The following is a 57,671-nucleotide window of genomic DNA, read 5'->3' as shown; positions in this document are numbered from 1 at the left end:
CTGGGATAGCAGCGGAGCTCGTCGGCGCTCGGATCGCCTCCCCCTCCGACATGCGACGTGCTCATGCGTGCACGCGAGGAGTCCGCTGCGGAGAGTCCTTCGCGATTCGTGCGGTCACCGGCATCGCGCCGCGCGGAGCGCGACCCGCTCTCGGCTCATCGCGTGGCGGTTCCCGTTCGCCATCCGCGCAGTGCCGCTCGTGCGGCGTAATCGAAGCCATCCGCCTCATGCCGGAGCAAGTCGCTCAGCTCCAGGGTGACGAGACCGTGCACCAGCGCCCACAACGCCGAGGCGATCGCCATGGGGTCCTCGTCGACGAGCTCGCCCTCCCTGATCCCGCGTTGCACAGCCTCCAGCAACGGCTCGAAAGCACTGGCACCGGCGTTGGCGAGCTCCTCGTCCTGGTCATCGTGGTGACGACCGAAAATCGCCCGGTAGTAGTTCGGGTCGGCTAGCGCGCTGGAGCGGTATGCGTGAGCCAGCCGCACCAGGTCTTCGACCGGGTCGGGATCCGGATCGACAGATCGGAGTCGTCGGCTCAGGCGGCGGAACCCCTCGATGTACAGCGCGCGCAGCAGATCGGGCTTCCCACCGAACAACGAGTACACCGCGCTGGTCGAGGTACCTGCGGACGTGGCGAGATCGCGCAGGCTGAGGGCGTCGCTCCCGCCCTCGGTCAAGAGCTCACCTGCGCGATCGAGCAGCCGCAGCCGCAGCGTCTCGTCGTACACCTTCTTCCGTCCCATCAGCAGAACTTTACCAAAACCTCGTTTCGCAACACCGACACGGATCGGTACCTGCACCCTCCGAAAATAACTGCGCATGTTGACCACATACTCGAAACGTTGTTACATAAAACTGTTACAGAACGATGCAATCAGCACGGCGGCGCGAGTTGGCCCCCAGCCGCGCAGCGCTGTCACCAAACCTGAGGAGCGGTTGTGCAAGGTCTGGAACTCACCGACGCGTCGCGATACATCGCCGGATTCGCACTGCTGACAGTCGTGGGAATCGAGTTCGGCGGGTGGTTCATGACCCGGGTGGTCCGCGGCAAGGTACCGATGACCGCGTTCCAGAAGAACTTCGCGCGCGCCGGTCACGCACACGCCGGCGTGCTCGTCACGTTGAGCTTGGTGACGCTGGTGCTCACCGACCTGGCCGACCTGCAGGGCGTGTGGGGGTGGATAGCCCGGATCGGGGTCCCGGCGTCGGCCGCGCTCATCTCAGCTGGGTTCTTCTTCTCGTCGATGGGGCGCGGCGAGGTGACGCGACCGAACAAGTTGATCTCGTTGGTCTGGTTGGGCTCGCTCTCGCTCGGCGCAGGCGTGGTCACCCTGGGAATCGGCCTCCTGGCTGCGTGAACAACCAGGACGGGCGTGGAGCTCTTCGGCACCGCCCACACCCGCTGACCCCTGCACCTGCCACCCGACGGGCTGGAGTCGCGAGCGTGAGCGCGGGCTCACGACGTCCCCTTGACCGGATGCCGCCTCCGTTAGCGTTGGAAGTGGGGCTGATCGGCGACACCGGTTTCGACGCGGGACGCTCGCGGAGTCCTGGCTGCAGCAGCCGGGCACGCCTGCTACTGCACCCGCTCACCAGTGACGAGCCTCGTCGCCGCGGCGAGCTGCGGAAGAGGTGTGCTCGTCACCTGTGTGGCCCCCTTGGCGGGCGGGCGTCCAGGAAGACGGCGCAGGTGATCACCAGCGCCGCCAGGATGAGTGCGGTAGCGCCGAGTTCGGTGAGGGTTTCGGTGAGCATGGTCAGCTCCCGGGTGCGGATTTCTCGGTGTCGCTGCGGACGCGCAGGCTCGTCAGCGTGACGGTTGCCAAGATCAGCACGATGACGCCGAGGGAAATCGGGGTGGGGATCTCGGGCACTGCGGGCCAAATACCGTGGGCCCAGTGCAGCACCAGTTTCACGCCGATGAACGCGAGGATGATCGCGAGGCCGTGGTTGAGGTAGGTGAGCTTGGCCAGGGCGGCGTGGAGCACGAAGTACAGGGCGCGAAGGCCCAGCAGGGCGAACGCGTTGGTCGCGAACACCAGGTAGGGGTCATCGGTGACCCCGTAGACAGCGGGAACAGAATCGACGGCGAAGACCACATCGGTGGCGAACACCGCGACGACCACGATCGTGAACGGCGTCAGTGCTCGCCGTCCGCCCTCGCGGACCGTCAACCGGGTGCCGTGGTAGTCATCGGTGACCGGCATCGCCCACCGCAGCATTCGTACCGAACGCATTTGCGACACGTCGCGTGCGAACTCGGCCCCGGTGAGCGCTTCGTGCATGATCTTGACCGCGGTGACGAAGAGGATTCCGCCGAACACCAGAAACGCCCAGGTGCCGGCCTGCAGCAGGGCAGCACCAGCGGCGATGAAGACACCACGCAGCACCAGCGCGCCGACGATCCCGAAGAGCAGCACGCGCTGCTGCACGTCCGCCGGTACGGCGAAGCCGGCCAGCAACAGCATGAACACGAACAAGTTGTCCACCGACAGGGACTTCTCCACCACGAATCCGGTGATGAACTCAACCGCCTGCACACCGCCGAAGGCTGCCCACAGCGCCAGGCCGAACACCAGCGGCAGCGCGAGGTAGAACACCGACCAGCCCACGGCCTCGCGCATCGAGACCGCGTGCGGGCGGCGGGTGACCAGGAAGTCCGCGACCACCAGGACGACCAGTCCGGCGATGCTGGAGCCCCACAGCAGGGGCGAACCGATCGAATCCGATGAAGCGGCGAGAACGGACACGGGCGTCTCCTCGAAACTCGTCACGTCCGAGGTCTCCTTCGCCCGCGCGGGGCGGCCTCCCGGGGACACCAGCGAATGTCCGTCCTGACCAGGCAGGCGCTTGGGAAGTACTCCCCTCCACCGCAGTATCGGCCGCCGTCGGTGAGCCCGCCATCCGAAGGCGTGACGGATCACCGGCTCGCCCTGAGCGGGCTGACGAGAACGGCCGCTACCAGCACAGCACCTCTACCGGCTCACTGCGCACCCCCCATCGCCAGTGGAAGCCGGGTCCCTGATTTCGGTGGAAGTCGGGGATCTGACTTCGACACCGGGCTGATCGCGAGAACCCGCGCAGGCACGCTGATGCTGCGCATGTCCCTCGTCCGAGTGTCGGGTCGATGCGCGCGGTGGTGCTCACGCCTCTAATGGGGTGTGGGCACAGGACCTCGGTAGATGAGGGGACGTGGTAGCGGTGGTCGAGCGGCCTGGGGAAACGCGCAGCAGGGAGATCGACAGCGACGAGTCCGGTTGGTCCACGACTGCTCCCGGTGGGGCGGAGGCCAGTCGCCGTGAGTCCGCACCGGCGGGACACGACCAGAAGGGTCGAACAACGATCGCCGCGTCGGTGGTGCAGCAGATCGCACGCATCACCACCGAAGAGGTCTTCGGGGTCTACGCCGTCGGCGGTGGCATGGAGCGCGCGTTCGGCTCGATCCGGGAACGGGTTCCAGGCGCGAGTTCCTCGCGAACCTCTGGAGTGGTCGTGGAGGCCGGCGAAACGCAGGCGGCCATCGACCTGGAGATCGTGGTGGAGCACGGCGCTGCGCTGATGGATCTCGCGCAGGCGGTCCGAAGCAACGTCATCACCGCAGTGCAGCGCATGACCGGACTGGACGTGGTCGAGGTCAACATCGCGGTCAACGACGTTCACCTGCCCGACGAAGAGGATCAACAACAGGCGGCACCGACGCGCGTCGATTAGCCCACGGGATTGTGCCGCTGGCCAGTCAGGTCCCGGGGCAGGAAGCGTGGTGCCGTACCGGGCTGGCGCGCCGGCACTTTCGCGGGAACGCCGGTCAGCCCGTTCGCCGCCTTCGCGGCGTTATGCCGTCGCAGGCGGCTTGATGGCTCGGCGACATACCTGCTGGCACTCGATGCGCCTGCTGACCCGGTTCTGGTTCCGGCAACGCAGCTTCCTCCGCGCACGACGACGCCTGCGGCGCATGCGTTTCGGAGCGAACTCGATGACTGGAGTGCCGCGGCCGTTCGGGCACCGTGACACTTCTGTGGCGGATGTGGGCAGGGTCTCGTGTTCCCGGCACGCCCTTCGGAAAAGCAGGCGCCTGCGGAAATTCCTGGCCAGCGATAGTCTTTGGCACACCACAGAGGTTGCTCGGCAACCCGGCTTTGGGGAGTGGTGGGGAGACGATCATGAACTTCGATGCAATGCCGGAGCACGTCGCGCAGACCGTGCGCGAACCGGGCGACATGCGCCCGGCCGGTGCGAGCGCGGGGCACGGCAGCGACTTCTCCGAGCTGGTTCGATTGGTCAAGCAGCGTGGTCTGCTGGATCTCCGCCGCACTTACTACGCGGCGAAGATGGCGGTCAACGGCGTGATGCTGGCGGTCGGTGCGGTGATGTTCGTCTTGCTGGGTGATTCCTGGTGGCAGGTGGTCACCGCGGTCGTGCTGGCAGGAGTGTTCACCCAACTGGCCTTCATCGGGCATGACGCCGGACATCGTCAGATCTTCCGCTCCCGGCGGGCCAACGACGTGGTGGGGCTCGTTCACGGGGGCATGACGGGGATCAGCTACGGCTGGTGGATCGGGAAGCACCGGCTCCACCACACGAACCCGAACCACGAGGACGCCGACCCCGACATCGAGATCCCGGCGCTGGCGTTCTCCGCCGAGCAGTCCGGCACCAAACGCGGCGTCCTCCGGTGGATGGTCAAGTACCAGGCGTTCCTGTTCTTCCCCCTCCTGCTACTGGAGGGCATCCTCCTTCACGTCCACAGCATCCGCGCCGTGATCAACCGGGAGGTGAAGGCGCACGGGTTGGAAGCCGTTCTGCTCGCCGCTCACGTGGTGGTCTACCTGACCGTGGTGTTCCTGGTGCTGTCACCGGTCAAGGCGGTGGTGTTCATCGCGGTGCACCAAGGGCTGTGGGGCGTGTACATGGGCTGCGCCTTCGCGCCCAACCACAAGGGCATGCCCATGCTGTCGGCGGGACAGAAGCTGGACTACCTGCGCAAGCAGGTCCTCACCTCCCGCAACGTTCGCGGTGGCCGGTTCGTGGACTTCCTGCTCGGTGGCCTGAACTACCAGATCGAGCACCACCTCTTCCCCAGCATGCCGCGGCCGAACCTGCGCCACGCCCAACAGCTGGTGCACGAGTTCTGCAACAGTCGCGGGGTGTCGTACAGCCAGTGCGGCCTGTTCCGCTCCTACGCCTTGGTGCTGCGGCACCTGCACGCCGTCGGCGCACCACTGCGGCACCCGTCGGTGTCGCAGCAGTGCTGATCCGACGAGCCGGTCTACCGGACCATCAGGAGGTGGCCGCCGTCGCTCTCCCAACGGGCTTCCGATGATTCCTCGGGGCGCTCCGGGACATCCGCGAGCAGGGCGTCCGGCGAGGCGTCACTGCCCTTGTCGGACACCTTGGTCAGGAGCGCGTTCCCGCGGAGTTCAGTCGTGTCCGTGGGGATGATCAGCAGGACCATGCGGTGCCCGCTCGGGTCCGTCAGGCTGACCGTGTGCTTGTCGAGCGTGTGGAAACCTTCCAAGCGCACCTGGCGCCCCTGGACGCGGAGCTTCCGCGGAGCCGGCTCCCAGGCGGTCAGGTTGTAGGCGAGCCGGTTCATCGGCCCCGTGGTGGCGGCGAGCCCGGTGAGCAGCGACGTGAACTCGGTTGCCGGATTCATCGAGCGCGGCCACCAAGCCCCGTCCACGAATCCTCGCGTGCTCATCTCCGGCTTGAGCGTGATGCGTGCAGCGGTGCTCGGGAACGGCTGTTTGGGTCCCATGGTGAAATTCCCTCCCGGCCGATCACCGGCCGGTGCGGACCCCGGGACTGTGGAGCTGGACTGCTCACGTTGCCGGGAACCTCGTTGATCCCAGCCTACGCCGAATGTTCTTGATCAGGGGCGCTCGCGCAGATTGGCGGCGGTCGGATGCACGTGCCGGATGTCTGGGGTCCTCCCGCCCAGAACCAGAGGGTCATCCGAGTCATCACCCGGCTGATCCTCGGCGATCCCGACGTGCTCACGACTTGTGGCACCCACGCCCCAGCCGCCGCCCACGGAAGTCGTCGTCCTCGTCGAGGCGATCGGGCTGCCACCGCCAGGGCAAGCTCGTCCTCCCGCCTGATCCCGCCCGTAGCGGTTCCGACCGTCCCCGGCGTCTCGCGCTGGGACGGCCGGGAGGTGTCCGGCGGAAGGAGAAGAGCAGCTACTTCCCGGCAGGAGCCACCAACAACGACCGCACATCCCGCAACGCACCTGTGATCACTGAACGCCGTTGAGCAACGATGCTTTCCGCGCCCAAACCACGTTGGCAATTCCGTTCTCGTCGCCTGACAGGGGTTTCAGAGCGAGTACTTCGTTCCGGCGTTCCAGGACGAGAAGCCGGCTCGTTCCGCGTCTGCTGCGGAGCGGAACCAGACGCTGGCCTTGGTGCGCTCGTAGTAGGGGGACTGCATCGTGTGGTAGCGCTTCGACCGCGTGTTGCCCTTGACCCGGTAGCCGCTGCGCGGGGACTGGCCGTTCGGCTTCGCCTTCACCGCGCCCGGGTAGGGGGCCGAACCTCCCTTTTCTGCGTGGGTTTTCGGTTCGGCGATGTCCTCGCCGGTCTTCTGGACCGGGATTCCTTCGACGACGTACTCCTCGCTGAGGTCGGCTAGGCCGACACCGGCGAGTTCGCCGCCCGCTTGATCGGATCCGTCGTTGCCGGAGACCAGCACCGTGACCTCAAGAGTGCCGTCGGTGTCGCTGAAGGACGTGAAAGCGGGAGCGTCGTCCTCGGACCGCGTGGTGCGGGGGCCGACCGGGGCGGCCAGGGATTTCTTCGGCTCGTCCGGGGCCAGTTCGATCGCCTCGGGCTCGCGGATCGTGGGGAAGACCATGTGCCCTCCCTGCCGCAGCGGCCGGGACAGGAACATCGCGTTGGCCAGCGAACCGGTCGCGAAGCACAGCAGGACGTGCAGGAAGGTCCACACGACGGGCAGGGTTCCGCCGCCGAGCGGTGAGATGAAGGCGAATGCGGCGGCGACCAGCAACGCTGCCACTCCCCAGACGATCCATTGGCGCAAACAGGCGGTGGGCGCCCGGTGTCTTGACTTCGGCACGAAACACTCCTAGGTCTCCTGAAGAGTGAAATGATCGGCTGCCGAACGTTCTAACCACACCTGTCGCGCACAGCCACCGGAGCTCACCCGTCCGTGCTCGTGCGGTGCGCAATTCACACGGCCGTGTCTCGGTCACCTCTTCAGGCCGCGACGACGTCGGAAAACCCTTCGCGTCAGCGGCGGACCAACCCGAGTCCCGCCTCACCGCTGGGAACAGATCGCCGAAGTCCACGACGGGCGGCTGCAGCTGCCCGCCCACCTCTGGAGCGGACCGTTCCGGGAGGGTCCACGGCCTCCCGGAACGGCGTCCTCAGTGGACGGTCACTCGTCGTCGGGCTTGGCGTGGTCCGCCTTGCCCGGGTTCGGGTCGCGGGAGAGGTCGATGAGCGGGTCGAGTCCCGACCCTTCGGGCGCGGCGTGGTCGGGGACGCCGGGGTTGGGGTCGCGCGAGAGGTCGATCTCCGGACGCTCGTTGTCGGTGCTCACACGGTCCTCCTGCGGTATCCAGGCGACACTGCCGCGCCTGATCTTGTCGAACACCAGGATGCACGTCCCCGAACGGCACCGACCACCGGGACCTCGCACCGCTCCGGGGCGCCTCGACGGTGCGAGTCGGAGCGTTCCCTTCCCTAGAGTGGGCGGGCCCGCTCCGCCACCTCCCGTGGGAAGGATCCCGACCCGATGAGCACCGACCTCGTGACCTGCGCCGTCGAGGACCACGTCGCCGTGGTGACGTTGAACGATCCGCCGATGAACGTCACCACGCTCGAACTCACCCGGCAGCTCAACGCCGTGCTGCGGCGGCTCGCCGACGATCCGCAGGCGCGCGTGCTGGTGCTGACCGGGGCGGGTGACAGGGCTTTCTGCGCGGGGTCGGACATCAAGGAGTTCCCGTCCTTGATCGCCGACGGTGACGTCGTGGACCGGAAGCTGTCGTTCGAGAACGAAACGTTCGGTCTGCTCGACGAGTTCCCGAAGCCCACGATCGCCGCGCTCAACGGACTCGCCTACGGCGGTGGGCTGGAGCTGGCGGTGTGCTGCGACCTGATCATCGCCGAGGCCGGGACCGATGTCGCGCTGCCCGAGATCAAGCTCGGCGTGATCCCGGCTTCAGGCGGACCCGTTCGCGTCACGCGCCGGCTGGGTGAGGCGCGCGCCGTGGAGATGATGCTCTTCGGCGATCCGCTGCCCGTGGAGACGGCGCTGTCCTGGGGTCTGGTCAACCGCGTCGTCCCCGGCGGCCACGCGCTCACCACCGCCCGCGAGCTGGCCTCGCGCCTGACCGAGCTGCCCGCCACGGCGCTCGCGCTGGTCAAGCAGGCGGTGCACCACGGCCGGGACGGCGACCGGGAGGCGATCCGGTCGACGTTGCCGCTGTCCGAGCAGGCGTTCGCCTCGCCCGACGCGGCAGAAGGGGTACGCGCTTTCCTCGCCAAGGAAGCACCGCGGTTCAACACGGCGTCCGAGCCGTGAGGACCACGTGCTCGATGCCCCTTCGAACACCTGGTCCTCACCTTGCGGGCTGGTGCCTCGTCCGCCCACGACGCGCTGACGATCGTGACGCAGCGGCGCAGCAGGGCATCGCACCGCCGAACGCTCAGCGGCGGGCCCGCAACCTCGTCGAACTCATGAGGGGCGCACACCCGGCCGCTGTTCGCCGAGTGGAGGTGCATGCACATGACTGAGGATTGCGGCGTGGCCGACGTGAGGGCATTCGTCGGCCCATTCGGACAGTCGCTGGACGACTACGCCGTTGCGTCCGGTCGTCTCGCTGATGTGGTCGAGCCGCCAGCCCTGGGCGATCAGTTCGGGCAGCGCTCGCGCGAGGCAGTCCCGGTGCTTCTCCCGGTGCTCGGCGGGCGGCTACGCGTTGGCCGCCGCGGCGGACGCCCGCATCATGTCCGCCGAAACCGTGCAGCCCGCATCCGAATTCAGTCCACTCAGACACCGGAGGCCCTGGCGCTGGGCTTGGTCGATTCCCGCTGCACGTCAGCGGAACTCATCCCCCTCGCGTTGCGCCAAATCCGGGCGCTCAGCGACCGCGAGTTCGCGCCGGTGAACCGGGCGAGGTGCGCCCACCACGACGGCGGTGGGCGCACCTCCTGGCCCCTCTAGTAGATGTTCGAGGGGCGCACCATTCCCTCTGCCAGGTCGCCGGTGCCGGGCGCCATGATCGCTCCCGGGTTCCCCACGAGCTCCTCGACGACGGCGGTCTCCGTGGTGATCAGCAGCGCCGCGATGGACGCCGCGCTCTCCAGCGCCGAGCGGGTCACCTTCAACGGGTCCACGACACCGGCGGCGAACAGGTCGCCGTACTCGCCGGTGAGCGCGTCGAACCCGTTGCCCAAGTCCATGGCGGCCACGCGGGTGACGACCTCTCCCCCGTCGTAGCCGGCGTTCCCGGCGATCCACCGCAGCGGTTCGCCGAGCGCCCGGCGCACGATCTCGCGCCCCTGAGCCGCATCGCCGTCGAGTCCGACGAGATCGACGCACCGGCCCGCCTGGGCCAGCGACGCGCCGCCACCGGCCACCACGCCCTCCTCAAGGGCCGCCCGAGCCGCCGCCAACGAGTCCTCGACCCGCAGCATCCGCTCCTTGAGCTCCACGCTGGTCGCCGCGCCGACGCTCACCACGGCGATGCGGCCCGACAGCCGCGCGATGCGCAACCGCAGGCTGTCCTGATCGTGCTCGATCCTGGCCCGCTGCAGCAGGTTCTCCAGCTGACCGATCCGGCCCCGCACGGCCGATTCCTCGCCTGCGCCACCGATGATCGTCGTGGAGTCCTCGGTGATCGTGATGTGCTCGCAGCTGCCGAGGTCCCGCTCGGTGACGTCGGCCAGCGCGATGCCCGAGTCATCGCTGACCACGCGCCCGCCGAGCGCCGCCGCCAGGTCCTCCAGCTCCGCGACCCTGCGGTGGCCGAAGCCGGGAGCGCGCACCACGACCGAAGGGCAGGTGCCGTGCACGTTGCCGCTGAGGATCATCTGCAGCGCAGCGCCATCGACGTTCTCCGCGACGACGACCAGCGGGCGGTCCATCCGGCGGGCCGCCTCCACCGTGGGCATCAGTTCCTGGACCTGGCTGATCTTCTTGTTGGTCAGCAGGATCACCGGGTCGTCGTAGCCGACCTCCATGCGCTCCCGGTCAGTGACCATGTAGGGCGATGTGTAGCCGTGGTCGAACTCGATGCCGTCGACCAACTCGACGTTCAGTCCGGTGCCCTCGGACTCCTCCACCTCGACGACGCCGTCGCCGCCCACCGCGGCCAGAGCCTGCGCGATCACCCGGCCGATCCGCTCGTCGTCGCCGGCCGCCAGCGTGGAGATCCGCTCCAGCTCGGTCTCACCGGAGACCTGGGTGGAGGACTTGCGCAGCCACTCGACCACGGCGTCCACGGTCTCCTCGATGCCGCGACGCACCCGCATCGGGTTCGCGCCTTCGCTCAGGGCCGCGAGCCCTTCGCGCACCATGGCCTGGGCGAGCACGGTCGCGGTGGTGGTGCCGTCGCCCACCGCACCGTTGGTCTTCATCGCGACTTCCTTGACCAGCTGCGCACCCATGTTCGCGAAAGGTTCCCGCAGCTGCACCTCCCTGGCGATCGTCACGCCGTCGTTGGTGATGGTCGGCGGGCCGGTCAGCTTCTCCAGCACCGCGTTGCGACCCTTGGGCCCCAGCGTCACCTTCACCGCATCGGCCAGCGCGTTCACGCCCAGCTCCAACTGGCGTCGTGCGTCGACGCTGAACCGCAGCTCCTTAGCCATGATTCTCACTTCCCCTTATGCGCAGCGGATCTACCAACACTCGGACACGGGCCAAGCTCAGGTGGTTCTCACATTCGTGATGACGGGATCGCTCTCGGTGTAGCGGGTCGCGAGCAGGCCCCGGCAGAAGTGGACGTTGCCCTCGATCGAAACCCTCGTGGCGGCGGCGAACCGCAGCCACAGCGCGGTATCGGTGCGCGGAATCGGTGCACCCTCGTGGTCGACGAGCACGCGCGCGTGCGCATGACCGGGCAGTCCGATCGCCTCGCGCCGCCGCACCAGCGCGGCCTTGAGCCGCCCCTCGGGCAGGTCGAACAGCTCCAGCAGCGGCAGCTCGTCGAGGGACCACGCACCCCCGCCGAGCACCGATCGGCAGCAGCGCTCCACCGCCGCCAGGTGCGCCTTGCGCTGGAAGGTGCGGCGCAGCTCGTCGAGACTCTCCTCGGCCTCGGAACCGAAGGTTCCGGCGTACCCGAGGCCGGAGGCGATGCCGTCGTTGATCTTCTCGGAGTCGTGGTGGTCGTCCAGCAGCACCCGGACCCTGCCCGCGTCGGGCACTTCGGCGAGGGCGTCGTAGGCGTCGGCCACCATCAGGTAGGCGAAGTTGGGGGCACAGAACGAGGTCGGCAGGCGCAGGTGCACCTCGACCCCGACGTCGTCGACGACCACCGAGCGCACGAATCCCAGTTCCGTCACGGGCTCGTCCAGCTCGGGGTCGGTCACCGTCGCCAACGCCGCCAGGACGTCGGTCTCCACGGAGCGGAGGGTGGTGGTCATCGCGCCTCCGCTCCCGACACCGCGGCAGCGGCGACCTGGAACTCGCCGGGCACATCGATGTCGTACAGAGCGGCGGCGTTGAGCCCGAGGACCTTCCTCTTCTGCTCCGGCGTGATCTGCGCGTACTCCGTCAGTTCCGCCGGGATCTGGAAGTCGACGAACTTCTCCACCAGCCACCCGGGCGTCCACAGGGCGTAGTCGCTGCCGAAGAGGATCCTGTCCTCGCCGATCCAGTAGAGGAGTTCGCCGATGATCTGCGCGAAGTACCGCGGGCGGGAGTGGATGAACGGCATCGCGACCGCGAGCCCGCCGTAGACGTTGGGCTCCTGGGTGGCGATCCAGCAGAAGTCCTCCAGCCGCGGCAGTCCGACGTGCTCGACGACGAAGTTGAGGTCGGTGTAGTCGGTGGCGACCTTGTCGACGTCGGCGACGTCGAAGGCGTCCCGGTCCAGCGGCCGGATCGTCGGTCCTTTGTGGACGTGGATGTTCTTGATCCCCAGAGCGAGGCATTCTTCGAGGTAGCGGCGCGACCACTGGTCGTCGAGCCGGTACCCGCGCGAGTCGCCGTTCCACTCGGCGGTGTAGAGCTTGACGCCCTGCAGGTTCATCCGCTCGGCATCCCGGCGCAGCTGTTCCAAGCCGGCCTCACCGTTGCGGGGGTCGTAGGCGTGGTTGTAGGTCAGCTTGTCCGGATGCCGCCGGGTGAGCCCAAAGGCCTCCTCCGTTTGGCCGAAACCCGTCTCGTAGAAGTCGTTGAGCAAGGTCGCCTGGAAGATGGCGTGATCGACGTGGCCGTCGTCGAAGACGTCCTTCATGAACCGCTCGGAGCCGTAGTAGGTGTAGGTGTCGTAGTCCCACACGTGCTCCTCGGGGCTGAGGTTGCGGTGGTAGTCGTAGAAGCAGTCGATGAACTGCTTGCCGTAGATGTTCTTGCGGTTCGACTCGCGGGCGTCCCAGATGTGGACGTGCCCATCGACCACGAAGTACCTCTCGCCGTCCTTCTCGTACATCGCAGCTGTCCCACCCTTCGTGCTGTTGAACCGCGGTGGCGGAGCGTTGAGCGCAGCGCCCCGCCACCGCGGGCTCGGATCGGTCAGTCCCGCGCGAGCAGGTCGAAGCCGATGTACTCGGCCGCGTCCTCGGGGTTGGCGAACAGGATGGTGCGGTCGTCGAGGTGCACCATGCGGCCGTAGTGGGTGGAGCTGATCTCCTCGAAGATCGACCCGTCGAAGGGTTCGCCGAGCGCCTCGGTCAGCTCGTCGTAGTCGAACTCCACGAGCTTGGTGCCGTCCACGCGGATCATGGACGGGTACTCCACGAGCTCGATGCCCTCCTTGCCCGCCATCACCTCGGCGACCACGCGCCCGATCGGGGTGTTCATCAGGGTGACGCCGCACATGTTCGACGACCCCGCCTGCGAACCGAACTGCATGCTGCCGCTCACTGGTCCAACTCCTTCGGCACGTCGAGCCCGATCTCCTCGAGCAGCTGGCTGAACTTCTCCTTGGTCGCGCTCAACGATTCGTCGAAGGTGCGCGTCTTCTCCGCCGGCTGAGACCAGATGGGCTGCAGCGCGTGCGCCGCCGCCAGGCACGGTGGGACCCACTTGGCCAGCCACCGGCCGAACAGCTCGCGGTTGGCGGCGCCGTGCTCCTCGTCCCGGGTGAGCAGCCGGAACAGCGCGCGGGTGTAGCCGAGGTCGCGGTTGTAGTCGTGCTCACCGGTTCCGACGATGGTCGGCGTGATGTAGTCGCCGTTCTTGGCCGAGATCTGCATGACCAATTCCGAGCGGACGAGCTGGCCGACCAGCTGCTCGAAGATGACGTTCGTGCCGAACAGCAGCTCGGCCCAGTCGCCGACGGCGGTGAGCTCCTCGACGACCTTGCGGGTGGGCTGCCACTCCTGCGCCGAGTGCCAGACCTCGTGGTGCACGGCGCCTTCGAACGACTCCAGGGACTCCGAGAGGTCCAGGTTGAACAGGGCGAGGTCCTGGGCGAAGCGCATCTTGTGCGCCGCGTTGACCGCCACCGCCGTGTTGATCATGTTCGTCGGCCCGGAGCGCTGGATGGAGGTGAAAACGTGCAGCGCCATGCCGTTCTCGGCGTGCATCCAGGCACCCAGGTTGCGGGCGATGAACTTCTGCCAGGCGGTGTTCCAGCCGCCGTAGGCGTCGGCGCGCTTGGCGTTCTCCAGCCCCAGGGAAACCTGACGCACCACTGCCGCGTTGTTGCGGTAGATCGTCTGCTCCCACTCCTCGTTGGGATCCAGGAACGCGTGCCAGTCGGACGACTTCGCCGCCGTCCACTCCTGCGGGTATCCGCCGGGGCCGTCGCCGAAGCCGTAAATCCAGCCCTGGCTGAGGTGGCGCTCGGGGTCGGGCTGCACGTCGACGGTGACGTCCTCGTACACCGTGGCCCGCAGCTTGGCCGGCTTGAAGTAGTTGTAGCTCCGGCTCTTCGAGCTGGGGAACTCCAGCGCGCCGGCCTCGGAATCGGTGAACTCGATCTTCGGAAAGCTGCGCGCCTTGGGCGCGGGCGTTGAACTGCTCGCCATCTGATCTCTCCTTTGACATCTCCGCTGTGACGCCTGGGTCTCGGGGAGCGTGGACCGCTCCCCGACCTCTGGCCGGATCACTCGTCGGGCTGGACCGCTGTGGTGAACTTGTCGTAGAAGACTCGGTCTTCGGGCACTCCTTGGCGCTCGGCCAGCGCCAGCGCCGCGTCCACCATCGGCGGGGGCCCGCACAGGTAGACCTCGGCCTCGTGCAGCTCGGGCTCGGCCGACTCGACGACGTCGGTGACCACGCCCGCCTCCACCGCGACGCCGAGATCGCCTGCGCCGTCAATGGATTCCGACAGCGCGACGACGAACCCGAAGTCCGCCAGCCGTTCACCCAGCGCGCGGATCTCGTCGAGGTAGAACAGGTCGGCGGCCGTGCGGGCGCCGTAGTAGAAGCGAATCCGGCGGGGGTCGCCGGTCTCGCTGAGGTGCCGCAGAAGCCCCAGCACGGGCGCCATGCCCGCGCCACCAGCCATCAGCACCAGCGGCAGCACGTGCCCGCTCTTCAGGGTGAAGTTGCCGTAGGGCCCGGCCAGCTCGATGGTGTCACCGACCGCGATGCCCTCCTCCAGCAGCGAGGAGAACCGACCGCCCGGGTACTTCTTGATGACGAACTCGACGTAATCGGCGGTCGACGGTGTCGTCGCCATCGAGAACGACCGGTGCTCGTCGGTGCCCGGAATGGTCAGGTCGGCGTACTGGCCGGCCTTGAACTCGTACGCGGCCGGTTCGACCGGTTTGAGCTTGAGTCCCACGATGTCGCGGGTGTGCTCGACGATCTCCATGACCTCGGTGCTGACCTGCTGCAACGGGGCCGAGTTGAGCAGCTCTTCCTCGTCGAAGTTGAGCAGCTCGATCGTGCAGTCGCTGAAGGCGTGCGCCCGGCAGAGCAGGACGTAGCCCTCCTCGACCTCGGCATCGTTGCAGGCGAAGGTGGAGTAGCGCTCCATCTGGATCTCGCCGTCCAGGACGTAGGACTTGCACGCCGAACACTGCCCCTCGCGGCAGCCGTGCATGAGGTGAACGCCCTGGCGGAACGCGGCGTCGAGGATCTTCTCGTCCTCGCCCGCCTCCATCTCGATGTCGACGGGTTCGAAGGAGATGCGGTGCTTGTCGGCCATCGGAATCTCGATTCTCAGCGCGGCGTCCGCGGCGTGGACGCCAGTGGCCCGGCTCAGGGAAGGGGATCGCGGACGGCGGCGGTGAGGTGTTGCGACACCGCCGTCCGCGGTCCGCAGACCGTCAGGACGAGGTCACGTTGGGGTTGGCGCGGTAGGACGCCGCCCACTCCTCGCGCTCCTGATCGGTCATCTGGTTGAGGGTCACGTTCGGACTGGAGAACTGGATTCCTCGCAGGTCGTCGAGCGTCCACATCCGCTTCGGGTCGTCCAGGTCCAGGTGCGGCTGCGGGATGAGGGTCTTGCCGTCGTCCCGGACGTAGCCGAGGTCGGAGACGATGTCGGCCAGATCCCGGTCGTGGTGCAGCGTCTCCCACTCCCGGTGACCGGTGAGCCGACCCATGTTCGGGGTCTCCCGGCCCTCGTACTCGCCGCGGAATGCGACCGTGTCGGTCCAGGCGCAGGGTTCCGAGCAGTAGGTCCGCCACTGGCCGTCGACCTTGTCGACCACCATGTCCTCGCGGATCAGGCAGGGAACCATGCAGGTCCAGCAGCGGTGCGGGTACTCGTAACCGACGTCCTCGAAGGCGATCGGCTTGTTGCGGCCCGGGTAGCGGAGCCGGTTGTAGGCCTCCCACCACTTGCCGAACTGGTTGTACCAACCCGGGTACTTGTGCTCGAACCACTCGAAGTCGGTGTCGGTCATCGGGTCGATGCGCCAGTAGTTCACCGGCCAGCCGGTGGCGAAGAATTGCGCCACCCGGTGCACGTAGAACTGGTTGGTGATGCGGTTCCACGCCTTCTCGACCAGGTCGTGCGGGATGGTCAGGCCGTACTTCTCCAGCGGCAGCAGGTAGCTGCGGTAGTAGTCGTCGTAGATCCAGCGGCGCCACATCTCGGCGTAGGACTCGCGGTCCTTGCGGCGGTCCTTGGTGCCGTACTCGACGAAGGTGCCGATGGCGGCGTCGACCACGCAATGGTTGTTCCACCACGCGTAGCGCAGGTCGCGCTCCAGCAGCGGGCGGTTGCGCTCGTCGGCCAGGGCCATGAGCAGGATCGAGTAGCCGTTGCTGATGTGCCGCGACTCGTCGGACTGCACCGAGTGGAAGACGGTGGGCAGCAGGTAGTCGCCGTTTGCGGCGGCCTCGTCGGGCATCGCGACGAACAGAGTATTGGTGAACGCGGTTTCGGCCACCACCGTCAGGTAGATGTTGGCCGCGGTGATCGCGTCACCGGTGATGAACCCCTCGCCGAACTGCCTGCCGATGGTCCCCGCGTAGTTGTTCGCGAACGCCTTCTCGGTGATGTCGAACCCGGCCGGATCGATGTAGTTGTTCATGTACAACTTCTTGAGGTTCATCTGGATCGTCGAGTGCCGGACCTCGTCGATCATCTGCACCGCGAGCCCGTTGTGGATCTCCGGGTTCGGCACGGCGTCGATGGCCATCGGCATCGCTCGCGCCGCCGAAATCTCCGGGAACGGAATGATGGACAGGAAGAGCTTCTGCCACTCCAACCAGCGTTGCTGCACCTGCCGGAACATGTTTCCCCGGACGGCGCCGTCCATCGCGCCGAAGACGCGGTTGTCCTTCTCCTCCTCCATCGGGAAGTACGACCGCATGATCTGTTTCAGCGGGTCCTTCTTCGGAGCCTTGTCGAAGGTGTAGTCGGTGCCGAAGCGGGTCGCGGGCGTGGCGAACGTCGGTTCCCACGACAGCTCGGTGATCTTGTTGTGCGCCTTGGTGAGACTCTGCCTGCTCAATTCAGCCTCCTCGAAGCCGGTGTTGCGAACGTGGGCAGTCGTCGCTGACGGAGGAGAGTGTGTTGCGGATCGCACGCGACTTCTGTCTCAATGTGAGATCGAGGCTCCGGTGAGTAGCCACCACGATGAGCCTGCGTGGGGTGGAACAGCGCAGTGGCCCAGCGCGCAGACGTCAAGGGAGACGCTCATGTCGACGCACGGACACAGATCAGATGCGCAGATCAGCGCCTTGCGGGAGAAGTTCCTGGCTTGTCCCCGGACCGAGTTCTCCGGGGTCCGGGGGATCATCTCCGCGTCCTGGCGGCGCGCTCTGGAACACGACGTCGCCACCGACGAACCGGATCCGATCTTCGTCGCCGACCGCGACGAGGAGAGCCTCCTGGTGCGCAGTGCGACGCCGATCCTGGAAAACCTGTCCACCGAACTTGTCGGCCACCCGGTCGCGGTGCTGCTCACCGACGCCAACGGCCTGGTCGTGCGCCGGTCGAGCGCGGATCGCGCGCTGCACGCCGGGTTGGACCGAATTTCACTGGCCCCGGGCTACAGCTACGCCGAGGAGTCCATCGGGACCAACGGCATCGGCACCACGCTCGAATGCCAGGAACCGGTGCTGGTCTCGGGTTTCGAGCACTTCAACAGCCGACTCGCGAATTTCGAGTGCGCGGGCACTCCGATCTACCACCCGGTGCGCGGTCACCTGGTCGGCGCATTGGACCTGACCTCCTGGGCGGGAACGCCGGGTCCGCTGCTGCTGACCCTCGCGCGCCGGACGGCAAAGCAGATCGAGGAAGCGATACTGGCAGGTCTCGGAACCCGCGAACTGGCGCTGTTCCGCGAGTACCTCTCGTCCTGCCAGCGGGGTTCGGGCGCGATCTTCGCGGTCAACGAGGACGTCGTGATGGTCAACAGCCACGCCCAGGACCTCTACGACGCGGCCGACCGGGCGGCGCTGATCACCCACTCCGCCGATGTGGCCGGCTGCCGCGAGCGGGCCACCGTGCTGGCCGACCTGCCCTCCGGGCTGGTTGCGCGCCTCGAGTACCGCCCGGTGTACAACGGATCGCTCCTGGCCGGAGGCGTGTTCCGCGTCAAGAACCACACCCCGTCCCCGCGCTCCCCCGGCTTGCCCGACCTGCCGCTGCCCGGAGCGGTCGGGGCCAGCCCCGCCTGGCGGCAGGCGTGCTCGGCGGCCGACACCAGCTACCGGGGCGGCAGCTGGCTGATCCTCACCGGCGAGCCGGGCACCGGCAAGGTCGCTCTCGCGCGAGCCGTCGCGCGCCGCCACTCACCGAGCTGCCACCTGGTGGAGCTGGACTGCGCGGACGTCGACGACGTCGAGGCGTGGACGGAAGCGCTCGCCGAGCGCGTGTCCAGCGAGACCTCCCCGGTGGTCGTGCTGCGCCACGCCGACGCGCTCGGAGCGCAGGGCGCGCGGCACCTCACCGACCTGTTCACCTCATGGCAGGCGGCTCCGCCCGAGCAGGCGCCGTCTTGGGTCGCGGTCACGCTCAGCGACGAACCGAACGACCCGGATTCGGTCGGGCTGCTGATGCCGTTCTTCGCGCACACCGTCGAGGTTCCGCCGCTGCGCCACCGGACCGAGGACCTGCAACGGCTGGTACCGCACCTGCTGGCCCGGCACGCGCGCTGCCGGGACCTGGTGGCCTCCGACGCCTGCCTGCGCCAGCTGATGCGCTTGCCGTGGACGGGCAACGTCCGGCAGCTGGAGCGCGTGCTGGCCGAGGTCTCCCGCAGGCATCGATCAGGGCCGATCGCGGTCACCGACCTTCCCGCCGAGTGCCGGACCGTTACGCGCCGCCAGCTCACCCACATGGAGTCGATCGAGCGCGACGCCATCGTCCAGAGCCTCGCGGCCAACCACGGGAACAAGGAGCACGCCGCAGCCGACCTCGGCATGTCGCGCGCGACGATCTACCGCAAGATCCGCTCCTTCGGAATCGTTTGCAGGTGAGCCTCAGCACGAGCCGGCGAGGCCACTTTTTCGTTGGAGCGCCGCCGTGAGCACGAGAGAGGTTGGCGTCGCCCAGCACGCCCCCGCGCGTAGTGGTCCCCGATCTCCTGGATCGAGAACATCGCGCTCAGGAAGATCAACGAGCTGACCCACAGCAGTTGCAGTGGTGTGTTCTACCGCAGCGTACGCAGGCTCGCCCTAACCCCACGATGTGCAGGCCCCGCTGGACGGTCTCGCGAGCAGTGAAGAAGGTGAACAGGACCGCCGAACCGACGACCACGAACACAGCGTGGTCAGCTGCAACGACGCCCTGCAGGTTCACCGCGTTCTTGACCTGCGGTGCGACCACGAGGCTCAGCAGGAGCATGTTGACCCATCGACCGCGCGCTGGCGAGGTTCGCGCGCAACCGGTTCCGTCCGGTCCACCAGCGGCCCGCCACGAGAGGCGGCACCGTCCCAGACCCCGCTGAGGAGGGAGGTCCCGCCGCGGCAGCGGAAGCGCGGCGGGGAGCGCGCTGTTCCCAACGAACCGAGCAGCGGATCGACCTGTTCGTTTACAGCGACTCAGCGACTCCCTCGGGGCGTCGAACCGTTACGGCGCAACATGACGGCCCGTCCGCCCGGAGGAAATCACTACAACCAAAAGCGACAAACCGGACCAGGTGGCTCAGGAGTCCGCCCTCTCCCGACTTCGGTACGTGAGGAGACCTTCGACCCCGCGCAGGAACGTCTCGCAGACGGGCTGCGGATCGGCCAGGCAGCCCGCGGTCATGGCGCCGTCCCGCAGCATGACGAAGTGCCGCGCGGCGGGTTCGGGGTCGATCTTGCCGATACCGGAGAAGAGCTCGGTCATCGTCTCCAGGAACCACTGCCGATGCGCGAGCACGGCGAGGTGGACCGGGTGACTCGGGTCGGGGTACTCGGCCGCGGCGTTGAGGAACGCGCACCCGCGGAAACCTGACGTCTGGATGTCCCCGGTGATGGCCCGCCCCACCGTTCGCACGGCGTCGGCCGGGCTGCGCTCGGCGGCGCGCGCCTCGTCCGCTCGTGCGCGGAACGCCGCGTCGACCTGCCTCAGGTACGCGACGAGCAGGTCGTCCTTGCTCGGGAAGTGCCGGTAGAGCGTGGCGCGGGTGACCTGCGCGTGCGCGATGACGCGATCGACACCCACCGCGTGCAGGCCTTCGGCGTAGAACAGCTCGGTGGCCGCGTTGAGCAGCCGGGCCCGCGCCTCCGACATCCGCCCCCCGTTCGATCACCGCCTGACCTCGTTCGATGCTAGCAGATAGAACGATCGGTCTTGACAATCCGCGGCGCGCGCAGCAGGCTCAGGTGTACCGATCGTTCTATCTACTTGGTTCGGGTGGAGTCGTCCACCCACTCCTGAGGGGATCGACCTGATGACACGTCCTCCTGAAGCGACCCACTTCGACGGCACCGGCACCCGCCCGGAGGTCGGCGGCACGGAGTCGCTGCGAACGCTGTACTTCGTCCGCTCCGGATTCGCCGTCGCGTGGGCGGTTCTGACGGTGGTGCTCGCCGAGACCCTCAGCCCGGGAGTCGTCGCGCTGCTGGTGATCTACCCGCTGTTCGACGTCGCGGCGGCCGTGGCCGACTTCCGCTCGTCCGGTGCCGCGCGCCCGAGAGCACCGCTCTTCCTCAACATGGGCTTGAGCCTGCTCGCCGCGATCGGCCTCGCCTTCGCCGGCAGCTCTGGCATCCCCGGCGTGCTGCGGGTCTGGGGCCTGTGGGCGATCACCGCCGGCATCGTCCAGCTCATCGTCGCGGTCCTGCGCCACCGGCTCGGCGGCCAGTGGGCGATGATCCTCAGCGGCGGCATCTCCGTCATCGCCGGCGTTGGCTTCGTCATCATGGCCGGGAAGCCGAACCCCTCGCTCACCAGCATCGCGGGCTACGCGACGCTCGGCGGCATCTTCTTCCTCATCTCCGCGATCCGCCTGCACCAGACGGCCGAGCACGGCACCCGGTGACCCGGCGGCCTCCGCACGTCCTCGTTCGGAGGCGCCCGGCCTGGCTCGAGCGACCGGTTCTCCACTGTGGAGCGGGGGCGCCCGCTGGCGCTGAACGCTCGTACGACAGCTCCCCTGGGTCGTAGGAGATGCGTCGGGTAGTCATGCGACCTACTCTGCTTGATGAGTGCATCCCCCATGGGGCCAGTTGGTGACAAGCGCGTCGCCCGCGTGATGGAGAACCGATGGCTGAGCAGAAGCAGCGCCGCCCCGGTTACGGCAAGGGCCTCACCGGCGAACTGCTGGCGGAGTTCCTGGGAACATTTGTGCTGATCCTGCTGGGCTGCGCGTCCGTCGCAGTCGCCGTCGCCGGGCTACCGGGGTCCGGACGGCAATCTGATCCCTTCGGTGCCGCGAACTGGCTCATCATCGCCTTCGGCTGGGGATTCGCCGTGGTGTTCGGGGTGTACGTCGCGGGCGGGGTTTCCGGCGCGCACATCAACCCGGCGGTGACGCTGGCGTTCGCGGTGCGGCGCGCCTTCCCCTGGGTGAAGGTCGTGCCCTACATGCTGGCCCAGCTCGTGGGCGCGTTCGCGGCCGCCGCAGTGGTGTACTCGGTGTACAGCTGGGCGATCGACGCGTACAACGCGAAAGCCGGTGTGCCGCGCTCCGAGTCCCTGGACACCTACGCGATCTTCGCGACGTTCCCGGCCGAGTACTTCGGCGGGTCGTGGTGGGGTCCGCTGCTGGACCAGATCGTGGGAACGGCTATTCTGGTCCTTCTCATCTTCGCCTTGATCGATGCGCGCAACAGCGCTCCGGCAGCCAATCTCGGGCCCTTCCTGATCGGCATGGTGGTGACCGTCATCGGTTTGACGTTCGGCCCCAACGCGGGCTATGCGATCAACCCGGCGCGGGACTTCGGCCCGCGGTTGTGGACGTTCCTCACCGGCTGGGGTGAGCTCGCCCTACCTGGTACCCACGAGTCGTTCAGCTTCTACTTCTGGATCCCGATCGTCGGGCCTCTCATCGGGGCAGTGCTCGGCGCCCTGGTGTACGACCTGTTCATCGGCAAGGTCCTCGCGGCCCGCTCGAGCGCGCCGGAACCCGGGAAGGCGGGTGACGCGTCGTCGTGACGTGTTAGGCCGCTGTTCTCGAGAGTGCGGCGGAACCGCTGCTCCAGGTGTGGTGCTCGAACCGGACCGCCGCACGCCCTCCAGTCTCTTCGTGGCGAGGACGCCGAGGACGTTCCAGTTCTTCGTCGTCGAAGTTCCCTCGTCCGACGACGATCCCCAGCGGGGTCGAGGTGCGGTGGGTGGTCTACAGCAGGCCCGCGAGGCGGGCTTCGTGGACTGCTGCTGTGCGGTTGCGGACCCTGAGCTTGCGGGTGGCGTTGCGGAGGTAGGTCTTGACCGTCTGGGGGCTCAGTCCGAGACGGGCCGCGATCTCCACGTTGGACGCTCCGACCTCGACGAGGCGGAGCGCTTCGATCTCGCGGGGCGCGAGGGTCACGTCGCTCGTCGTGGTCGGTGGTGCGCTCCCGCGGAGCTGGTGGTGGATCCGGATCAGGCGGGCGCGCATGGCCTCATCTACGGTCTCCTCGATGACCGCGGCGAGTTCCGCCAGGGGGTCGGGTTCGTGGAGCTCCGGGTCCGGACGCAACCGGTCTTCGACGTCCCGGGACAGCTGCGCGGTGACGACCTCCGCCGTGCGCAGCGCGCGGTCGCCCACCGGGCGGTGGTCCCGGGCGGCGCCGTAGAGGACGCCGCACACCGCGTCGCCAACCGTGATCGGCAGCGCGAACACCGAGGTGAGGCGCTCCTGCCGGACGACGATCGGGTCGTACTCGTGGGTGATGTCGGAGGTGCGGGCGTAGTCGTTGACGCGGTGCGCTGCGCGGTCTCGCAGCACCCTGCCGCCGAGACCGCTGCCCGGACGCACCTCCAACCCGCGCAGCCCCGACCCGAAGGTGCCCTTCATGCGGCCGATGACCAGGCGCTGCGGGGTCGTCGACGTGCTGCCGCCGAAGACCACCGGAATGCCCGTCGAACGGGATAGCCAGTTCAGCCGTTCCGGGAGGAGCCGGTCGATCCAACCGGCCGCCCTGACGTCTTCGTCCATGTGCGCTCCCTCACCACGTCAACTGGGTGAATACCCCGCGCCTGCCGCTCCGCGCTACCCCCGTGAGTGGGTATCCGAACCTCCGGTGAGCGGTGCACCCTACTCCCGACAGCGTCGTCACATCGAAGGGGAGCGGCACATGGACGTCACCGACGCCTACCGAGAGAGCCGTGACCAGCTCTTGGCGCTGCGCGGAGAGCACCCGCGCGCCGTCGCCGAGTTCCGCTGGCCGGAAATGGGCGAGCGGTTCAACTGGGCGACCGACTGGTTCGACGCCATCGCGCGCGGCAACGACCGCCCGGCCCTGGTGATCGTCGAGGAGGACGGGACCGAGCTGCGGCGCAGCTTCGACGACATGGCCGCCGCCTCCGATCGCCTCGCCGGCTGGTTGTCCGCCCGGGGCGTGCGCCGCGGTGACCCGGTGGTGCTCATGCTCGGCAACCAGGTCGAGCTGTGGGAATCGATGCTGGCGATCATGAAGCTGGGTGCGGTGATCGTGCCGACCACCACCGCCGTCGGACCCGCGGAGCTGATCGACCGGATCATCCGCAGCGGTGCCGCGCACGTCATCGCCAACGCCGCTGCCACCGGCAAGTTCAACGACGTGCCCGGCGACTACGGGCGGATCAGCGTCGGCGCGGCCGACGGGTGGGCGGACCTGCGCGAAGCAGAGGCCTTCCCCGCCACGCCGCTTGCCCACCCAGGAACCGCGCCCGGCGATCCGCTGCTCTACTACTTCACCTCGGGCACGACCTCGCGGCCCAAGCTCGTCGAGCACACCCAGACCTCTTACCCCGTCGGGCACCTGAGCACCATGTACTTCCTCGGTCTGCGGCCCGGAGACGTGCACCTCAACATCTCCTCGCCCGGTTGGGCCAAGCACGCGTGGTCGTCGTTCTTCGCGCCCTGGATCGCCGAGGCGACCATCCTCGTGTGCAACTACGGCCGGTTCGACCCCGCGATGCTGCTCGACCGGCTGCGGCGGTGGGACGTCTCGACGTTCTGCGCGCCGCCGACCGTGTGGCGGATGCTCATCAACTCCGACCTCGGCGAACGCCCCGAGTCGCTGCGCGAGGTGATCGGCGCGGGTGAACCGCTCAACCCCGAGGTCATCGACCAGGTCCAGCGCGCGTGGGACCTGACGCTGCGCGACGGGTTCGGGCAGACCGAGACCACCGCGCAGGTCGCCAACACGCCCGGGTCACAGGTCCGCCCCGGTTCGATGGGCCGGGCGCTGCCCGGTGTCCCGGTGGTGCTCGTCGACCCGGCGACGGGCCGGCCGGTCGACGGCACCGGTGAGGGCGAGATCTGCCTCGACCTCGCGCAGCACCCGCTGCCGCTGATGACCGGCTACCGCGACGACACCGAGCGCAACGACACCGCGATGGGCGGCGGGTACTACCACACCGGTGACGTGGCGACGATCGACGCGGACGGCTACATCACCTACGTCGGGCGCACCGACGACGTCTTCAAGGCCAGCGACTACAAGATCAGCCCGTTCGAGCTCGAATCGGTCCTGATCGAGCACCCCGCGGTCGCGGAAGCCGCCGTGGTTCCCGCACCCGACCCGGTCCGGCTCGCCGTGCCCAAGGCCTACGTCGCGCTGGCTCCCGGGCACGAACCGGACAAGACCACCGCGTTCGAGATCCTGAAGTACGCGCGCGAGCACCTCGCGCCCTACCAGCGGATTCGCCGGCTGCAATTCTCCGAGCTGCCCAAGACGATCTCCGGCAAGATTCGCCGCGTCGAACTGCGCGCCCACGAGGAGGACTCGGGCCCGCGCGACGAATGGCGCGACGACCAGTTCCCCGAACTGCGGGGCTGAGCCGGGTTCCGGAGCGCGGAGGCGGTCGAGAACCGCCTCCGCGCTCGCGGTTTCACGAACTCAGCACCGGCTTCCCGAGCGGCAGCCCTCGACCACCCGTCGCCTCCGACATCACGTGGAGGAACAGGTAGCAGCCCAGCGCCGCGAAGGTGAAGACCGCGCAACCGCCCACCGCCTTCAACTGCGCCGAATCCTGCACTGTCGCGACCAGCACGAGCACCAGCGCCGCGGCGATCAGCGCGAACAGCACCGTGTAGGCGGCTGGGAGCCGCAGCGTCGCCAGTGCCAGCAGCGCGACGGTAATCGCCCACGACGTCAGGAACAGCGCTTGCACGGCCGTGGCGCTCCCGTCGGGAATTCCGAACCAGCCGTGGGTCAACCCGAGCACCAGCAACCCGTAGCTGAGCCAGAAACCGGAGAACGTGCCGAAGATCGAGGCGACCGCGCTCTGCCCGATCGCGGCCGCCCACAACGCCGCGACGAGCTGACCGACTCCGGTGGCGGCGAGGATGATCGCCACCGGTGCTCCGACCGCTTCCGGAGGGACGAAGCCCACCAAGGTCATTCCGAGTGCGATCGAACCCACGACGAACGTGGGCACTCCGATCAGCGCGGGATCACCGGACAGCGGCCCCGGTGTGGGCTCGGGCTTCCGGTGCGTTGTTCTGTCCTGGTCCGTTTTCGCTGCGTCCGATGCGGTCACAATCCGCTCCTTCGCGGTGTCGGGTGCGCCTTTTCGCGCCGCCGTCCCACAGCCGGATCGACCTCGCCGACTTCGAGCAGACGGCGAACTCCCCAACCGTGGCGTCCCCGGCGACGAGGGCCCCCGGGATTTCCCGTTTCTGCAGGTGGAGGTGAACATGCCACGCCCGCGACGTCGCGGGCAATGCGGTGGGGACGAACGGATCTCGATCCGGCACGGAGGGATTCGCACCGGTTTCGAACGGCCGACGCGTCACGCAGTGCTCGACGAATCGGTCCCCGGATCCGGGGTGGCCGAGTCCTGCGCTAGCCCAGCCGGCCACCGGAGCGGCCTCGGATCGGCCACGAGTTCCTCGAACGCACCCACATACCGCGGCCTCCCAGCGCGATGCGACCGTCACGCGATGCTGGGGACCCTCTCGTCCTCCGGGGGTGGGCCCGGCGGGGTGCCGTTGCCGAAGGGGCGGCCGCCGAGCCCCTCCCGGCCGTGCGGTTGCACGAGGCCGGTGAGGTCGGGGCCGACCGGGACGATCCCGGTCGGGTTCACGTTGCGGTGCACCACGTAGTAGTGCTCCTTGATCTGCGGGAAGTGGATCGTGTCGCCGAAACCCGGCGTCTGGAACAGGTCTCGCGTGTAGTCCCGCAGCACCGGCATCTCGGTGATCTTGTGCCGGTTGCACTTGAAGTGCCCGTGGTAGACGGCGTCGAAGCGCACCAGGGTCGGGAACAGGTGCACGTCGGCCTCGGTGATCGTGTCGCCGACCAGGTAGCGCTGCCCGGAAAGCCTTTCGGCGAGCCGGTCCATCGCCTCGAACAGCTCGTGGAAGGCCTTGTCGTGCGCTTCCTGGCTCTGGGCGAACCCCGTCTTGTAGACCCCGTTGTTGACCTTGAACACCAGGTCGCAGACCTCGTCGATCTCGGCGCGCAGGTCCTGCGGGTACAGCTCGGGCGCTCCCGGCCGGTGGTGCTCGCGCCACTCGGTGGAGAAGTCGAGGGTGCTCTGCGAGAAGTCGTTCGTGACCACCTGGCCGGTGGGGATGTCGACGATCGCGGGCACCGTGATGCCCTTGGCGTAGTTCGGGTCGCGGGCCAGGAACGCCTCTCGCAGCCGCTCGATGCCCAGCACCGGGTCCCGGCCGCCCGGGTCGAGGTCGAACCGCCAGCTGCGGTGGTCGTGGGTGGGCCCGGTGATGCCCATCGACAGCACCGGTTCCAGGCCGAGCAGCCGCCGCACGATGACCGCCCGGTTCGCCCAGGGGCACGCCCTGGCCACCACCAGGCGGTAGCGACCGGGTTCGACCGGACAGCCGTCTCGCCCGTCGGCGGTGATCCGCGTGGCGATGTAGTCCATGTCCCGTTCGAATTCACCAGCCATGCCCTCGATCGTCCACCGCGAGCCCCGTCCCCGCCAAACGCCCTCGCCGGAACATGCCATCGGACTGCTACGGGCGCGGGTGCGGCTCGAACCGCGCCGAGCCGCACCCGGACGTCAACGGACCGGCACCTCCTCGGCGGCTTCGGCGGCGGCGGGCTTGGTGGCGGTGTCGGTCAGCGAGATCGCCGCCAGCACCGACACCGCTGCCACCGCGATCAGGTAGTAGGCCGGTGACATCGGGTTCCCGGTGGACTCCACCAGCGTCGAGAGGATCAGCGGCGTCGAACCGCCGAAGATCGACACCGCCGCGCTGTAGGCGAGCGACAGACCGCTGTAGCGGACCTTCGTCGGGAACGCCTCGGCGATCGCCGTCGAGATCGCCGCCAGGCTCGGCGCCATCAGCAGTCCCAGCAGCACGTAGGCGAGGGTGATCAGGGCGAACGAGCCGGACAGGATGAGCTGGTACATCGGCACGGCCAGCAACATCAGCGCCAGCGGAGTGGCGATCAGCAACGGTTTGCGCCGCCCGATCCGGTCGGCCAGCAGCGCCCACGCCGGGCAGGTCAGCAGCAGCGCGGAGATGCCCACCATCATCGCGGTGAACATGTCGGCCTGCGGAACGTTCAGGTTCTTCACCAGGAACGCGGGCCAGAACGCCTGGACCATGTAGGTGCAGGTGGTGCCCGAGATGATCAGACCGATCACCTTGAGCACGTTCGGCCAGTGCTCCCGCAGCGTGATCATCAGCGGAGCGCTGCTGCCCTCGGGGGACGAGGCCTGGAACTCCGGGGTCTCGTCCAGGCGCAGCCGCAGGTACAGGCCGATCGCGCCGAGCGGCAACGTCACCAGGAACGGCACCCGCCAGCCCCAGTCGGTCAGCGCCTCGGGCGTGAGCGCCATCGACAGCAGCGCGCCGATCACGGTGGCCACCAGCGTCGCCGCGAACTGGGTGAACATCTGCCAGCTGCCGTAGAACGTTCGCCGGTGCGGCGGCGCGTACTCGACCATGAAGGCGGTGGCGCCACCGAACTCGCCACCGGCGGAGAAGCCCTGCACGACTCGGGCGGCCACCAGCAGGATCGGCGCGGCCAGGCCGATGCCGTCGTAGTTGGGCAGCAGTCCGATGATGAAGGTGGCCGCCGACATCCCGATGATGGAGATCGACAGGGTGGTGCGCCTGCCCATCCGGTCGCCGAAGTGGCCGAAGACCAGCGCGCCCAGCGGGCGCAGCACGAACGACACGCCGAAGGCGGCGAAGGTGGAGATCAGGCTGTGGCTGCCGGGGAAGAAGTTCGCCGCGATGGCCGCGGCGAAGAACCCGTAGAGCCCGAACTCGAACCATTCGATGAAGTTGCCGATGGAAGCCGCGAGCACCGCTTTGCGGCGCACCGGCGCTGGCACGGAAGCGGTCATGGTCAGTCCTCCACGTGGGTCCTGGTCAGGGCGAGCTCGGCGTAGAGGGTGGCGCCGTCGGCGAGCACCGCGTCGTCGAACAGCGCGGTCGGTGAGTGGTTGTAGTCGGCGGTGTCGGGGTCGATGCCGTCGGGAACCGCGCCGAGGCCGACGAACCCGCCGGGCACCTCGTCGAGCACCCGCGAGAAGTCCTCCGACCCCGACAGCGGGTTGAGCAGGGTCTGGTGCCGCTCGCTGCCGAAGAGCTCGTGGATGGTGCGGTCGACGAACGCGGTCTCCTCGACGTCGGTCCGGGTGGGCGGGTAACCCTGCCGGTACTCGATCTCGACGTTCACCCGGTGCGCGGCGGCCACCGCCCGCAGCACCGCCTCCGAACGCTCCCGCACCAGCTCGCGCGACTCCGGCGAGAACGTGCGCACGGTGGCGCCGAAGGTCGCCGATTCCGGGATGACGTTGACGGCGTTGCCCGCGCGCAGCGTACCGACGCTGAGCACCACCGGGTCGAACATGTCGAACTGGCGGGTCACCATCGTCTGCAACGAGGTGATCATCTCGCTGATCGCGGAGACCGGGTCCTGCGTGCGGTGCGGAGCGGAACCGTGCCCGCCGGATCCGTACACCGACACGTGCAGCTCGTCGGAGGCCGAGAGCATCGTGCCGGGCCGGGTGACGAAGCGGCCCTGCGGCGCGTCCGAGGAGAACACGTGCAGCCCGTAGGCCGCGTCCACGCGGCGGCCGGAGGCTTCCAGCACGCCTTCCTCGACCATGATCCGCGCGCCGTCGTAGCCCTCCTCCCCCGGCTGGAACATCAGCACCACGTCGCCGCCCAGACGGTCGCGGTGCGCGCACAGCAGGCGCGCCGCACCGATGAGCATCGTGGTGTGCAGGTCGTGGCCGCAGGCGTGCATGGTGTCGCCGGTCTGCGAGGCGAAGTCGAGCCCGGTGCGCTCCCGCACCGGCAGCCCGTCCATGTCACCGCGCAGCAGCACGGTCGATCCAGCACCACCGCCGCGCAGCACCGCGGTCACCGAACTCACGTCCCGCCCGGTGGTGATCTCCAGCGGCAGGCCGTCCAAGGCCGCCAGCACCCGTTCCTGGGTGCGGGGTAGCCGCAACCCCACCTCGGGTTCGCGGTGGAACTCGTGGCGCAGTGCGATCAGGTCGTCCCGCATCGCCAGCGCGTCCTCGTGCACACTCAACTGCCACCTCCGGAAGTGACCGGCTTCATAACGACTCCAGGGCGCGTTAGTGTGCGATGTCGACCCGGCCCGACGTGGAGAATCGCAGGTTTCGTGCGCAACGGACTTCCAAGCGAGGTGATTCGTGAATCCCGCGCCCCGGAACTGGCGGAAGAGGACCTGGCGCTGATCCACGCGCTGCAGATCGCGCCGCGGGTCAGCTGGGCGGAAGCCGCCCGCGTGCTCGGTTGCTCCCCGACCGCGCTGGCGGGCCGCTGGGAGCGGTTGCGGAGGGCGGGACTGGCGTGGCTGACGGTGCACTCCGGCGAGCAGTCGCACGACGTGGTGGCCTTCGTCGACCTGCGGGTCGAGCCGTCCTGGCGGACCGAGGCCATCGAGCGGATCGCCCGCGATCCGCGAGCGGCCTCGGTGGAGGAAACGGCGGACGGCCGCGACCTGGTGCTGACGGTGATCGTCCCGGATTACGACTCGCTGGCCGCGTTCACCCTCGACGACCTGCCCACGACCCCCGGCGTGCGGGCGGTGAACACGCACGTGGCGACCAAGGTGCATCGGCAGGGCGCGGACTGGCGGCTCGATTCCCTCGACCCCGACCAGCAGGCGGCGTTGCGCGAGTCCGCCCGGCACGCCAAGAGCCCAGCCGGCGGCCACATCCCGAACTCCTACTGGCCGGTGGTGCAGCGCCTGGCGCACGACGGCAGGCAGAACGCCGCCGAGATCGCCCGCGCGCTCGGCCGCGACCCGGCGACGGTGCGCAGGCAGGTCGCCCGCCTGCTGGCCACCGACGCACTGGCCTTCCGATGCGAGGTGGCGGGGCTGCGCACCCGCTGGCCGATCGTGTGCACGTGGTTCGCGCAGGTGCCGATGACCGAGCTCGACCACACGGTTCGCTCGCTGTCGACGCTGCCCGAGCTCCGGCTGCTGGTGTCCACCGCCGGCCAGTCGAACCTGATGTTCCTGCTGTGGGCGAGGTCGGCGGGCGATCTCATGCGCATCGAGCGGCTGGTCAACGAGAAGCTGCCGTCGCTGCGGTTGTCGGAATCCGTTCTCACGCTGCGTACCCGCAAGCGGATGGGCTGGCTGCTCGACCGGCACGGTCGTGCCACGGGAGAGGTCGTGCTCCCCCGCTCGTTGCTGCCCCGATGAATTCACACCTGGTGACGTCATGGCGGTTATCCGCCACTGTCCGCATCGGTCCGGTGCTCCTGCCTAGCCTCCGGTCGTGTTGATCGTTCTCACGTGAACGACCGCCCACAGGAGGAGTCGACATGTCCAGGTTCTCGATGACGACCGCGATCGCCGGCGCGGCAACGGCATTGCTTCTGGTGGCAGGCGCGCCGTTGGCCGGTGCGGTCACCAGCGACGCCGCCGAGCCCCGCATCGTCACCTACGACGCCAGCCAGGCCGAGGAGTTCCAAGCGGCCATCGACGAGGCGGCCGAGACCTGGAACGGCCAGGTCACCAACGTCAAGTTGGAGAAGTCCACCGACGGTCAGGCCGACCTGACCGTCCTCGCCGACGACGGCTGGCCGCGCGCCCAGACCGAATCGCTCGGCGTGGGCACGGTGTGGATGGGGCGCGAAGCCGTCAACGAGGGGCACCACGTCCCGCGCATCGCCACCCACGAGATCGGCCACATCCTCGGGCTCCCCGACGACCGCACCGGGGTCTGCGAAGACCTGATGTCGGGTGCCAGCGCCGGGACCGAATGCCAGAACGACCTCCCCAACCCGACCGAGAAGGCCCAGGTCGACGAGAACTTCGCGCAGGGCCTGGTGATCGCGCCGCAGCTGTTCACCGAAGCCCCGGCCATCGCCGCGAAGTGACGCCTCAGCTGGGCAGCGACGGTAGCTCCAGCTGGTCCGGCCACGCGGTGTGAAGCGTTTCCAGGCAACGGTTCGCGTGTTCGGCGGCCAGGGCCGTGAAGTCCTCCGTGGTCGCGGTGCCGTGCCGGTGCTCGGCCGCCCAGCGCCGCAGCAGCGACGGCTCGTCACCGATCTCGCGCCGGAGCGCGTGGGAGGTCAGGGCCCCGCGCTTGTAGCCCTGCGGGTCGAACATGTCGGACACGCCCGGGTCGCCGATGCGGAGATCCGGCGACCTGGGCGTGCCAGTCCGCCGCGTGCTCCTGCGCCGACGGCCCGCCCGAGCGTTCCGACCACAAGCCATTCGGCGTAGGTAGCGAAGCCCGTGTGGTGCTCACAGCGAACAGTTGCTCTGCAACGCGCCACGACGGCGCGGGGAAGCCGCGGGGTCAGGTCCTTAGCCCCTGGTCCGCCCGCGTCGGAGGCGTCACGGTTTCTCGGGGACTTTCTCGGTCTTGGTGGGGTGGGCATCCATGATCACCGGAACACGATCGGCTGCGAGCGCGCTGCTGTGCGTGCTCGCGATGGCAGCCGGGTTGATGACGGCGACATCACCTCCCGAAGCTGCCGCCGCTCCCGTGCTGCCACCGGGCTTCGTGTTCCGCGACCAGCCGAGCGGACAGGCCGCGTTCGACCTGACCGACTTCACCTACCTGCCCGACAACAGCGCGCTCAGCACCGGCAAGCAGGGCAAGGTCGCCTGGGTGTCGACCGGCGGGAAGGTCAACACGCTGGCGACGCTGCCGGTGGACACCGCGCAGGACCTCGGACTGGTCGGCGTCGCCGCCGCGCCCGACTACGAGACGTCCCGGCAGATCTACCTCGCCCGCGCGGTGCCGGACGCCGCCGACGGCCACCTCCTGCGGCTCTCCAGCTGGAGGGTCGAGGGCAGCCCGGAACCGACCCGGATCGTCGACGAGCGGGTGATCTTCGAGACCAAGAGCTTCTCCGACGGGCACGCCATCACCGGCATCATCGCTGCGCCGGACGGCACGCTGTGGGTGTCCATCGGCGACCTGGCCAGCTACCGGTTCACCGACGCCGCGGCGTTCCAGACCTTCAACCTGGACTCGCCGGCGGGCAAGATCGTGCACATCACGCCCGACGGCCGCGGGGTGGCCAGCAACCCCTTCTACCAGTCGTCGAACCCGTCGTCGTGGCGAAGCCGCGTCTACGCCAGCGGTTTCCGCAGCCCGTTCCGGCTCTCGATCGACCCGTCCACCGGGACGCCGATCGTCGGCGACGTCGGCTACGGCACGTGGGAAGAGGTCGACTTCGTGCGCCCCGGCCAGAACTACAAGTGGCCGTGCTGGGAGGGGAACCACCCGGCACCCGGGTACACCGACCGGCCGGAGTGCGCCAACGTCGCCAACACTCCCCCGGTGTGGGAGTACCACCACGGCAGCGGCGTCGACGAGGGCAACAGCGTCACCGGCGGCATCATCTACCAGGGCGAGAGCTACCCGGAGTCCTACCGAGGCGCGTACTTCTTCGGCGACTACAGCCAGCGCAAGCTCTGGACGCTGCGGCTCGACGCCCAGGGCGCACTGGTGCAGCGACCGCAGAGCCCACCGCTGGGAACCGACATCGGCGGCCCGGTGAAGTTCGAGGCGGCGCCCAACGGCGACATCGTCTACGCCGACATCTACAGCGGATCGCTGCGCAGGCTCAGCTACACCGCGGCCAACAACCCGCCGGTCGCGGCCGCCACCACCACGAGCGACCCGGCCACCCGAACGGTCACCTTCGACGGTTCGGGCTCGATGGACTTCGACGGCGACGCCCTGCGCTACGACTGGGACTTCGGCGACGGCACCACCGCGACCGGGGTGCGCACCACGCACACCTACGCGCCCGGAACCGAGCGGTTCACCGCGAAGCTGACGGTGCGCGACCCGCTCGGCGCCTCCGACCAGGTCGACATCGTGGTCGTCCCCTCCAACCACTCGCCGGAGCTGACGCTGACGCCGCCCGCGCAAGCGGACTTCGCGGTCGACGACCCGATCAACCTCTCGGCCGACGCCACCGATGCCGAGAACGGCCCGCTGGAAGTGAAGTGGACGAGTTCGGTCGTGCACTGCGCCGAGGAGACGACTTGCCACGACCACCCTGGCCCCGGCGCGCAAGGCCCGGTCTTCGACACCGCGTTTACCACGCACCCGGACGCGCGGATGACGTTCACCGCCACCGCGACCGATTCCGAGGGCGTGTCGTCGTCGAAGACCTACACCGCACTGCCCCGCGAGCACCTGCTGACCCTGACCAGCAACATCCCCGCGGTGCTGCAGATCCCCACCGAAGGCGGGGCCAGCTCGGCGCTGGTCACCGAGGGCGCGGAGCTCGACGTGCTGGCGGCCGAGACGGCCACCGACGGCGGGTCGACGTTCACGAGGTGGACCGACGGGCCGACCGCGCGCTCCAGGCTCGTCACGATGGGGCCAGCCGACGAGACCTTCAACGCCGAGTACCGGTCCGCGATCGACCAGCGCTACGACTCCGATCCGGGGTTGCGCACGCTGCTGGGCGCGCCGACGGGACCGGAGATCACCGACGGCCCGGTGCACTACCGGACCTACCAGAACGGCAGGCTGTACTGGAGCTCGGGAACCGGTGTGCACGAGGTGCACGGCGGCAACCTCGCCAAGTACCTCGAACGCGGCGGGCACGCCTTCTTCGGGGCCCCGACGACCGACGAGACGGCCACACCGGACCAGGTCGGCCGGTACAACCACTTCGCACTGGGCGCGTCGATCTACTGGACGCCGCAAACCGCGTCGCACGCCGTGTGGGGCGCGATCCGCGAGCAGTGGAGCAGGCTCGGCTGGGAAGCCGGTCCCATCGGCTACCCCACCACCGACGAAACCGCCACGCCCGACCGGATCGGCCGCTTCAACCACTTCAGCAAGGCGTCCTCGATCTACTGGACGCCCCAGACAGGAGCCCACGGCATCTGGGGCGCGATCCGCGACAAGTGGAGCCGGATCGGCTGGGAGGCAGGGCCTGTCGGCTACCCGACAACCGACGAGTCGATCACGCCGGACCAGGTGGGGCGCTACAACCACTTCAGCAAGGCCGGCTCGATCTACTGGACGCCGCAGACAGGAGCGCACGAGGTGTACGGCCGAATCCGCGAGCGGTGGGTGGCGCTGGGCTGGGAGCGTTCGTACCTGGGTTATCCGACGACCGGCGAGTTCTCGGTCGCCGGGGGCAGGCAGAACAACTTCCAGCACGGCTTCATCCGCTGGCACGCCTCCAACAACTCGGTCATCGACAGGCGGTACTGACCCGCCTGCTCAGGTGGTCTCCTCGTGACCGCTCAGCGCCGTGTAGCCGGCGATGAGGCTCTGCCGGAACGCGGCTCGGTGGGCTTCGGGGATCGCGCCGAGCACCTCGTCCTCGATCGCCTCGATCAGGGGGTCGCAGCGCTGCAGGACCTCGCGCCCGGATTCGGTGAGCGAGATCAGCAGCACCCGCCGGTTGTCGGGATCGCGGTGGCGCTCGATGTGCCCGCGATCCTCCAGCCAGCGCACCATCTCGTTCATGGTCTGCGGGGTGACGAACGAGCGGCGGGCGAGCTGGGCGGAGCTGAGGCCGTCGCGATGCCGCAGCGCGGTGAGCGCCGTGAACTGCAAGGTGGTCAGACCGTGCGGGCGCAGCGCCTCGTCCATCCGCGCCCGGATCGCCAGCTCCAGGCGCTTGACGAGGTAGAGGGTGCGCGGTTCGGCGTTGTCGTGGCTGGTCACCGACACATCATCGCGCACGTTCGCGGTGGCGCGCTCGGGTGTCATGCCAAACGCTCCCGCACTGACGCCTTCTGGACCTTCCCGGAACCCGTGCGCGGCAGGTCGTCCCAGAACTCCACCTGCTTGGGGACCTTGTAGCCGGCGAGGCGGCCCCGCAGGTGCTCCTGGACCTCCTCGCCGGTGACCTGCGCTCCTGCGCGCAGGACCACCACGGCCCGCGGGACCTCGCCCCACTTCGGGTCGGGCACGCCGACGACGGTGCACAGCTCGACGGCCGGATGCTCGTAGAGCGCGGCCTCCACCTCGGCCGGGTAGATGTTCTCCCCACCCGAGATGATCACGTCCCGGATCCTGTCGACGACGGTGAAGTAGCCTTCGTCGTCGACGGTGGCCACGTCGCCGGAGTGCATCCAGCCGCCCGCCAGCGCCTCGTCGGTGGCCTCGGGCCGGTTCCAGTAGCCGAGCATGACGTTCGGGCCGCGCACCACGATCTCGCCCGGCTCGCCCGCCGCGACCACCTGACCGGCGCGGTCGACGACCCGGACATCGGTGAAGAACGACGGCACGCCCGCCGAACCCGCCTTCTCACGCACCGCTCCGGGATCGAGGATCAGCGCGCCCGGCGAGGTCTCGGTCATCCCGTAGCCCTGGACGAACGTCAGGCCCCGGTCCAGGTATCGGCGGATCGTGGCCTCCGGAACCGGCGATCCGCCGCACAGCAGGGTGCGCACGCTGGAGAGGTCCGCACTCGCCCACTCCGGCCGAGCGCTGATCGCGTCGTACATCGCGGGCACGCCGAACAGCAGCGAAACCTGGTGTCGTGCGATCAGTTCCAGCGCCTCGGCCGGGTCGAAGGAACTCATGAGCACTGCGGTGCCACCCTTGAGGAGCGTTGGCAGGCAGGTCATCCCGAGCGCCGCGGTGTGGAACAGCGGTGCGGCCACGAGGGCGACCTCGGAGCCGGACAGGTCGGACTCGACCAGCACGTTGACGCAGTTCCACGTCAGGTTCCCGTGGCTGAGCACAGCCCCCTTGGGACGGCCCGTGCTGCCCGAGGTGTACATGATCAGGCACGGGTCGTCGAGCCCGACGGGTTCGTCGACGGGCTCGCCGGCGCCGCCGGCCAACGTCTCGTAGGGGTCTTCGTCGATCACGAGGCGTTCCCGCAGCACCGGTGTCCCCGCCGCGTCGACGGACGCACCCGCCGACGCGGCGTGAACCAGCACCGACACTCCCGCGTCGGTCAGCACGTGCGCGAGTTCGGGCACCGCCAGCCTGGTGTTGACCGGGACGAACACCGCTCCGAGGGAGGCCGCGGCGAACAGCGCTTCCAGGTAAGCGGGGTGGTTCGGGCCGAGGTAGCCGACCCGGTCACCGCGCCGCACACCGAGGGCGCGCAGGCCTCGCGCGAGCGCGGCGGTGCGCCGCGCCAGCTCGGCGTAGGTGTCCTGGCGATCGCCGTGGACCAGCGCCACCCGGTGCGGGGTCATCCGGGCTCGTCGCACCGGCCAGGACCCCAGTCCCTCGTCACGCATCGCGCAGCCTCCCGCTGGGCAGCTCAGTCGTTGGAGTAGGCGGAAAGCCCTGGCCGGTATGACTTCTCGTCCAGGAACTGGGTCATCCCCTTCTCCCGGCCGTTGGCCTCGTCGAGGAACTGGGACTGCTCCAGCTTGGCGTAGAGGTAGTCCTCGGCGTGCTCCCACGGCATGTCGCGCGAGACCTTGTAGCCGACCTTCGCCGTGCGCAGCACCACCGGGTTCATCGCGGCGAGCTTGAGCGCGAGCTCGCGAGTGCGCTCGCGCAGCCGGTCAGCCGGAACCGCCTCGTTGACCAGGCGCATCTCGGCGGCGCGGCGGCCGTCGAACGTCTCGCCGGTCATGATGAAGTACAGCGCGTCGCGCTGGCTGACGGCCGCGGCCAGCGCCCGGGTGACCACGCCGCCGGGCGGGATCCCCCAGTTGATCTCGGACAGGCCGTACTTGGCCTGCTCGTCGGAGATGGCCAGGTCACAGGCCACCAGCGGGGTGAAGGCACCACCGAAGCACCAGCCGTTGACCATCGCGATGGTCGGCTTGGACCAGTTGGCCAACCGCTTCCACTGCCACTCCGCGCTCGCCCTGCGCACCCGGATCTGCAACGCCGGATCACCGGAGTCGTCGACCTCGCGGAAGTACTCCTTGAGGTCCATGCCTGCCGACCAGGACTCGCCCGCTCCGGTGAGCACCAGGACCTTGCAGCGCGGGTCGCCTTCGAGGGCGTCGAGGGTGCGGACCATCTCGTCGTTGAGCGTCGGGTTCATCGCGTTGCGCTTCTCGGGCCGGTTGAGCGTCACCCACGCGATGCCCTCGTCGAAGTCGACGAGAACGGTGTCCCCCCAGGGGGTTTCAGAAGACATGGTGCTCCTCGCTGGAAATCAGAACGGGTGGTGAGCGGCTTCGGACCGGACGGTGATCCACTGCGTCTCGGTGAACGCCTCGACGTTGGCCCGCGCACCGCCGACGCGGCCGATGCCGGAAGCTCCGACGCCCCCGAACGGGACGGCGGGATCGTCGTTGACGGTTTGGTCGTTGATGTGGACGAGGCCGGTGGGAACGCGGTCGGCCAGCGCGAGGCCGGCGGCGGTGTCGGAGGTGATGATGCCGAGGCTGAGCCCGTACTCGGAGTCGGCGGCCATCTCGGCGGCCTCATCGGCGGTGTCGAACGGTCGGACGCTCGCGACCGGGCCGAATACCTCCTCGACGTAGGCGGGGATGCCGGGGTGGCAGTCGGCGAGGACGGTCGGCCGGAAGAACGGGCCGCTCGCCTTGCCACCGGCGACCAGCCGGGCACCGGCGACCACGCTGCGGTCGACGAGATCGGTGACGTGGGCGAGCTGGCCGTCGTCGATGATCGGGCCGAGCACGACGTCTTCGGTGAACGGGTCCCCGACGGGCAGCGCTTCCGCCTTCTCGGCGAGCTTCTCGACGTAGCGGTCGTAGAGCGAGTGGTGCACGAGGTGGCGGCCGGTGGCCATGCAAATCTGGCCTTGGTGCAGGAAGCTCCCGAACGCCCCGCAGGACGCGGCGGCGTCGAGATCGGCGTCCTCGCAGACGATCAGCGCGCTGTTCCCGCCGAGCTCCAGGTGCGCGCGCTTGAGCAGCTCACCGGCGCGGGCACCGACGGAGCGCCCGGCCCGGGTGGATCCGGTGAAGGAGATGATCGGCACTCGCGGGTCGTCGACCAGCGCGGCACCGGAGTCCGCTCCGCCGGGCAGCACCTGCAGCACCCCTTCGGGCAGACCGGCTTCCTCGAAGACGCGGGCGATGACCACGCCACCGCACACGGCCGTGCGCGCGTCGGGTTTGACCACGACGGCGTTGCCGAGCGCCAGCGCGGGTGCCACCGATCGCATCGACAGCAGCAGCGGGAAGTTGAACGGCGAGATCACGCCGACGACACCGGCCGGAACCCGGCGCTGCACGCTGAGCCGCGCGCCATCGGGCAGGAGTTCGCCGTAGGGAGCCGAGGTCAGCGCGGCCGATTCGGTGCACTCCCCCGCCGCGCCTTCGATCTCGATCCCGGCCTTGATCCGGACCGAACCGGACTCGCGCACGATCCACTCGGTGATCTCACCGGCGTGCTCGGTCAGCAGAGCCGCTGCGCGGCGGAGCACGGCCGCGCGCTGGGCCGGGGGTGTCGCCGCCCAGTCCCGCTGCGCGCGGGTGGCGCGCTCCACGGCGGCGGTGACGTCACCGGGTGCGGCCAGTCCGACGCAGCCCAGCACCGCCGAGGTGGCCGGTTCCCGAACTTCGCCCACCCCGGCCGAACCTCCGCTCCACCGACCGGTGAAGAGCTTGCCCTCCCAGGTCGAGGCCTCGAGAAGTGCCACCGGAACCCCCTTCGCACAACATAATCATCAGGTTCCCTGATTGTTGTGGCCGATCGTGCTCCAGCGATCCCCTCGGTTTCAAGGCGATGTGATCTGGAGCACTCGAGCCGAGGGGGTCGCGGGGGCACGATCGGCGCGTTGCGCCTCGCCCGAACGCCTTGCCCGCACTGCTTCTTCGAACGAGGGGTCGCCGCGCACCCGGGAGCCGCCGAACTCGGCGTGCAGCTGCGCGATCCGCGCGCTGTCGTGATGCGAGGCGAGCTCCGCGAGCTCGGGGTCCGCGGTGGCCAGCACCTGCCGCGATTGGAGCTCCGCCAGCGGGCGAGGCTGTCGCAGGCCTCCGAGAACACCCGCTGGCCTCCGGCGCATGGCCAGTCCCCACGAAGGCAGCTCGGCGGGCAGATCCGGGTCGCGCTCGGGCAACGCCCGCCAGTCGCCCCGCAGTTCGGTGCGGGCGCGCAGCGCCTCGGCCGGCCCCACCGGACCGGCCGACAGGTGCGCGCGCAGCGGCTCGCAGCGCAGCGAATCCCGGTAATCCCGCGCCAGCGGCTCCAGGGCGAACGCCACAGACGGGCGCCACCAACCTCTATCTCCGACGCCCGCAGGACGGTGGCGCGCGACCGACAGCTCCGCGATCGCCTCGCCCGCGTCCACTGCGAGGTCGCGCGGCGTCACCCACATGCCGTCGTAGAGGGCGGCGAGATGATCACCTCGCAGGTGCGCGCGGGCACACCGCAGGACGTGGTCCGCCCGCTGCGCGACGCTCCCACCGCCCGCGGCGGATCGCGGCCCGCGCCGCCTGCTCGGCGACCCCGAACTCACCGAGGACCTTGGCCAGCGCGGCCGAGGGCAGGTGCTCCGGCCGCCCGAACCAGTCATCGCCGAGCAGCGCGCCGAGCACCCGCTGGGTCTGGCGGCGCCCCGGCACCACGGGCACTCGTCACCGCGGAGGTGGCCATGCGGGAATGCTGAGCCCGGTCACCGGCGGGCCCCGGAGTCACCGCAAAGCGGGGTGCCGTGGAGCACGGCACCCCGCGCCCTCGGGTGGGTCAGCGGGCCGCGGCGTTCGCGACGGCTCGGACCAACAGCGCCCGCTGAGCTGCCTGCCACCGGCTCGCGTCGCCGCGCCAGGTCTCCAGCGCGGGGGCGACCAGCGCGCGCCCGAACGAGTAGGTCAGCTCCCAGGGCAGCGGACCGCAGTTCTGCATGGCGCCGAGATGGCGGGTCGCCAGCTCCGGGCTCTGCCCGCCGGAGAGGAACGCGATTCCGGGCACCTCCGGCGGAACCACCTCCCGCAAGGTGTCCACTGTGGTCTGCGCGACCTCCTCGACTCCGGGCTGCTGCGCGCATTCCTTGCCGGCGACCACCATGTTGGGCTTGAGGACCATGCCGTCGAGCCGCACCTGCATCAGGGCTAGCTCGTCGAACAACGCCCGGAGCACCACCCGCGTCACCTGCTGGCACCGGGCGAGGCTGTGGTCGCCGTCCATCAGGACCTCGGGCTCCACGATCGGCACCAGCCCGCCTTCCTGGCAGAGTCCGGCGTAGCGCGCGAGCCCGTGCACGTTCGCGCGGATCGAGCGCTCGGAGGGAAGTCCGTCACCGATGGTGATCACGGCGCGCCACTTGGCGAAGGTCGCGCCGAGCCTCACGTACTCGGCGACGCGGTCGCGCAGGCCGTCGAGTCCCTCGGTGACCTTCTCGCCGTCGGCCCCGGCCAGCGGCTTGGCCCCGGTGTCGACCTTGATGCCGGCCAGGATGCCCATGTCCGCGAGGGCCGCGGGGAAGGTGCGCCCGTCCGACAGCTCCTGGCGCAGGGTGTCGTCGGCCAGGATGATCCCGCTGATCGAATCGGCCAGATCGGGAGTGGTGACGATCAATTCGCGGTAGGTTCGCCGGTTCTCGTCGCTCGGAGCCACTCCGACGCCTTCCAACCGGGAGGACATCGTGGCGATGCTCTCATCCGCGGCGAGCACTCCTCGCCGGTTGGAAACCATGGTGTGAGCGATTTCCTTCAAGGTAGCCATGTTCCGCTTCGCCTCCTAGCGCGCCGCGCGAAAACCCTTCGTACGGCATCCGGTGCCGTCATGAGATGTGCCCGAATCGCAAGGCTGCACGGATCCGAAGTCCCGGTCAACGCGCCGAGCACGAAGCGGCGAACCCGTGGCACGAACGGTTGTCAACACCTTCCGGACGGATCGACCAGATCAATTCCATTGCACGATGCCGCTGGCACGCGTATTCTTCACCCGTCGACAAAAACAGCTTGTTTTCCAAAGTTTTTGCACACGGGGGCATCACCGCCGACGCGCGAATGCACCCGTTCCGCATCACGGCGCTCCATGTCGCATGTGGACGGAGCCAGCCGTGGTTGAGAACGGGTGCAGCAGCAGAGGACGGAGTTCGCCTGGCGCTAGAGCCCGAGGGCTTCGGTGACGAACTTCGCGCGCCGGCGCGAGACCGGCACGACCCATCCGTAGTTCTCGACGGTGAGTTCGAGTTCGCCACCGTCCTTTCGCGTCACTTCGCGGACGCGGTTGAGGTTCACCAGGTAGCTCCGGTGAACTCGCACGAATCCGCAGGCCGCGTACTTGTCGTCGATGTTGTCGATTCCGTCCGTCGCGCAACGGAAACGTCCGAGATCGGTTCTCAGCCAGACGGCCCTCCCGACGGATTCGGCCACGATCACCTCGGCGATGTCGAACAGGACCTGCCGGTCCCCTCTGATCCCGACAACACGTCGCGTCTCACCCAACGCATCCTCCCGTTGCAGTGTTCCGGAAGCCACTCGCTCGTCTGACCCCGTCCAGGACGCGCTGCCCGGACCTGCCCGATCAACGGTGTTCCCGCGATGTACCAAGATGTACCAACGGGTTTCGGCGGACGGTCGATGCGTTCCGTCCGCCGGCCCGTTCCTCACCTGATGAACTAGGCGCGAGGCGAGGAAGAAGACCTCCGGTCGGGTGGTGCGGGCGTCGGTGCGCTCGCCCCCGACCGGAGGTCTCCTGCTTCACCCCGCCGCACCGCCGATCGCGGTGCGGTCGTCACTCCTGCCTGCCGGTCAGTCCGGCAGCGCGAACACGATCAGCGCGCTGCCGTGGCCTGCGCCGAGCATGCCGGGGATGATGCCCTCCAGCCAGCCACCCCAGCCGACCGGTACGGCGACGTACTGCTTGCCGTCGACCGAGTAGGTCATGGGGCTGCCGTGGTGGCCGCTCCCGCACTGGAACTTCCACAGCTCCTCGCCGGTCCGGGCGTCTAGGGCCAGGAACTCGCCCGTCGGCGTACCGGCGAACACCACGTCACCGGCGGTCGCCAGCACCGAGGAGGCCATCGGGTGCGGGTTGCGCCAGCGCCACTTCTCCTCCCCGTGGGAGTCGAACGCGCTGACCGACCCGGCCATGTTGTCGATGTCGACCTGGACGGCGGCGCCCCAGTACGGCATGCCTTCCTTGAACTCGCGACGACGCCTGGTCGCGGTCGCACCCACGTCGGCGACCGGCACGTAGAACATGTCGGTGCGCGGGCTGTAGGCGGCGTGCGTCCACTCCTTCGCACCGGCCGGGCCGGGGTAGAAGTGGACGGGCTCGCCTTCCTTGTCCGGGTACTTGCGCGGGGTCACCTTGCCGTCGCGGGTGATGGTGCCCCAGTCGATCCGGTCGACGAACGGCGTCACGTGCTGCAACTCGCCGTTGGTGCGGTCGAGCACGAAGAAGTAGCCGTTCTTGTCGAAGTGCCCGAGGAGCTTCTTCCCGTCCCTCTCGAACAGGGTCATCTCCATCGTGGAGTCGTAGTCCCACAGGTCGTGCGGGGTGAACTGGTAATGCCACCGGATCTGGCCGGTGTCGACGTCCACCGCGACGACGCTGTCGGTGTAGAGGTTGTCGCCCTCGCGCACCGCGCCGTCGAAGTCGGGTGCCGGGTTGCCGGTTCCCGCGTAGTACAGGTTCGTATCGGGGTCGTAGGTTCCGGTGACCCAGTGGTTCGCACCGCCGCGCGCCCACGCCTCGCCGTCGGCCGGCCAGGTCTCCGAACCCGGCTCACCGGGCTTGGGCACGGTGTAGCAGCGCCAGCGCTGCTCACCGGTCTCCAGGTCCCAGCAGTCGATGTGCCCGCGCACGCCGAACTCGCCACCGGCGCTGCCGGTGATGATCGTGTCCTTGATGACCAGCGGGGCCAGCGAGGCGCTCTCGCCCGCGCGGACGTCACCGATGGTCTTCTCCCAGACCTTCTTGCCCGTGGCCGCGTCCAGCGCGAGCAGGTGGGCGTTCGGGGTCACGAAGTAGACCTTGCCGTTGGCCACCGCGGAACCGCGGTTGACGTTGCCGCAGCACAGCGAGACGTCGAAGGGAACGGCGTGCTTGTAGCGCCACAGCTGCTCACCGGTCTTGGCGTCCAGGGCCCAGAACCAGCCGTCCCAGCCGGTCACGTACATGACGCCGTCCACGACCAGCGGACAGGTCTCGAAAGCGTAGGTCGAGGCACCGGCGATCTGCCCGGAGGTTCCCGCCTGGAAGATCCAGGCCGGCCCGAGACGCTTGACGTTCTCGGTGTTGATCTGGTCCAGCAGGCTGTACCGCTTGCCGTCGTAGTCGCCGTAGTAGGTGATCCAGTTGTGCGATTCCGAACGCGCGTTGAGGATGCGCTCGTAGTCGATGTTGTCGGTGACGGCCGGAGCGGTGCCGGAAACGGCGCTCAGCGCTCCGTGGTCGATCGCGTCACCGGCGTCAACGTATTCGACTGTCATCAGTTCGATCCTTTCTACCGGCGCGGCTGGTCGGGACGGTCGAGACGGGCTTCCGGCGGCACCTCGCCGAGCACCACGATGGCGGCGGTCAGACCGCGGCCCTCGTCATTCCCGCCCGGGGAGCTGTACCAGTAGTAGCCGGGGCCATCCAGGTTGAGCTTCGCCCGACCCTTCGAGTGGTTCAGCAGCCAGATGAACTTCTTGTCGCCGTTGCTCGGGAGCAGGCAAGCGTGCGTGTTCTTGTCGTCGTTGATGATCGTCAGCTCGACGTCACCACCGTGCGGGAGCACGAGAATCGCCGGGTCCCAGCAGATCTCGTCTTCCCTGATCCGGATGGTCGCCTCCATCGTGCCGTCGGCCCGCTCGGTGGCCCGCAAGATGTTGCCGGTCCCCAGCACGCGACCGATGGCCGCGCTGTTCTGCGCGTCCAAGCCGAGTTCACTCAGAAGGTCTTCACGTTCTTGGGTTGACGTCATTGGACCTCACCTCCTCGTTCGAATCCCGATTCCGGATCACTCACGCCACGCCGATGTGCTCGCGGAATGCGCGAGCACGGTCGCCGCAACGGCGGGAGACGAGGATCAGCAACTACCAGTGGAGCTCGGCGAGCTGAAGCAGCGTTCCCCGCCACAGGTACTCATCGGCCCGGTCAACGGCGACTCGGAATGTGATCGCCAGGCCCGAGTGTGCTTTTCGATTCACCCTGTGATACTCATCGATTTTACGGGTCGCACAACGAATTCGGAAGAGTTGACCGCTAACCGGTGACCCTGCACCGCTCGCGCGGAATCGACTACCGCCCAACGGAGTTGGGCCCCGACGAGGCACCGGTGACCAGCGCTCGCGAGGCCAGTTCCGCAGTGGGAGAACCCGCCCGGGAGAATCGATTCACCGCCGGATTTCCACCGGGCAGAAAGCGCTTTCGGGTCGGCGATCCTCACACCTCCTGAAATGCCGCCGAATGCGAGCGACGACGTCACCGCATTTCCGATCGGCCCAGGTTCATGACCTTGTCCCAGGCCGACACGAATACGCGCGAGAACGTGTCCGGCTCGGCCGCGTACATCTCCGCGAGGGCGCGCAATTCGGAGTGCCAACCGAAGACGAGGTCGACCCGGCTGGCCGTCCACCGGGGTTTTCCGGTTTCGCGGTCACGACCTTCGAAGGTGGTGGCGATGCCCCGCGTGACCGACCTCGGTGCCCAGTCGACGTTCATGTCGAGGAGGTTGGTGAAGAAGTCGTTGGTCAACTCGCCCGGTCGCGTGGTGAGCACTCCCACCGGTGTGCTGCGGTGGTTGGCGCCGAGCACGCGGAGTCCACCGATGAGCGCGGTCATCTCGGGTGCGCTCAACCTCAACTGGTTCGCCCTATCGATCAGCAGGTGTTCGGCCGGCAGCTGCGGTTTCGCGCTGACGTAGTTGCGGAAGCCGTCCGCTGCGGGTTCGATCGCGGCCAAGGATTCGACGTCCGTCCACTCCTGGGTGGCGTCGGCGCGTCCGGGGGTGAACGGAACCCGGACACCGCTGGCGGCGCGTTCCACCGCTGCGCAGCCGGCGAGCACGATGAGGTCGGCGAGCGAAACCCGTTTCTCCCCAGCCTGTTCGGCGTTGAACTCCTGCTGGATGCCCTCCAGCGCGGCCAGCACCGGACCGGTGGTGCCAGGGTCGTTGACGTCCCAGCGGCGTTGGGGTTCGAGGCGGATGCGAGCTCCGTCGGAGCCGCCGCGCTTGTCGCTGTCGCGGTAGGTGGACGCGGAGGCCCACGCGGTGAACACCAGCTGCGGGATCGGGATCCCGCTGGCCGAGATGCGGTTCTTGAGGTCGGCGATGTCGGTGTCGTCGACGAGTTCGTGGTCGACCTCGGGCACCGGGTCCTGCCAGATCATCCGTTCCGCCGGAACCAGCGGTCCCAAGTAGTTGTGGCGGGGCCCCATGTCGATGTGGGTGAGCTTGAACCACGCTCGCGCGAAGGTGTCGGCGAGTTCGTCGGGGCGGGCGAGGAACCGTCGGGCGATCGGCCCGTAGCCGGGGTCTTCCTGCAACGCGAGGTCGGTGGTGAGCATCGTCGGCGTGCGCCGCTTCATCGGGTCGTGGGGATCCGGGGCCGTGCCGTGACCCTGGTCCCCGCTCGGCACCCACTGCCAGAGTCCGGCTGGGCTGAGCACGACGTCCCACTCGTAGGCGAAGAGGGTCTCCAGGAACGAGTTGTCCCAGCTGGTCGGGGTGGGCGTCCAGATCCCCTCCAACCCCGTCGTGATCGCATCCGGGCCCTTGCCGGTTCCGTAGCTGTTGTTCCAGCCCAGCCCTTGTTCCTCCAAACCCGCACCCTCGGGTTCGGCTGCCAGGTGGTCCAGGTCGGCGGCGCCGTGGGTCTTCCCGAAGGTGTGCCCGCCGACGATGAGCGCGACGGTCTCCTCGTCGTTCATCCCCATCCGCCGGAACGACTCCCGGATCGCACGGCCCGCCGCGATCGGATCCGGCAGCGTCGACGGACCCTGCGGATCGACGTAGATCAAGCCCATCTCGTCCGCTGCGAGGGGCTCTTGAAGATCTCGCACACCGGTGTGGCGCTCATCCGCGAGCCAGGCGCGCTCCGGACCCCAGTAGACGTCGGCTTCGGACTCCCACACGTCTTCGCGTCCACCCGCGAAACCCAGCGTCGTGAACCCCATGGACTCCAACGCGCGGTTGCCGGCGAAGACCATGAGGTCGGCCCAGGAGATGCTGCGGCCGTACTTCTGCTTGACCGGCCACAACAACCGCCGGGCCTTGTCCAGGTTCCGGTTGTCCGGCCAGCTGTTGGTCGGCGCGAAGCGCTGCATCCCCGTCCTGGCCCCGCCTCGGCCGTCGCCGAGGCGATAAGTGCCCGCGCAGTGCCAGGCCATGCGCAGCACCAGCGGCCCGTAGTGCCCGAAATCGGCAGGCCACCACTCCTGCGAGGTCGTCAGGACCTCGTCGACATCGCGGGCCAGCGCGTCCAGATCGACCTTCGCGAACTCGGCCGGGTAGTCGAAATCCGGGCCCAGGGGGTTGGCCGCGGGGTGATGCTTGGCCAAGATCGTCAGGTCCAGCCGACCCGGCCACCAGTCGCGGTTGTCCCCACCCGCCGCCGGATGGTTGCGGACGCGTTCAACGCGCCGCCGCACGCTCTGGTCGTAGTTCCTCCTGACCGCCACCGCATCCGGGTTCTCCGGCATCGGAACCTCCCTCGGTGAACTCAGATACCCAGCTCGCGCCGCACCGCCGGAGCGTTCCGCCGGGACACGGGCACCATCGCGTTCGCCTGGCCGTCCATCACCAGAGCCAGTTCGCCCTTGAAACCGCGCTCGACCTCCCGGACGCGGTCGAGGTTCACCACGTACTGCCGGTGCACTCGGAGGAATCCGCTGCCACTCAGCTCTCGTTCCAGCTTGTCCAGGGCCGGCGTCGCCGCGCGCAGGCGACCCTGGTCGGTGGACAACCAGACGTCGTTGCCCTCCGACTCGGCGAACGAGACCTCAGGCGGGCGCAGCAGCACCATCCGGTTCTCCCTGGTCGCGACGATCCGCGGCGCCTGGCCCTGGCCGTGGGCACCTCCCCCGCAGTCCGCGCGCGGCAGCTGCTCACCCTCGGAGAGGCCGAACGACACCAGGGTCCCGACCAGGTTCCCGGACAGGAACACCGGCCGGAAGCTGATCGGCGTCGGATCGTCGGCGAGGTGGGTGAAGACCTGCGTGGACCCGACCCAAGCGGGGTTGTGGGACGCCTGCTTGGCGGCGTACCGCGCGGCTCGGATCAGATCCGGGAGCCTCGGGTTCCACCGCACCGCCGGGTCGGGCGCAGGCGTCGAGCTCGGCACGCCGAGCAGCACGCTCGCCTTGTCATCGGCGATCACCACGCGGCCGGCGGGATCCAGGGCCGCCACCGAAGCGCCCGAACGCGAGCGCGCGTGGTTGTAGGCCGCGACCAGCTCGGCACCGGCATCGCGGGCACGACGGCGGAGCATGAACTGCGTCCTGCTGGCGGCGTTGCTCAACCACGCACCCGCAACCTTGGGGAGCTCGCTGCGCCAGCAGGAGATGTTGAGGACCGCGACCGGTTCCTTGGTCACCACGTCCCGCACCGCCACGCCAGCGCAGGTCCAGTCGTGGAAAGCCTGGCACCAGTGCTCCGCGCCCCTGATCACCACGGGGGAAGTCGTCTCCAGCGCGGTTCCCATGCCGTTGGTGCCGGTGGCGCACTCCGACCAGCAGTACCAGGGCGCCAGGTTGGCCTTGGCGGCGAAGGAGCGCGTGGCCCTGTCACCCCATTCGGCCAGCACCCGGCCGGAGGCGTCGGCGACCGTCACGACGCCACCCATGTTGCTCACCTCGTCCACGACCGAGGCCGCGCGAAAACCCAGCTCGGCGAACACCACGTCGTGCTCCAGCGCGTGGTCGACGTCGGCCGTGGCGACCGGGGCCTCGGTGAGCGCGGGGTCGACGGCGTACTGGTCCCGGCAGCGGTGCCAGGACATCGCCACCTCCGGCCGCACGCCGTGGACGTCGTCCTCACCCCGCACGAAGCGCTCCCACGCCTCGTACACCGTCGGCTTGCGCGGTTTGCGGGCCGGGAGGTCGAGCCGGTGCATGTCTACCATCTGGGGACCGCCTTTGGTCTTCTCACCAACCCGGAACGAGTGCGGACGTGGGAACCACGCACCGGGACGAACCGTGTCGCGCACGGACCGCTGGCTTGTTGGGAGCACGTCGCGAACGGCGAATGGGCGTTTGAGGGTCTCGCGCTCCGGCCTTCACGACCTCGGGCCGAAAGCTACGTCGTGCGAGATTTCGGGGGCAAGCAGAACGCGACGACCGCTGGCGAACGGCGCACGAGCGGCAGCCCGGCGACAACCAGCGGTGGTCCAGATCACCTCTCGACGAGCAGCGGGCGGTGCGGTGCCGGGTCGTGGACGAGGTGGCCGGTCGCTTCGAGCACCGACATCCACAGGTCACCGTCCGGATCGACCTGGTTGCGGTGGCTGATGATCAGCGGCATCGGCACGTGCACGAACCGCCGCCGCCAGCGCACCACCGCGGTCTCCGTGCGACCGGCCATGGCCGCGTGCACCGCGGCGTGCGCCAGGCGCAGGCAGTAGACGCTGTCGTAGGCGTTGGCGGTCACGCTGCGGATGGCGTAGCTGGGATCGATGTAGCGCACCGTCGGCGCCAGCCCGGCCGCCGTCAGGTGAGCGGTGATGGTCTCCCGGAGCAGCCCTCCGATGTCGCCGAGCTTGGCGTTCCCGGAGGCGTCGGTGGCATTGCCCTCCAGCAGGCCGCGCTCGGCGAGCAGGTCCTGCCCCGCTCCTTCGGCGACGACGATGACCACGAAGCCCTTCGACCGGACGTGCCGCTCGACCCGGGCCAGCAACCCGTCCTCGCCCTCCAGGGCGAAGGGGACCTCCGGGATGAGGACGATGTCCGCCGCGTTGCGGGCCAGCGAGGCGTAGCAGGCGATGAACCCGGAATGCCGTCCCATCAGCTTCACGATGCCGATCCCGTCCGGGCTGGCCGCGGCCTCGATGGAGACCGAGGAGATGAAGTTGGCCGCCTGCGCGAAAGCGCTCTGGAACCCGAAGGACTGGTCGGTGTAGGGCAGGTCGTTGTCGATCGTCTTGGGCACGCCGATGACGGCGATGTCCAGACCTCGTGCCCGGATCGCCGCGGCCAAGTTCGTCGCGGCGTTCATGCCCCCGTCCCCGCCGATGACGAACAGGACGTTGATGCCGCGCAGCAGGAGGCTGTCGACCATCTCCTCGGCGTCCTGCGCTCCTCGCGAGCTGCCCAGGATGGTGCCGCCCGCGTTGTGGATGTCGCGCACGCGGTCGGGCGTCAGCTCGATGGTGTCGTCGCGGTGCCGGGCGGTCAGGCCCCGAAGTCCGTTGCGGAAGCCCACGATGCGCTTGACGTCGTACTGCACGGTCAGTTCCTGCACCAGGCCGCGGATGACGTCGTTGAGCCCGGGGCACAGCCCACCGCAGGTGACGATGCCGGCGGTGACCCGCGCCGGGTCGAAGTAGATCTTGCGGCGCGGACCTGCGGCCTCGAAGCTCGGCAGGTCGTGCGGGCTGAGGCCGTGCTCGGCGAGCATGGACACGGTGTCCTCCAGCAGGACCCGGTCGCCTTCGGCCACGTAGTGCGGAGAGGTCCGCTTGGCGGCGAGCATCGCGGACAGCGGTGAGTCGTAGCGGCACTCGCCGAGGTGGCGAACGCGCAAGTCGTCCAGGTGCAGCGTCATCGGATCCCACCCCTCACCGGACGCGCGCTGGTGTGCGAGATGCGGCGCACCTGGCCGCGTGAGATCAGCATCGACTCCGCGAGCACGGCGCCCTCGGACTCCCGCGGACGGTTCAGCAGCGACCCGCCGGTGACGCCGGTGGCGACGAACAGCGAGTCCCCGCCAACGAGCTCGTCGCAGGTGTAGACGCGGTCGACGTCCATGCCCGCCGCGCGGATGGCGGCCGCTTCCTCCTCGCGCTGCGGGGCGAGGCGGCCGAGCATGTCACCGCCCAGCGCGCGGACCGCGGCGGCGGTCATCACGCCCTCGGGCGTGCCGCCGATGCCGAGCAGCAGATCGGCATCGCCGGTCGGCAGCAGCACTTCGAGACTGCCGCCGACATCGCCTTCGGCCGGGGTGTGCACGGAGGCTCCGGCTCGCAGCAGTCGCGCGATCAGCTCCTGGTGGCGAGGCTTGTCCATGACGACCACGCGCAGCCGGTTGACCGGTTTTCCGAGGGCGTGGGCGACGTTGGCCAAGGTCCGCTCGGGCGTGTCGGCGAGGTCGACGACGCCCTTCGCCTGCGGCGGGACCACGATCTTGTCCATGTAGAAGCCGGGGCCGGGCGACCAGAGCGTCCCGGGCTCGGCGAAGGCGATGGTGGCCATCGCGCCCGGGTGGTTCTTGGCGCAGAACGAGGTGCCTTCGAGCGGGTCCACGGCGATGTCGAAGTCCGGGCCGCACCCGTTGCCCACGGTCTCGCCGTTGTAGAGCATCGGAGCCTCGTCCTTCTGGCCTTCACCGATGACGACCGTGCCCCTGCCGGGGGCGTCGGCGAGCACCTGGCGCATGGCCTCGGTCGCCGCTGCGTCCGCGGCGTTCTTGTCGTGCCGCCCCACCCAGGCGTGGCTGGCGATCGCCGCGCTGTGCGTGGCGGCCAGCGCGATCGCCTCCAGGGTGCGGACGTCGGTGCGGGTTCGCGGTGCGGTCCGGTGCATCTCGGGCTCCTCGGTTCGGTTGCCTGCCTGCATTTCCGGTCCCGGTCACTCCAGATTCGCGTGCAGGCGCCACAAGTCGCGGGCCTGCACTCCGCTGGACCGCCACAGCGCGTGGAACAGCGCGTCGCTGAGCAGCAGCACGGACTGCTCGAACAGGCTCCCCGCGTACTGCTCGGACGCCTTGCCCTCGAAGTCCTGCTTGTCGGCGGCGGGGATGACCAGCACCTCGGTCGCGAGCTTGGCCAGCGGCGAGTCGGGCGCGGTGGTCAACGCGATGACGTTCGCTCCCTGCTCGCGCGCGGTTTCAGCGGCCCGCACCACGCGGGAGGTGGTGCCGGATCCGGACGCGGCGACCAGGACGTCACCGGCGCCGATCGCCGGCGCGGTCGTCTCCCCCACGACGTGCGCGGAGAGCCCGAGGTGCATGAAGCGCATCGCGGCCATCTGCAGGGCCAGTCCACTGCGCCCGCCGCCGACGGTGAAGACCGCCGTCGCGTTGAGCAGCATCGCGCCGGCGCGGGCCCAAGCCGCGGGCTGGACGTCCCGACGCACTCGGTCCACCTCGCCGCTGATCGCCAGCGTCGCGTAGCTGAAGTGCGGCGGGTTCAGCCTGTCGCCGATGTTCTGGTCAGCGGTGTCCGTTCCGGTCATCTCGAGCCACTCCCCACTGCTGCGTTCGTCGAAGAACTCCAGGCTCATCCGCGATGGTGAAATCGCGCTTTCCCATTCCTGGATTCCGCCCTCGTCGCGAATCCGCGGTTTCCGCAGTCGCATTTCGGGACGCATTCTGCGGTTGAGAGACTGCACGGATGCCCAGAACCGGTCAACAGAGCGGTCACGAACAGGCACCCGCGCGGAACGAACGGCCGTGAAATCCGCTCAAACGGCCGTTCGTGCTCGTCAGCGGACTGTAGATCACCATTCCGCCCGACCTCGACGCACTCCAGGATTTGCCATCTGGAAGGGCGTTCCGGCCGTTTGTTCCGCCGTGGCATCCGTTCGTTCCGGCGCAGTTGACCGGCGCGCGGAGATCGGTGCACTGTCACAGGCCGTTGCTCGTTCCCGACTCGCGGACCGAAGCGCGGAACCGATCGGGAAATCTGGAATCCGCCGAGCACCACGATTTGAGGAGATTGCCGTGAAGCTGCAGGTAGCACTGGACGTCGCCACCCTCGAAGACGCGCTGACCCTGGCTCGCCAGACCGCCGACCACGTGGACATCCTCGAGCTGGGCACGCCGCTGATCAAGGCCGAGGGGCTCGACGCGATCAAGGCGATCAAGGCCGCGCACCCGGACAAGCTGGTCTTCGCCGACATGAAGACCGCCGATGCCGGTGAGCTGGAGGCCGACCTCGCCTTCGCCGCGGGTGCCGACCTGGTCACCGTGATGGGCGCCGCCGATGACGACACCGTGCGCGGGGCGGTCGCCGCCGGTCGCAAGCACGGCAAGGACGTCGTCGCCGACATGATCACCGTGGTGGCCGACCGGGTGACCCGCATCCGCGAGGTGTCGAAGATGGGCGTGTCGTTCGTGGAGATCCACGCCGGGCTCGACGAGCAGGCCAAGCCCGGCTACACGATCCAGACCCTGCTCGACGACGGAAAGCAGGCAGGCGTCCCGTTCTCCATCGCCGGTGGCATCAAGGCCGAATCCATCGCCTCGGTGCAGGACTCCGGGGCGACCGTCGCGGTCGCCGGAGGCGCGATCTACAGCGCGAAGGACCCGGCCGCGGCCGCGAAGAACCTCAAGAGCCTCATCCGCTGACGGGTCACGGCACGGCCGGGCGGGGCTGCGAGCCCTCCCGGCCGTATGTCCGGCGAAGGAGGGGGAAGTGACATGAGAAGCTCCAACAGCGATGCGGACCTGCGCGAGGCCCAGCGCAAACTGCTGCTGGACGCCGCGGCGGTGATGCGGCGGCGCCACGTGCGCGGCAGCGACGGCAGCACGTCCCCGAACGCGGCCGAAGCGCTGGCCAACGTCCTGGAGGGCGTCGCCAGGTCCGAACCGGCCCTCCACCAGATCGACCGGGACGAGGCGATCGCGCTGGCGCACCGCCTCCTCGATGACGACCATCCCGAGCTCTCGCGGATGTGGCCTGCCTGACCGCCACGGTCTTCCGCGGGAGATCGCTGCCCCCGTCAACACCGAGAGCACCAGGAGTGCGCGTCCATGATCGCGAACCAGCACACCGCCCACTACCGGGTGAGCGACGAGCTCGACCGGTTGACCACCGCCCACCTGCCCGACGACTGGACCGACCTGGACCGCCGCGCCATCGACACCGCGCGGGTGCTGGCCGCCGACGCCGTGGAGAGGTGCGGGAGCGGGCACCCGGGCACCGCCATGAGCCTGGCACCGGTCGCGTACGCGCTGTTCCAGCACGTCATGCGACACGATCCGAACGACGCGAACTGGCTCGGCCGCGACCGCTTCGTGCTCTCGGCGGGCCATTCCAGCCTCACGCTGTACGTGCAGCTGTTCCTGTCGGGCTACGGCCTGGAGCTCGACGACCTCAAGGCGCTGCGGACCTGGGGCTCGCTGACCCCGGGCCACCCGGAGCACGGCCACACCTCAGGCGTGGAGACCACGACCGGACCGTTGGGCCAGGGACTGGCCAACGCGGTCGGCATGGCGATGGCCGCCCGCCGCGAGCGCGGCCTGCTGGATCCCGAAACCGCGCCCGGCGACAGCGTTTTCGACCACCACATCTACGTGATCGCCTCCGACGGCGACATCGAGGAGGGCGTGACCTCCGAGGCGTCCTCGCTGGCCGGCACGCAGCAGCTGGGCAACCTCACGGTCATCTACGACGCCAACGACATCTCCATCGAGGACGACACGAGGATCGCGCTGTCGGAGGACACCGCCAAGCGCTACGAGTCCTACGGCTGGCACGTCGTCACCGTCGACGGCGGCGAGTGCGTCACCGGCATCCTCGACGCCTTGCAGGCCGCTCGCGCCGACACCGGACGACCGAGCCTCGTCGTGCTGCGCACGGTCATCGGCTACCCGGCACCGACCAAGATGAACACCGGCAAAGCCCACGGCGCGGCTCTGGGCGCCGAGGAGCTGGCCGAGGTCAAGTCGCTGCTGGGCTTCGACCCCGAGAGGTCGTTCCAGGTCGACGACGAGGTGCTCGACCACACCCGCGCGGTCGCCGAGCGCGGCAGGGCCGCCCGCGAGAAGTGGCAGATCGCCTTCGACACGTGGGCGGCCGGGAACCCGCGGCGCAAGGCGCTGCTGGACCGGATGCTGGCCCGCGAGCTGCCCGCCGGGTGGGCCGACGGGCTGCCCAGCTGGGAGCCCGACGAGAAGGGGCTCGCGACCCGCAAGGCGTCGGCGGAGGTGCTGGCGTCCCTGGCCGAGGCGCTCCCCGAGCTGTGGGGCGGTTCCGCCGACCTGGCGGAGAGCAACAACACGACGATGAAGGGCGCGGACTCGTTCGGTCCGGAGAGCATCTCCACCAGCACGTGGAGCGCCCAGCCCTACGGGCGGACGCTGCACTTCGGCGTCCGCGAGCACGCGATGGGCTCGATCCTCAACGGCATCGCGCTGCACGGCGGAACCCGGCCCTACGGCGGGACTTTCATGGTCTTCAGCGACTACATGCGACCTGCGGTCCGGTTGGCGGCGCTGATGCGGCTGCCGGTGATCTACGTGTGGACGCACGACTCGATCGGACTCGGCGAGGACGGCCCGACGCACCAGCCGGTCGAGCACCTGGCGAGCCTGCGCGCGATCCCCGATCTGGCGGTCGTGCGCCCGGCCGACGCCAACGAGACCGCGGCGGCGTGGAAGACCGTGCTGGAGAACCCCAGCGGTCCCGCCGGTCTGGCGCTGACCCGCCAGGGGGTGCCGACGCTGGAAGGCACGGACCCGCATGGCGTCGCCCGCGGCGGTTACGTGCTCGCCGAGGCCTCGTCCGGCAGTCCCGAGGTGCTGCTGATCGCGACCGGGTCGGAGGTGCAGCTGGCCGTGGCGGCCAGGAAGTCCCTGGAGGCCGCGGGAATTCCGACGCGCGTGGTGTCGATGCCGTGCGTGGAGTGGTTCGACGCGCAGGACGAGTCCTACCGCCGGTCCGTGCTGCCCCCTTCGGTGCGGGCGAGGGTCGCGGTGGAGGCCGGCGTTGCCCAGTCGTGGCACCGCTTCGTCGGGGACGCCGGCGAGATCGTCTCGCTGGAGCACTTCGGCGCCTCGGCCGACCACCAGACGCTGTACGCCGAGTTCGGCATCACGGCCGAAGCGGTCACGACCGCGGCGCGGCGCTCGCTGAACGCGCTCCGGGCGGGCTGATCGGCCCGCTCGTCCGGGCGTTGGCACGCGGCGACCGGGCCATCGGTGACCGGTCTCCGGTCAGCTGTCGGCGACTTCCTTGGCGTACTTCTCCGTCATGTGCTCCACGGCCGCCAACTGCTGCTGGGCATGATCGTTGCGGGTGTCGCTGGCGCGCTGCTTGGCGCGCACGGTCGACTCGTGGTGGCTGATGCCGGGTCCCTGGAAGTGCGGCAGGACGTCCTGCGCGATGAGTTCGTAGGAGCGCTTCGTGGCCTCGGGGTTGGCCCATTCGTGGGCCAGCAGCAGCATCGCGCCGAAGCCGCCGGACTGGTCGGCGAGGCGCTGCACCTGCGCGCGGGCGTCCTCCGGCGTTCCGATGGCGCCGATGCCGGCCTCGTTGATGAAGTCGATCATCTCGCGGATGTTCGAGCCGTCCACGGCCATCTGAGGGAACGCGGCCACCTTCTGGAAGTAGGTGAACCACTGCTCTATGCCGTGCTCGACGTCCTTGTACGCCTGCTCCCGGGTTTCAGCGATGTGCATGAGCCCGACCAGTCGCCACCCGGACCGATCCGGCGCAGGTTGCCCGAAGTGAGAGGCCCGCTCCTCGACCACGCTCCAGTGATGCGCCAGCGCGTCGAACCCCTCCTGGGTGAGCGTGGCGCCGATGGACAGCAGCCCGGCACCGTGACGACCGGCCAGCCGCGGGCCGGTCGGCGAGGCGACCGCGGCCACGGCGACGTCGAAGCGGGGCTCGGTGTAGGGCCGCAGCTGGATCCGGGCGTCGATCAGCTTGTGCGTCGGGGTGTGCTCGGTGACTGCTTCCCCCGCCAGCAGCCGCATGATGATGTCGAAGTTGATGTCGAGCAGTTCGCGCGTGTCGGTCGGGGTGAGCCCGATCATCGCCGAGTCGGTGGGCAGCGAGCCGGGGCCCACGCCGAGCATCGAACGACCCCGGGTCAGGTGGTCGAGCATGACCATACGGTCGGCCACCCAAAGCGGGTTGTGGTAGCTGACGGAGGTCACGCCGGTGCCGAACCTGATGTTGCGGGTGCGCTCGGCGGCGGCGGCGATGAAGATCTCCGGCGAGGCGATGATCTCGCTGCCCGCGGAGTGGTGCTCGCCGATCCACGCCTCGTCGAACCCGAGGTGGTCGAGGTGCTCCATCAGCCGGAGGTCGCGCTGCATGGCCAGCGTCGGGTTCTGCCCGGCCGGGTGGAAGGGGGCGAGGAAGACCCCGAACCGCAACCTGCTCATGACCGTCTCCTTCGTCCGCGATCAACCCGAGTCCGTAACCCAGGTCACATCATCGGATGATCGTTTGCAAGCCGGAATCCGCCACGGGTCGAGATGCATTCCGAAACTCGTTCGAGCAGGTAACCTGCCCGGCATGGGTTCCTTCACCGAGGCGACGACCACGGCAGGGCTCCGCGACGGGGTCTACGAGTCCACATTGGACACCGAGTGGTCGCTCGGGGAGAACCCGCACGGCGGGTACATGATGGCGCTGCTGACCAAGGCCGCGCTCACCACCGCCTGCCGCACCCATCCGCTGGCCGTCAGCACGCACTTCCTGCGCTCACCGGAGATCGGTGCGGTCGAGCTGCACACCGAAGCGGTCAAGCGCGGGCGGCTGTACACCACGGTGCACGCCCGCATGGTGCAGAACGGCAAGTCCTGCGTCGAGGCCACGGTCACGGCGGGCGAGATCTCCGACGCCGCCCACGCGTGGGAAGCCCACCAGCAGCCCCCGATCACACCGTTCCAAGAGTGCGACGAGCACCGCACCCCGGCCGAGAACCTGCTCGGCCACATCGACGTGCGACTCGACCCGCGCTCCACGGCATTCCTGCGCGGCGAGACCTCCGGCGACGAGGTGCGCGGGTGGATGCAGCTCACCGACGGCACCGACTTCGACCCGCTGTCGCTGATCGTCGCCGTCGACCTGCTCCCGCCAACTGTGTTCGGCCTGGGCCACGGAGGTTGGTGCCCCACCGTCGAACTGACCTACCAGCTGCGCGGACTCCCCGCGCCCGGCCCGATCGCCACCTACACCCGCTGCGACGCGCTGAGCGCCGACGGCTGGTTCAACGAGGACGCGGCCGTCTACGACGCCCGAGGCCGCCTGGTCGCCCAGAGCCGCCAACTCGCGCTCTCGGGAAACGCCCTGAACCACCGCTAACGACCACCCGATGGCTCCCGGACCACCGCAGCGATCCCTCACGCGGGTGCGGCGGGCTTCCGGGTCCGCGCCTGCTACAGGTCGAGGAGTCGGCGGGCTTCCTCGCGCATCTCGACCTTGCGGACCTT

The 57,671-nt window shown here is 69.0% G+C and carries 52 protein-coding genes (1 of these 52 running past the window's edge); 17 read left to right on the top strand and 35 right to left on the bottom strand.

Features of this window, described 5'->3' with window-relative positions:
- Positions 1-9 carry the 3' end of a cation diffusion facilitator family transporter gene (locus E1161_RS20410; protein WP_132625694.1) on the top strand. The gene continues 1,068 nt to the left of window position 1, outside the view, so only the last 9 of its 1,077 coding nucleotides appear in the window; the start codon falls outside the window, past its left edge; the stop codon is at positions 7-9.
- Between the two features lie 146 nt (positions 10-155).
- On the opposite strand, the gene E1161_RS20405 is transcribed toward E1161_RS20410, so the two are convergent.
- Positions 156-746 carry a TetR/AcrR family transcriptional regulator gene (locus tag E1161_RS20405; RefSeq protein WP_132625692.1) on the bottom strand — a complete coding sequence of 197 codons (591 nt, stop codon included), beginning with the start codon at positions 744-746 and terminating at the stop codon, positions 156-158.
- A gap of 195 nt (positions 747-941) precedes the next feature.
- Between E1161_RS20405 and E1161_RS20400 the strand changes: the two genes are divergently transcribed.
- On the top strand, positions 942-1,361 hold the full coding sequence (locus E1161_RS20400) for a hypothetical protein (RefSeq protein ID WP_132625690.1): 420 nt from the start codon (positions 942-944) through the stop codon (positions 1,359-1,361).
- A gap of 399 nt (positions 1,362-1,760) precedes the next feature.
- On the opposite strand, the gene E1161_RS20395 is transcribed toward E1161_RS20400, so the two are convergent.
- Entirely contained in the window at positions 1,761-2,777 is a 1,017-nt protein-coding gene (locus E1161_RS20395) for a TerC/Alx family metal homeostasis membrane protein (RefSeq protein ID WP_132625688.1), read from the bottom strand.
- A gap of 418 nt (positions 2,778-3,195) precedes the next feature.
- On the opposite strand from E1161_RS20395, the gene E1161_RS20390 reads away from it, so the two are divergent.
- Both E1161_RS20390 and E1161_RS20385 read left to right on the top strand, forming a co-directional pair.
- Positions 3,196-3,714 carry an Asp23/Gls24 family envelope stress response protein gene (locus E1161_RS20390; RefSeq protein WP_235875173.1) on the top strand — a complete coding sequence of 173 codons (519 nt, stop codon included), beginning with the start codon at positions 3,196-3,198 and terminating at the stop codon, positions 3,712-3,714.
- Between the two features lie 506 nt (positions 3,715-4,220).
- Positions 4,221-5,255 (top strand): fatty acid desaturase family protein, encoded by a 1,035-nt coding sequence (locus tag E1161_RS20385; RefSeq protein WP_132625724.1) that lies wholly within the window; start codon positions 4,221-4,223, stop codon positions 5,253-5,255.
- Between the two features lie 14 nt (positions 5,256-5,269).
- On the opposite strand, the gene E1161_RS20380 is transcribed toward E1161_RS20385, so the two are convergent.
- From E1161_RS20380 to E1161_RS27315, 3 genes are all read right to left on the bottom strand, one after another.
- The gene (locus E1161_RS20380; protein ID WP_132625686.1) at positions 5,270-5,758 is read right to left on the bottom strand and encodes a DUF5994 family protein; all 489 of its coding nucleotides are present in this window, start codon (positions 5,756-5,758) and stop codon (positions 5,270-5,272) included.
- A gap of 560 nt (positions 5,759-6,318) precedes the next feature.
- The gene (locus E1161_RS20375; protein ID WP_132625684.1) at positions 6,319-7,017 is read right to left on the bottom strand and encodes a sunset domain-containing protein; all 699 of its coding nucleotides are present in this window, start codon (positions 7,015-7,017) and stop codon (positions 6,319-6,321) included.
- 381 nt (positions 7,018-7,398) lie between these two features.
- Positions 7,399-7,563, bottom strand: a complete 165-nt coding sequence (locus E1161_RS27315) for a hypothetical protein (protein ID WP_165939883.1) — start codon at positions 7,561-7,563, stop codon at positions 7,399-7,401.
- Between the two features lie 195 nt (positions 7,564-7,758).
- On the opposite strand from E1161_RS27315, the gene E1161_RS20370 reads away from it, so the two are divergent.
- On the top strand, positions 7,759-8,550 hold the full coding sequence (locus E1161_RS20370; RefSeq protein WP_132625682.1) for an enoyl-CoA hydratase/isomerase family protein: 792 nt from the start codon (positions 7,759-7,761) through the stop codon (positions 8,548-8,550).
- Positions 8,551-8,772: 222 nt separating this feature from the next.
- Entirely contained in the window at positions 8,773-9,192 is a 420-nt protein-coding gene (locus E1161_RS20365) for a hypothetical protein (protein WP_132625680.1), read from the top strand.
- Here the strand turns inward: E1161_RS20365 and groL are convergent.
- The 7 genes from groL to E1161_RS20330 all read right to left on the bottom strand — a co-directional run bounded on the left by groL (position 9,189) and on the right by E1161_RS20330 (position 17,054).
- The gene (gene groL / locus E1161_RS20360; protein ID WP_132625678.1) at positions 9,189-10,838 is read right to left on the bottom strand and encodes a chaperonin GroEL; all 1,650 of its coding nucleotides are present in this window, start codon (positions 10,836-10,838) and stop codon (positions 9,189-9,191) included. The two genes, E1161_RS20365 and groL, sit on opposite strands and share 4 nt — an antisense overlap.
- Positions 10,839-10,895: 57 nt before the next feature.
- Complete coding sequence (locus E1161_RS20355) at positions 10,896-11,615, bottom strand: iron-sulfur cluster assembly protein (RefSeq protein ID WP_132625676.1); 720 nt, start codon at positions 11,613-11,615, stop codon at positions 10,896-10,898.
- Complete coding sequence (locus E1161_RS20350; protein WP_132625674.1) at positions 11,612-12,625, bottom strand: amidohydrolase family protein; 1,014 nt, start codon at positions 12,623-12,625, stop codon at positions 11,612-11,614. The genes E1161_RS20355 and E1161_RS20350 overlap by 4 nt, the downstream gene beginning before the upstream one ends.
- Positions 12,626-12,708: 83 nt before the next feature.
- Positions 12,709-13,059 (bottom strand): propane 2-monooxygenase effector subunit MimD, encoded by a 351-nt coding sequence (mimD, locus tag E1161_RS20345; protein WP_408012003.1) that lies wholly within the window; start codon positions 13,057-13,059, stop codon positions 12,709-12,711.
- The gene (locus tag E1161_RS20340; protein ID WP_132625672.1) at positions 13,056-14,168 is read right to left on the bottom strand and encodes an aromatic/alkene monooxygenase hydroxylase subunit beta; all 1,113 of its coding nucleotides are present in this window, start codon (positions 14,166-14,168) and stop codon (positions 13,056-13,058) included. Before E1161_RS20340 ends, mimD begins: the two co-directional genes overlap by 4 nt.
- A gap of 77 nt (positions 14,169-14,245) precedes the next feature.
- Positions 14,246-15,295 carry an FAD-binding oxidoreductase gene (locus E1161_RS20335; RefSeq protein ID WP_132625670.1) on the bottom strand — a complete coding sequence of 350 codons (1,050 nt, stop codon included), beginning with the start codon at positions 15,293-15,295 and terminating at the stop codon, positions 14,246-14,248.
- A gap of 121 nt (positions 15,296-15,416) precedes the next feature.
- Complete coding sequence (locus E1161_RS20330; protein ID WP_132625668.1) at positions 15,417-17,054, bottom strand: ferritin family protein; 1,638 nt, start codon at positions 17,052-17,054, stop codon at positions 15,417-15,419.
- A gap of 187 nt (positions 17,055-17,241) precedes the next feature.
- Here E1161_RS20330 and E1161_RS20325 point away from each other — a divergent pair, with 187 nt between their 5' ends.
- On the top strand, positions 17,242-19,026 hold the full coding sequence (locus tag E1161_RS20325) for a sigma-54-dependent Fis family transcriptional regulator (protein ID WP_132625666.1): 1,785 nt from the start codon (positions 17,242-17,244) through the stop codon (positions 19,024-19,026).
- A 667-nt stretch (positions 19,027-19,693) separates the two neighbouring features.
- Here the strand turns inward: E1161_RS20325 and E1161_RS20320 are convergent.
- Positions 19,694-20,266, bottom strand: coding sequence for a TetR/AcrR family transcriptional regulator (locus tag E1161_RS20320; protein WP_132625664.1), 573 nt, complete (start codon positions 20,264-20,266; stop codon positions 19,694-19,696).
- Positions 20,267-20,426: 160 nt separating this feature from the next.
- Between E1161_RS20320 and E1161_RS20315 the strand changes: the two genes are divergently transcribed.
- Complete coding sequence (locus E1161_RS20315) at positions 20,427-21,017, top strand: hypothetical protein (RefSeq protein WP_235875172.1); 591 nt, start codon at positions 20,427-20,429, stop codon at positions 21,015-21,017.
- Positions 21,018-21,241: 224 nt separating this feature from the next.
- Positions 21,242-22,132, top strand: a complete 891-nt coding sequence (locus E1161_RS20310; RefSeq protein ID WP_132625662.1) for an MIP/aquaporin family protein — start codon at positions 21,242-21,244, stop codon at positions 22,130-22,132.
- Between the two features lie 184 nt (positions 22,133-22,316).
- On the opposite strand, the gene E1161_RS20305 is transcribed toward E1161_RS20310, so the two are convergent.
- A complete protein-coding gene (locus E1161_RS20305) occupies positions 22,317-23,117 on the bottom strand; it encodes a LuxR C-terminal-related transcriptional regulator (RefSeq protein WP_132625660.1) in 801 nt (266 codons plus the stop codon).
- 139 nt (positions 23,118-23,256) lie between these two features.
- On the opposite strand from E1161_RS20305, the gene E1161_RS20300 reads away from it, so the two are divergent.
- Positions 23,257-24,945 carry an AMP-binding protein gene (locus tag E1161_RS20300; RefSeq protein WP_132625658.1) on the top strand — a complete coding sequence of 563 codons (1,689 nt, stop codon included), beginning with the start codon at positions 23,257-23,259 and terminating at the stop codon, positions 24,943-24,945.
- 52 nt (positions 24,946-24,997) lie between these two features.
- Here the strand turns inward: E1161_RS20300 and E1161_RS20295 are convergent, their stop codons facing one another.
- The 4 genes from E1161_RS20295 to E1161_RS20280 form a co-directional block, all read right to left on the bottom strand.
- Positions 24,998-25,648 (bottom strand): GPR1/FUN34/YaaH family transporter, encoded by a 651-nt coding sequence (locus tag E1161_RS20295; protein ID WP_235875171.1) that lies wholly within the window; start codon positions 25,646-25,648, stop codon positions 24,998-25,000.
- Between the two features lie 396 nt (positions 25,649-26,044).
- The gene (locus E1161_RS20290; protein ID WP_132625654.1) at positions 26,045-27,022 is read right to left on the bottom strand and encodes a glutathione S-transferase family protein; all 978 of its coding nucleotides are present in this window, start codon (positions 27,020-27,022) and stop codon (positions 26,045-26,047) included.
- Between the two features lie 114 nt (positions 27,023-27,136).
- Complete coding sequence (locus E1161_RS20285) at positions 27,137-28,435, bottom strand: MFS transporter (RefSeq protein WP_132625652.1); 1,299 nt, start codon at positions 28,433-28,435, stop codon at positions 27,137-27,139.
- 2 nt (positions 28,436-28,437) lie between these two features.
- Positions 28,438-29,634 carry a M20 metallopeptidase family protein gene (locus E1161_RS20280; RefSeq protein ID WP_207920316.1) on the bottom strand — a complete coding sequence of 399 codons (1,197 nt, stop codon included), beginning with the start codon at positions 29,632-29,634 and terminating at the stop codon, positions 28,438-28,440.
- Positions 29,635-29,751: 117 nt separating this feature from the next.
- Between E1161_RS20280 and E1161_RS20275 the strand changes: the two genes are divergently transcribed.
- Positions 29,752-30,780: an Lrp/AsnC family transcriptional regulator gene (locus E1161_RS20275; protein ID WP_235875170.1), complete on the top strand. Its 1,029-nt coding sequence runs from the start codon at positions 29,752-29,754 to the stop codon at positions 30,778-30,780.
- Between the two features lie 122 nt (positions 30,781-30,902).
- Positions 30,903-31,460 (top strand): snapalysin family zinc-dependent metalloprotease, encoded by a 558-nt coding sequence (locus tag E1161_RS20270; RefSeq protein WP_132625650.1) that lies wholly within the window; start codon positions 30,903-30,905, stop codon positions 31,458-31,460.
- Between the two features lie 4 nt (positions 31,461-31,464).
- Here the strand turns inward: E1161_RS20270 and E1161_RS20265 are convergent, their stop codons facing one another.
- Entirely contained in the window at positions 31,465-31,701 is a 237-nt protein-coding gene (locus tag E1161_RS20265) for a hypothetical protein (RefSeq protein ID WP_132625648.1), read from the bottom strand.
- Positions 31,702-31,969: 268 nt separating this feature from the next.
- Here E1161_RS20265 and E1161_RS20260 point away from each other — a divergent pair, with 268 nt between their 5' ends.
- Positions 31,970-34,780, top strand: a complete 2,811-nt coding sequence (locus E1161_RS20260) for a PQQ-dependent sugar dehydrogenase (protein WP_132625646.1) — start codon at positions 31,970-31,972, stop codon at positions 34,778-34,780.
- Between the two features lie 9 nt (positions 34,781-34,789).
- Here E1161_RS20260 and E1161_RS20255 read toward each other — a convergent pair whose 3' ends face one another.
- The 15 genes from E1161_RS20255 to hxlB all read right to left on the bottom strand — a co-directional run bounded on the left by E1161_RS20255 (position 34,790) and on the right by hxlB (position 51,736).
- Positions 34,790-35,284 carry a MarR family winged helix-turn-helix transcriptional regulator gene (locus tag E1161_RS20255; RefSeq protein WP_132625644.1) on the bottom strand — a complete coding sequence of 165 codons (495 nt, stop codon included), beginning with the start codon at positions 35,282-35,284 and terminating at the stop codon, positions 34,790-34,792.
- Entirely contained in the window at positions 35,281-36,774 is a 1,494-nt protein-coding gene (locus E1161_RS20250; protein WP_132625642.1) for an acyl-CoA synthetase, read from the bottom strand. Before E1161_RS20250 ends, E1161_RS20255 begins: the two co-directional genes overlap by 4 nt.
- Positions 36,775-36,797: 23 nt before the next feature.
- Positions 36,798-37,634, bottom strand: a complete 837-nt coding sequence (locus E1161_RS20245) for a p-hydroxycinnamoyl CoA hydratase/lyase (protein ID WP_132625640.1) — start codon at positions 37,632-37,634, stop codon at positions 36,798-36,800.
- An 18-nt stretch (positions 37,635-37,652) separates the two neighbouring features.
- Complete coding sequence (locus tag E1161_RS20240; RefSeq protein ID WP_132625638.1) at positions 37,653-39,107, bottom strand: benzaldehyde dehydrogenase; 1,455 nt, start codon at positions 39,105-39,107, stop codon at positions 37,653-37,655.
- A 78-nt stretch (positions 39,108-39,185) separates the two neighbouring features.
- A complete protein-coding gene (locus E1161_RS20235; RefSeq protein ID WP_235875169.1) occupies positions 39,186-39,782 on the bottom strand; it encodes a PaaX family transcriptional regulator C-terminal domain-containing protein in 597 nt (198 codons plus the stop codon).
- Between the two features lie 31 nt (positions 39,783-39,813).
- Positions 39,814-40,038, bottom strand: a complete 225-nt coding sequence (locus tag E1161_RS28160) for a hypothetical protein (protein WP_235875168.1) — start codon at positions 40,036-40,038, stop codon at positions 39,814-39,816.
- Between the two features lie 118 nt (positions 40,039-40,156).
- Positions 40,157-41,134, bottom strand: a complete 978-nt coding sequence (locus E1161_RS20230; protein ID WP_132625636.1) for a class I fructose-bisphosphate aldolase — start codon at positions 41,132-41,134, stop codon at positions 40,157-40,159.
- A 386-nt stretch (positions 41,135-41,520) separates the two neighbouring features.
- Positions 41,521-41,862, bottom strand: coding sequence for a LytTR family DNA-binding domain-containing protein (locus tag E1161_RS20225; RefSeq protein WP_165939886.1), 342 nt, complete (start codon positions 41,860-41,862; stop codon positions 41,521-41,523).
- A 306-nt stretch (positions 41,863-42,168) separates the two neighbouring features.
- Positions 42,169-43,854: a PQQ-dependent dehydrogenase, methanol/ethanol family gene (locus E1161_RS20220; protein ID WP_132625632.1), complete on the bottom strand. Its 1,686-nt coding sequence runs from the start codon at positions 43,852-43,854 to the stop codon at positions 42,169-42,171.
- Between the two features lie 14 nt (positions 43,855-43,868).
- Entirely contained in the window at positions 43,869-44,330 is a 462-nt protein-coding gene (locus E1161_RS20215) for an MSMEG_3727 family PQQ-associated protein (RefSeq protein ID WP_132625630.1), read from the bottom strand.
- A 500-nt stretch (positions 44,331-44,830) separates the two neighbouring features.
- Entirely contained in the window at positions 44,831-47,050 is a 2,220-nt protein-coding gene (gene katG, locus E1161_RS20210) for a catalase/peroxidase HPI (protein WP_132625628.1), read from the bottom strand.
- A gap of 20 nt (positions 47,051-47,070) precedes the next feature.
- Positions 47,071-48,471 (bottom strand): DNA-binding protein, encoded by a 1,401-nt coding sequence (locus E1161_RS20205; protein ID WP_132625626.1) that lies wholly within the window; start codon positions 48,469-48,471, stop codon positions 47,071-47,073.
- A 269-nt stretch (positions 48,472-48,740) separates the two neighbouring features.
- Positions 48,741-50,108: an ATP-dependent 6-phosphofructokinase gene (locus tag E1161_RS20200; RefSeq protein WP_132625624.1), complete on the bottom strand. Its 1,368-nt coding sequence runs from the start codon at positions 50,106-50,108 to the stop codon at positions 48,741-48,743.
- A complete protein-coding gene (gene glpX, locus E1161_RS20195; RefSeq protein WP_132625622.1) occupies positions 50,105-51,085 on the bottom strand; it encodes a class II fructose-bisphosphatase in 981 nt (326 codons plus the stop codon). Before glpX ends, E1161_RS20200 begins: the two co-directional genes overlap by 4 nt.
- A gap of 45 nt (positions 51,086-51,130) precedes the next feature.
- Positions 51,131-51,736 carry a 6-phospho-3-hexuloisomerase gene (gene hxlB, locus E1161_RS20190; protein ID WP_132625620.1) on the bottom strand — a complete coding sequence of 202 codons (606 nt, stop codon included), beginning with the start codon at positions 51,734-51,736 and terminating at the stop codon, positions 51,131-51,133.
- Between the two features lie 487 nt (positions 51,737-52,223).
- Between hxlB and hxlA the strand changes: the two genes are divergently transcribed.
- The 3 genes from hxlA (at position 52,224) to tkt (ending at position 55,379) form a co-directional block, all read left to right on the top strand.
- Entirely contained in the window at positions 52,224-52,850 is a 627-nt protein-coding gene (gene hxlA, locus E1161_RS27310; protein WP_165939885.1) for a 3-hexulose-6-phosphate synthase, read from the top strand.
- A 72-nt stretch (positions 52,851-52,922) separates the two neighbouring features.
- The gene (locus tag E1161_RS20180; protein WP_132625616.1) at positions 52,923-53,189 is read left to right on the top strand and encodes a hypothetical protein; all 267 of its coding nucleotides are present in this window, start codon (positions 52,923-52,925) and stop codon (positions 53,187-53,189) included.
- 66 nt (positions 53,190-53,255) lie between these two features.
- Complete coding sequence (gene tkt / locus E1161_RS20175) at positions 53,256-55,379, top strand: transketolase (RefSeq protein ID WP_207920315.1); 2,124 nt, start codon at positions 53,256-53,258, stop codon at positions 55,377-55,379.
- Positions 55,380-55,439: 60 nt separating this feature from the next.
- Here tkt and E1161_RS20170 read toward each other — a convergent pair whose 3' ends face one another.
- Positions 55,440-56,618: an LLM class flavin-dependent oxidoreductase gene (locus tag E1161_RS20170; RefSeq protein WP_132625614.1), complete on the bottom strand. Its 1,179-nt coding sequence runs from the start codon at positions 56,616-56,618 to the stop codon at positions 55,440-55,442.
- A 133-nt stretch (positions 56,619-56,751) separates the two neighbouring features.
- Between E1161_RS20170 and E1161_RS20165 the strand changes: the two genes are divergently transcribed.
- Complete coding sequence (locus E1161_RS20165) at positions 56,752-57,543, top strand: thioesterase family protein (protein ID WP_165939884.1); 792 nt, start codon at positions 56,752-56,754, stop codon at positions 57,541-57,543.
- Positions 57,544-57,671: the final 128 nt, after the last annotated feature.

It is taken from the genome of Saccharopolyspora aridisoli (genome assembly GCF_004348445.1).
Lineage (GTDB): Bacteria > Actinomycetota > Actinomycetes > Mycobacteriales > Pseudonocardiaceae > Saccharopolyspora > Saccharopolyspora aridisoli.
This window is presented reverse-complemented; position numbering and strand designations above follow the sequence as displayed.

Bases quoted from the DNA above. Each gene is read 5' to 3' on its own strand.
- E1161_RS20405 (WP_132625692.1), bottom strand. From the start codon at position 746: ATGGGACGGAAGAAGGTGTACGACGAGACGCTGCGGCTGCGGCTGCTC.
- E1161_RS20385 (WP_132625724.1), top strand. From the start codon at position 4,221: ATGCGCCCGGCCGGTGCGAGCGCGGGGCACGGCAGCGACTTCTCCGAG.
- E1161_RS20380 (WP_132625686.1), bottom strand. From the start codon at position 5,758: ATGGGACCCAAACAGCCGTTCCCGAGCACCGCTGCACGCATCACGCTC.
- E1161_RS20370 (WP_132625682.1), top strand. From the start codon at position 7,759: ATGAGCACCGACCTCGTGACCTGCGCCGTCGAGGACCACGTCGCCGTG.
- groL (WP_132625678.1), bottom strand. From the start codon at position 10,838: ATGGCTAAGGAGCTGCGGTTCAGCGTCGACGCACGACGCCAGTTGGAG.
- E1161_RS20355 (WP_132625676.1), bottom strand. From the start codon at position 11,615: ATGACCACCACCCTCCGCTCCGTGGAGACCGACGTCCTGGCGGCGTTG.
- E1161_RS20350 (WP_132625674.1), bottom strand. From the start codon at position 12,625: ATGTACGAGAAGGACGGCGAGAGGTACTTCGTGGTCGATGGGCACGTC.
- E1161_RS20340 (WP_132625672.1), bottom strand. From the start codon at position 14,168: ATGGCGAGCAGTTCAACGCCCGCGCCCAAGGCGCGCAGCTTTCCGAAG.
- E1161_RS20335 (WP_132625670.1), bottom strand. From the start codon at position 15,295: ATGGCCGACAAGCACCGCATCTCCTTCGAACCCGTCGACATCGAGATG.
- E1161_RS20325 (WP_132625666.1), top strand. From the start codon at position 17,242: ATGTCGACGCACGGACACAGATCAGATGCGCAGATCAGCGCCTTGCGG.
- E1161_RS20320 (WP_132625664.1), bottom strand. From the start codon at position 20,266: ATGTCGGAGGCGCGGGCCCGGCTGCTCAACGCGGCCACCGAGCTGTTC.
- E1161_RS20315 (WP_235875172.1), top strand. From the start codon at position 20,427: ATGACACGTCCTCCTGAAGCGACCCACTTCGACGGCACCGGCACCCGC.
- E1161_RS20310 (WP_132625662.1), top strand. From the start codon at position 21,242: ATGGCTGAGCAGAAGCAGCGCCGCCCCGGTTACGGCAAGGGCCTCACC.
- E1161_RS20305 (WP_132625660.1), bottom strand. From the start codon at position 23,117: ATGGACGAAGACGTCAGGGCGGCCGGTTGGATCGACCGGCTCCTCCCG.
- E1161_RS20300 (WP_132625658.1), top strand. From the start codon at position 23,257: ATGGACGTCACCGACGCCTACCGAGAGAGCCGTGACCAGCTCTTGGCG.
- E1161_RS20290 (WP_132625654.1), bottom strand. From the start codon at position 27,022: ATGGCTGGTGAATTCGAACGGGACATGGACTACATCGCCACGCGGATC.
- E1161_RS20285 (WP_132625652.1), bottom strand. From the start codon at position 28,435: ATGACCGCTTCCGTGCCAGCGCCGGTGCGCCGCAAAGCGGTGCTCGCG.
- E1161_RS20270 (WP_132625650.1), top strand. From the start codon at position 30,903: ATGTCCAGGTTCTCGATGACGACCGCGATCGCCGGCGCGGCAACGGCA.
- E1161_RS20260 (WP_132625646.1), top strand. From the start codon at position 31,970: ATGATCACCGGAACACGATCGGCTGCGAGCGCGCTGCTGTGCGTGCTC.
- E1161_RS20255 (WP_132625644.1), bottom strand. From the start codon at position 35,284: ATGACACCCGAGCGCGCCACCGCGAACGTGCGCGATGATGTGTCGGTG.
- E1161_RS20250 (WP_132625642.1), bottom strand. From the start codon at position 36,774: ATGCGTGACGAGGGACTGGGGTCCTGGCCGGTGCGACGAGCCCGGATG.
- E1161_RS20245 (WP_132625640.1), bottom strand. From the start codon at position 37,634: ATGTCTTCTGAAACCCCCTGGGGGGACACCGTTCTCGTCGACTTCGAC.
- E1161_RS20230 (WP_132625636.1), bottom strand. From the start codon at position 41,134: ATGGCTACCTTGAAGGAAATCGCTCACACCATGGTTTCCAACCGGCGA.
- E1161_RS20220 (WP_132625632.1), bottom strand. From the start codon at position 43,854: ATGACAGTCGAATACGTTGACGCCGGTGACGCGATCGACCACGGAGCG.
- E1161_RS20215 (WP_132625630.1), bottom strand. From the start codon at position 44,330: ATGACGTCAACCCAAGAACGTGAAGACCTTCTGAGTGAACTCGGCTTG.
- katG (WP_132625628.1), bottom strand. From the start codon at position 47,050: ATGCCGGAGAACCCGGATGCGGTGGCGGTCAGGAGGAACTACGACCAG.
- E1161_RS20205 (WP_132625626.1), bottom strand. From the start codon at position 48,471: ATGGTAGACATGCACCGGCTCGACCTCCCGGCCCGCAAACCGCGCAAG.
- E1161_RS20200 (WP_132625624.1), bottom strand. From the start codon at position 50,108: ATGACGCTGCACCTGGACGACTTGCGCGTTCGCCACCTCGGCGAGTGC.
- glpX (WP_132625622.1), bottom strand. From the start codon at position 51,085: ATGCACCGGACCGCACCGCGAACCCGCACCGACGTCCGCACCCTGGAG.
- hxlB (WP_132625620.1), bottom strand. From the start codon at position 51,736: ATGACCGGAACGGACACCGCTGACCAGAACATCGGCGACAGGCTGAAC.
- E1161_RS20180 (WP_132625616.1), top strand. From the start codon at position 52,923: ATGAGAAGCTCCAACAGCGATGCGGACCTGCGCGAGGCCCAGCGCAAA.
- tkt (WP_207920315.1), top strand. From the start codon at position 53,256: ATGATCGCGAACCAGCACACCGCCCACTACCGGGTGAGCGACGAGCTC.
- E1161_RS20170 (WP_132625614.1), bottom strand. From the start codon at position 56,618: ATGAGCAGGTTGCGGTTCGGGGTCTTCCTCGCCCCCTTCCACCCGGCC.
- E1161_RS20165 (WP_165939884.1), top strand. From the start codon at position 56,752: ATGGGTTCCTTCACCGAGGCGACGACCACGGCAGGGCTCCGCGACGGG.